A 51,599-nucleotide genomic window follows, 5' to 3' on the forward strand; every position below is an offset into this window, starting at 1 on the left:
GGCTCGCGCGGGCGCAGCGCGAGGGCCGCGGCCGCCGAGGCGACGGCGGGCAGCACGGCCAGCAGGGTCAGGGCGCCCGCCAGGGGGAGCGGGGTGCCGGCCGCCAGGAACTGTGCCGCCGCGCCGTCGAACGGCATGCCCGTGAGATCGCCGCGCAGATGGAGGAAGAAGAACAGCGCCACCGTCGAGCCGAGGGCGCAGGACAGGGCCGTCGTCGTCGCCGAGATCGCCATCAGCCGGGCCGGTCCGAGCCCGATCGCCGCGAGGCCGGGCCGGGGCCGGGTGGCCGGGTCGGTGCGGGCGACGGCCACCGCGAGCTGGACCGTGGCGGCCAGCGGCACCGCGCACCAGGCCAGGCGCAGCAGGAGCGTGCCGGCGGGGGTGTCCGGGTGGCCCATCGCGTAGCCGAGGCTGCCCAGCAGCAGGAAGCCGGTGCCGGCCGAGGCGGCCGCCACCAGCAGGCGGCGCAGTTGGACGGCCGGGTGGGCGAGGCGGCTCAGGCGGAGAGCGAGCACGCGGCCCGGCCTTCCGTCTCGGCCTCGGCGACCGGCGGCAGGTGCAGGGTGTGCACGCGCCGCCCGTCGAGCAGGGACACCTTGCGGTCGGCCAGGGCCGCGGTCTCCGCGTCGTGCGTGGCGAGGACGACCGTGATGCCGTGCGAGCGGGCCGCCGTGGTGAGGGTGCGCAGGACGTGGGCGCGGTCGGCGCGGTGCAGGGGGGCCGTCGGCTCGTCCGCGAACAGGACCGTCGGGGCGGGCGCGAGGGCCCGGGCGATCGAGACCCGCTGACGTTCGGCCTGACGCAGTTGGTGCGGGCGCCTGCGCGCGGTGTCGCCGATGTCGAGGCGCTCCAGCCACTCCAGCGCGGCCACCTTGGCCCGGCGGCGGCTGGTGCCGCGCAGCATCAGGGGCAGTGCCGCGTTCTCCCAGACGTTCAGCTCGGGTACGAGCACCGGTGCCGGGTCGATCCAGCCGAAGCGGTCCCGGCGCAGGCGTTCCCGGGAGACGGGGCCCATGGTGTGCACGGGGACGCTGTTGAACCACACCTCGCCGCGCCGGGCCCGCACCAGTCCGGACAGACAGCGCAGCAGGGTGGTCTTGCCACTGCCGCGCGGGCCGCTGACGGCGAGGATCTCGCCCTCCCGGACGCCGAGCGAGACCCCGGCGAGCGCGGGCGAGCCGTCGTCGTGCGTGAAGTGCAGGGAGCGTGCCCAGAGCACGTCGTTGTCCGGCGGGGCCTCCATGGGCGTACACCTCGGTTCAGATCCGTAATTCCCGTGCCGTTCCCCCGTCCGGGGGAACGAAGGCAGGGCCGATCGGTCACTGGCACGCTAGGCAGGCGACGGCGGGAGGCCGGACAGCACGCGGCCCCGGGTCGCCGTTTCTCACTCGAACGGTCGATACCGGGGCCGGTGCCGATCACCCCGGGGGGTGATCGACGCGAGGGGTGGGACGCGAGGTCAGAGCTTGGTCCACGCCTCCGTCAGCGTCGCGCGCAGGATCTGCTCGATCTCGTCGAAGGTCTCCTGGTTGGAGATCAGCGGCGGGGCGAGCTGGATGACCGGGTCGCCGCGGTCGTCGGCACGGCAGTACAGGCCGTTCTCGAACAGCGCCTTCGACAGGAAGCCGTACAGGACGCGCTCGGTCTCCTCGGCGTTGAAGGACTCCTTCGTCGCCTTGTCCTTGACCAGCTCGATGCCGTAGAAGAAGCCGTTGCCGCGGACGTCGCCGACGATCGGCAGGTCGTGCAGCTTCTGGAGGGTCTTGAGGAAGTTGCCCTCGTTGTCCAGCACGTGCTGGTTGAGGCCCTCGCGCTCGAACAGGTCGAGGTTGGCCAGACCCACGGCCGCGGACACCGGGTGGCCGCCGAAGGTGTAGCCGTGCAGGAAGGTGTTGTCGCCCTTGTAGAACGGCTCGGCGATCCGGTCGGAGACGATGCAGGCGCCGATCGGGGAGTAGCCCGAGGTCATGCCCTTGGCGCAGGTGATCATGTCCGGGACGTAGCCGAACTTGTCACAGGCGAACGTCGTGCCGAGCCGGCCGAAGGCGCAGATGACCTCGTCCGAGACGAGCAGCACGTCGTACTGGTCGCAGATCTCGCGGACGCGCTGGAAGTAGCCGGGCGGGGGCGGGAAGCAGCCGCCCGCGTTCTGCACCGGCTCCAGGAAGACCGCGGCGACGGTGTCGGGGCCCTCGAAGAGGATCTGCTGCTCGATCTGGTCGGCGGCCCAGCGGCCGAAGGCCTCGGGGTCGTCGCCGTGGATCGGGGCGCGGTAGATGTTGGTGTTCGGGACCTTGTGCGCACCCGGCACCAGCGGCTCGAAGGGGGCCTTCAGGGCCGGCAGGCCGGTGATGGACAGGGCGCCCTGCGGGGTGCCGTGGTAGGCGACCGCGCGGGAGATGACCTTGTACTTGGTGTGCTTGCCCTTGAGCTTGAAGTACTGCTTGGCGAGCTTCCAGGCGGTCTCGACCGCCTCACCGCCGCCGGTGGTGAAGAACACCTTGTTCAGGTCGCCCGGCGCGTGGTGGGCGAGGCGCTCCGCCAGCTCCACGGCCTTGGGGTGGGCGTACGACCACACGGGGAAGAAGGCCAGCTCGGAGGCCTGCTTGGCGGCCACCTCGGCCAGCTCCGTCCGGCCGTGGCCGGCCTGGACCACGAACAGACCCGCGAGACCGTCGAGGTAGCGCTTGCCCTTGTCGTCGTAGATGTAGGTGCCCTCACCACGGACGATCGTGGGGACGGGCGAGTTCTCGTACGAGGACATGCGGGTGAAGTGCATCCACAGGTGGTCGTACGCGGATCGGCTGAGGTCCTTGGTGCTCACGGTTATCGGGTTCCCCACATGTAGGTCTGCTTCTTGAGCTTGAGGTAGACGAAGCTCTCGGTGGAGCGCACGCCGGGCAGGGCCCGGATGCGTTTGTTGATGACGTCCAGCAGGTGGTCGTCGTCCTCGCAGACGATCTCGGCGAGGATGTCGAACGAGCCCGCGGTCATCACCACGTACTCGACTTCCGACATGCCGGTCAGCGCTTCGGCCACGGGGTCGAGGTCGCCCTCGACGTTGACACCGACCATCGCCTGCCTGCGGAAGCCCACGGTGAGCGGGTCCGTGACGGCGACGATCTGCATCACGCCCTGGTCCAGCAGCTTCTGGACGCGCTGGCGCACGGCCGCCTCGGACAGGCCGACGGCCTTGCCGATCGCGGCGTACGGCCGGCGGCCGTCCTCCTGGAGCTGCTGGATGATCGCGAGGGAGACGGCATCCAGGTGGGGGGTGCCGTTCCTGGGCTCGCGGGGCGAGTCCCTCTGGTCTGCGCTTCGACTGGCCACGGCCTCACTCTGCACGACGTCTCGTCCGTTCCGCAAGGCTTTACCGATGAAATTCGTTGTCTATGGCGTCCAGGTCTGCGGATTTCGCAGCGATGACCCGCTCGGGGGTGTTGAAAACGTGGGCTCCCGGATTAGGGTAGGTGTCTCAGCGATTGGACAGTTCGACCTGACAGGAGGCCGGCAGTGAGCACCGAGCTGCGTCGTCTGCGCAACTACATCGATGGTGAGTTCCGGGACGCCGCCGACGGACGGACCACCGAGGTGGTCAACCCCGCGACGGGCGAGGCGTACGCGACCGCGCCCCTGTCCGGGCAGGCGGACGTGGACGCCGCGATGGCGGCCGCCGCGGCGGCGTTCCCCGCCTGGCGCGACACCACCCCCGCCGAGCGCCAGAAGGCCCTTCTGAAGATCGCGGACGCGTTCGAGGAGCGCGCCGAGGAACTCATCGCCGCCGAGGTGGAGAACACGGGCAAGCCCGTCGGACTCACCCGGTCCGAGGAGATCCCGCCGATGGTCGACCAGATCCGCTTCTTCGCGGGCGCCGCGCGGATGCTCGAAGGCCGCTCGGCCGGCGAGTACATGGACGGCATGACCTCGATCATCCGGCGCGAGCCGGTCGGCGTCTGCGCCCAGGTCGCGCCCTGGAACTACCCGATGATGATGGCCGTGTGGAAGTTCGCCCCGGCGATCGCGGCCGGCAACACGGTCGTCCTGAAGCCCTCGGACACCACCCCCGCCTCCACCGTCCTGATCGCCGACATCCTCGGCTCGATCCTGCCCAAGGGCGTCTTCAACGTCGTCTGCGGCGACCGCGAGACCGGCCGCGCGATGGTCGAGCACCCGACCCCGGCGATGGCCTCCATCACCGGCTCGGTACGCGCCGGCATGTCCGTCGCCGAGTCCGCCGCCAAGGACGTCAAGCGCGTCCACCTGGAGCTGGGCGGCAAGGCCCCGGTCGTGGTCTTCGAGGACACCGACATCGCCAAGGCCGTCGAGGACATCTCCGTCGCGGGCTTCTTCAACGCCGGCCAGGACTGTACGGCCGCCACCCGCGTCCTCGTCCAGGCGGGCATCCACGACGAGTTCGTGGCCGCGCTGGCGAAGGCCGCCGCCGAGACCAAGACCGGCCAGCCGGACGACGAGGACGTGCTGTACGGCCCGCTCAACAACCCCAACCAGCTCAAGCAGGTCTCGGGCTTCATCGAGCGCCTGCCCGCGCACGCCAAGGTCGAGGCGGGCGGCCAGCAGGTCGGTGACAAGGGTTACTTCTACGCCCCGACCGTCGTCTCCGGCCTGAAGCAGGACGACGAGATCATCCAGAACGAGGTCTTCGGACCGGTCATCACCGTCCAGTCCTTCACGGACGAGGACCAGGCGGTGGAGTGGGCCAACGGCGTCGAGTACGCCCTCGCCTCCTCGGTGTGGACCAAGGACCACTCCCGCGCCATGCGGATGTCCAAGAAGCTCGACTTCGGCTGCGTGTGGATCAACACCCACATCCCGCTGGTCGCCGAGATGCCGCACGGCGGCTTCAAGAAGTCCGGCTACGGCAAGGACCTGTCGGGGTACGGCTTCGACGACTACACCCGCATCAAGCACGTGATGACGTCGCTGGACGCGTGACGCACGGCGGGCCGGCGGCCCGCCGAGCTCCTGTGTGCCGGACACGCGCGGCCCCGGACGGTGAACTTCCGTCCGGGGCCGCGTCGTTCCCCTTGGCGAGACGGTCAGACGTGCTCGTCGACACCGCTCGTGACGAGCGTGGGCCCACCGGACTCCTCGATCACGCTGCTCGTGACCTTGGTGGGCTTCCCGGGCTTCCCCGGCTTCCCCGGCTTCCCCGGCAGGTCGGGAAGCGGCGGCAGTTCGGCGCCGGCCGGGAAGGTGACGCCCGCCTTCGCCATGATCGGACCGCACGCCTTGAGCGCCTTCTGGAAGCGCTTGGACGTCGGGTCGAACGTCCCGCCCTTGTCGGTGATCCTCACCTGCAACAGGACGCGGCCCTTGGCGTCCTTGGACGCGTGGATGTCCGGGAAGGTCTTCTGGCCGGCCCGGCGCATGCACACGGCGAACTTCTTGTTCGCCGCGTTGACGTCGCCGGGGGCGTCGGCGGTGGGGTGGTAGGCGACTCCGAAGCCGCCGGTCGCCCCGCCCTGACCCGCCCCGGCGTGGCCCGCGCCGCCCGTCGTCCCGCCGCCCTGGCCGGTCTCGCCCTTCGTCCGCCCGCCCTGCTCGTGCCCGAAGGACGCGACGGACGCAGCGGTCGCGGTGGTCGTACGGAGCTTCGCGCTCGTCGGGGAGCCGGCCGCCGACGCGGCGGACGCGGTGGCCGTGCAGAGGGCGGCGGCCGACAGGACGGCGACGCCCAGAGTGAGCAACTGTGCCCGGGGTGCCGGAGCACGCATGGGTTCCTCCTGGAGTGGGATGGATGGGTGTGGCCGCGGTGCTGCCGGTGCGGCCACGGCCTACGGAACCCGGTGGGCGGTTACGGCACGGGAACGGCCGCTCTTATACGGGCGCAACCGCGCCGAGGGCCGCCCCCGCCGGGCGCAACCGCGCCGAGGGCCGCCCCCGCCGGGCGCAACCGCGCCGAGGGCCGCCCCCGCCGGGCTGTCCGCGCCGAGGGCCGCCCCCGCCGGGCTGTCCGCGCCGAGGGCCGCCCCCGCCGGGCTGTCCGCGCCGAGGGCTGTTCCCCGCTGTCCGCGTCGAGGGTCGCCCCGCCGGTGGCCCTCCATGCCGGTGGCCCTCCACGCCGGTGGCCCTCCATGCCGGTGGCCCTCCACACAGACGGTCGTCCGCGCCGGGGTCGGCCGCTCTTACGCGCGTGTAACCGGCGACCCGGCACACTGGGCGCCATGCGTGTGCTGCTGGCCGAGGACCACCGGGAACTCGCCGAGACCGTGGCCGCCGGGCTGCGCCGGGAGGGCATGGCGGTCGACCTCGCTCTCGACGGTTCGACCGCCCTGGAGCGTGCCGGGGTCAACGGCTACGACGTCGTCGTGCTCGACCGGGACCTGCCCGTGGTCCACGGCGACCAGGTGTGCCGGACGCTGGCGGCCGGCGGCGGACGGGCCCGGGTCCTGATGCTCACCGCGTCCGGCACCGTGGCCGACCGGGTCGCGGGGCTCGGGCTCGGCGCCGACGACTATCTGCCCAAGCCGTTCGCCTTCGCCGAACTGGTCGCCCGGATCCGGGCGTTGGCCCGCCGGGCGCAGCCCGCTCTGCCGCCGGTGCTGGTCCGCGGCGAACTGCGGGTCGACCCGGCCCGGCGCGAGGCGAGCCGGGCCGGGTTCCGGCTGCCGCTCAGCCCCAAGGAGTTCGCCGTGCTCGAACTCCTGCTCTGCGCCCAGGGCGCGGCCGTGTCCACCGAGGAACTCCTGGAGCGGGCCTGGGACGAGGCCGCCGACCCCTTCAGCCAGACCGTCAAGGTGACCGTCAGCAGACTGCGCCGCAAGCTGGGGGAGCCGCCGCTGATCGAGACGGTGGACCGGGCCGGGTACCGCATCCGATGACCGGCTCCGCCCAGTGGTTCGCGCGCAGTATCCGATGGCGTCTGACGCTTCTCTACAGTGCGCTGTTCGTGGCGGCCGGCGCGCTGCTGCTGGCCTTCGTCTACTTCCTCGCCGCCCACTCCGAGTCCGGCGCCAGGACGGTCACCTCCGTGCAGGGCCCCGGCGTCTCGGGCGAGGCCTTCGACCCGTCGGCCCCGGGAACCCCTGCGGCGACCATCGACGCCGTCGCCGAGATCCTGCACGAGGGTCAACTGCACGACCTCCTCGTCGAGGGCGCGGTCGCGCTCGCCGTGATGGCGCTGGTCTCGCTCGTGCTCGGCTGGCTGATGGCCGGCCGGGTACTGGCACCGCTGCGGACCATGACGGCCGCCGCCCGCCGGATCTCCGCCGACAACCTGCACGAGCGGCTCGCCGTACCCGGGCCCGACGACGAGCTGAAGGCCGTGGCGGACACCTTCGACGACGTACTGGCCCGGCTGGAGGGCGCGTTCGAGGCGCAGCGGCAGTTCGTCGCCAACGCCTCGCACGAACTGCGCACCCCGCTCACGCTCCAGCAGACCATCGTCGACGTGACCCTCGCCGACCCCGACGTCGGCGCCCCGGACCTGCGGGCGGCGCTGCTGCGGGTGCGGGCGGCCGGCCAGGAGCAGGAGCGGCTGATCGAGGCGCTGTTGACGCTGGCCCGCAGCCAACGGGGTCTGGAGCGACGGGAGTTCGTCGATCTGGCGGCGATCGTGCGGGAGCGTCTGCCCCGGTCGGGCCCGCGCGTCGAGGCCCGCCTGGGGGCCGCCCCCGTGCTCGGTGACCGCCAACTCGTCGAGCGGCTCGTGGTCAACCTCACCGAGAACGCCGTACGGCACAACCTCCCTGCGGGCGAAGAGGGTTGGGTCAGCGTGTGGACGGGGGTGGACGCGGCCGGCCGGGCCGGGCTGCGGATCGAGAACAGCGGTCCGGTGATCCCGGCCGACCGCGCCGAGGGCCTGTTCCAGCCCTTCCGCCGACTCGGCCCGGAGCGCGTCCGCAGCCGGGACGGGCTGGGCCTGGGTCTGTCCATCGTGGCGGCCGTGGTCGCCGCGCACGGCGGCCGGGTGCTGGCCCGGACCCGGGCCCGGGGAGGTCTCGTGGTCGAGGTCGGCCTGCCCCGCTGTCCCGACACCCCGCCTGTCGCGGCGACGGAGCCGGCGGCGGCGGCCCGCCGGGGCTGCTGACCGCCGGGTCCGGCCGCGGGGGTGACCGTCCGGCCTGGCCGCGGGGGTGACCGTCCGGCCCGGCTGCGGGGGTGACCGTCCGGCCCGGACGTGGGGGACGACCTGCGGCATCCTTGGTCGACAAGATGTCGGGGCTGCGTCGCCGAGCTCGACGCAGCGTCGATTGTCCGGCCGTGCGCGGGACAGGCATGCTGTCCCTCATGTCCCCCATGTCGCTGCCTCGCAGCACCACGCCCGTCGCCCGTCGGACGCTCCTGCGCGCGCTGGGCGGCGGTGCGCTGCTGGGCGGACTCGCCGGCTGTGGTGTGCCCGCCGCGTACGTGGCTCCCGGCGAGCGGGCCGCCGCCGATCTCTCCGGCTCCGACAAGCGGCTGACCTGGGCGAACTGGCCGCTGTACATCGACACGGACGACGACGACACGACCGTGCGGCCCACGCTGGCGGCCTTCGGCAAGCACACGGGGATCTCCGTCGACTACGTCGAGGAGATCAACGACAACGACGAGTTCTTCGGAAAGATCAGCCCCGCGCTGATGAACCACCAGTCGACCGGCCGCGACCTGATCGTCATCAGCGACTGGATGTGCGCGCGGTTCGTCCGGCTCGGCTGGGTGCAGGAGATGGACCGGGCCCGCCAGCCCGGTGTGGCGAAGTACCTCGACCCGCTGCTGCGCTCACCGGCCTTCGACCCCGGCCGCAGGTTCACGGTGCCGTGGCAGTCCGGCATCACCGGCATCGCGTACGACCGCCGCAGGCTGGGGCGGGAGATACGCCAGGTCTCCGACCTGTGGGCGGACGACCTGAAGGGCCGGGTCACCCTGCTGTCCGGACTCGACGAGTCGTTCGCGCTGCTGATGCAGGGCAACGGGGTCGACGTCACGCGGTGGACGGCCGACGACTTCCACACCGTCTGCGACCAGGTCGAGAAGTACGTCCACCAGGGCCGGATACGCCGCTTCACCGGCAACGACTACACCAAGGACCTGGTCAGCGGGGACGTCCTGGCCTGCCAGGCGTACTCGGGCGACGTCATCCAGCTCCAGGCCGACAACCCCGACATCCGCTTCGTCGTCCCCGAGTCGGGCGCCGAGCTGTGGTCGGACTCCCTGATGATCCCCGACCTGGCCCGGCACAAGGCGAACGCCGAACGGCTGATCGACTTCTATTACGATCCCGAGGTCGCCGCGGAGCTCGCGGCCTGGGTGAACTACGTCTGCCCGGTCCCGGCGGCCCAGGAGGTCCTGGCCGCCTCCGACGACGAGGACACCGCCGCCCTCGCCGAGAACCCGCTGATCTTCCCCGACGCGACCATGCGCGAGCGGCTCGCGATCGCCCGGGACATCACCTCCGCGGAACGCGTGGAGTTCGCCAAGCGGTGGAACACGATCGTGGGGCTGTGACAGCGCCGGCTCCGACGCCTCAGCGAGCCGTCAGGTCCAGGGGGTGGGCGGCCGGGCCCGGGCGGGTGCGGGCGTGGGGCGGGTCGAGCGTGCCGTGTCCCGCCGTGCAGACGACCACGGCTTCCACCGGCTCGCCGCACTCGCCGTGCACGACCTCCAGGGGGCTGCCCTCCGGATCCGCCGCGTGGCGGTCGCCCCACTGCTTCAGGGCGATCATCGCGGGCCACAGCTCCCAGCCCTTCCGGGTCAGCCGGTACTCGTGGCGGGTGCGGCTGCCGGGCTCGCTGTAGGGGACGGTGCGCATGATCCCCGCGGCGACCAGCTTCCGCAGCCGGTCGGCCAGCACGCTCTCGGACAGACCGACGTGCCGACGGAAGTCGTCGAAGCGCCGTACGCCGTTCATGGCGTCCCGGACGACCAGCAGCGACCACTTCTCGCCGACCAGGTCCAGGGTCCGCTGGAGCGTGCAGTTGTCGGTGCTCGTCTCAAGCCACGTCATACCGCCATCGTAGGCAGACTTCGAGATTGACATCCAGAAGGAGATCGCCGTCGAGGCACTTTTGAACATGTTCAATAAAGGCGTACGCTCTGGCCATGAGCGACAGAGCCGCCCTGCTGAAGGGCATTCGCGTGTGGCTGGTCATCTTCGTCGTCTGCCTGGTGCTCAGCGGCGCCACGGCTTTCCCCCTGGTGCACGAACTCCGTTGGACCGAAGACCTGTTGCGGGCCCTGTCCGTGCCGGAGCACCTGCCCGCCCTCATGAGCTGGATCGAGCGGGTGCGGACCGGACTGGACGCCGCCGACGCCCAGTACCCCTTCCTGCTGTACGGCACGGACTGGCTCGCGTTCGCGCACCTCGTCATCGCGGTCGCCTTCTACGGCCCGTACCGCGATCCCGTACGCAACATCTGGGTGGTGGAGTTCGGGACGATCGCCTGCGCCGGGATCGTCCCGCTCGCGCTGATCTGCGGTCCGGTGCGGGGGATCCCCTTCTGGTGGACGGTGGTCGACCTGTCCTTCGGGGTGTTCGGAGTGATCCCGCTGTACGTCGTGCGCAGGCGGATCAAGCTCCTGGAGGCGCTGACCCCCACCCCCGCCCCGGTGCCCGCTATTTGAGTGCGGCCAGGGCGATCCGCTGGGACACCGGGTTCATCTCCTCGCCCTTGGCGTCCGTCGAGCCGACCGAGTAGACCAGGGTCCGGCTCAGGTCGCGGGTGGCGGCGACGACCGTGCTGTAGCCGTACCGGGCGCCGGACTTGAGCCAGTACTCCCGCCCCTGGTACTCGAACCTCTGGAGCCCCGCGCTGTACGAGGCGCCCGGGATGCCGGACGGGACCGTGAACATCTCCGCCAGCTCGGGGCCGGGCACGATCCGGCCCCGGAACAGCGAGGTGATCAGCCGCTCCAGATCGGCGGTCGTGGAGATCATGTCCCCGGCCGCCCAGCGGTCCGCCTGGTTCCACTCCGTCACGTCGACGAACTCCGTCGTCCCGTCGGCCCGCCGCACCGCCTGGTAACCGTGGTTGTGCGGGCCCCGGATACGGGGGTCGGCGCCCGGGAAGTACGTGTCCCGCATCCCGGCGGGGCGCAGCACGAGCCGGGTGGCCTCCGAGGCGTACGAGCGGCCCGTCACCTTCTCGACCAGCAGGCCGAGCACCGTGTAGTTGATGTTGAGGTAGTCCTGCCCGCGCCCGGGACGGAATTCCGGTCCCTTGGCCACCGCCGACCGCACGACCTGCCGTGGGGTCAGGGTGTCGAAGCGGTGCGCGTACTGCTCCTCGAACGAGTCGCCCCAGCCGTCGCCCGCCCGGATGCCGCTGGTGTGGTTCAGCAACTGCCGTACGGTGATCGGCTCGAAGGCGGGTGTGAACAGGCCGGGCAGATAGTGCTGGACGGGCGCGTCCAGGTCGATCCGGCCCTGTGCGGCCAGCTTCAGCACGACCGCCGCCGTCACCACCTTCGTGGTCGAGCCGGCCCGGAAGCGGGCGTCCGGGTCCGCCGCCCGGCCGCTCGCCAGGTCGTGCACGCCCGCGCTGCCGCGCCAGCCGCCGTCGGTGCCGCCGATCCGGACCAGCGCGTCGGTGGCGTCCGCGTCCGGCAGACCCGCGATCGCGGCGCGCAGTGCCTCGGCGTCCGGGCCGGCCGTGGCGGTGGGCGCGGCGGACGCCCGGGTGGCCGGTGCCGGGGCGGCGAAGGCCGGGGCGGCCAGCGGGCCTGCCGTCAGCACGAGGACGACGGAGGCGGCGAGGGCGAGGGAGCGGCGGTGAGCGCGCATCGGATGCTCCTGAGGAGGTCGGGGCCGGATCTGCGAGCGGTTCGCGATCATCCTCGTGCCGTGCGCGCGCCGCCGGATCGTCGCCGAGGAGGGCGTGCGACCCTGCTTCTTCCCGGTCGATTCGCCTGCCCCGTAAGGGACTTGTCCGGGTGGGCTCCCCTAGGGGGTGGGGTGACGGAATTCCCCGCTGTCCCGCAGCGCGCGCAGCGCGTCGATGCGGTTGGTGGTGATGGAGCCGACGCCCAGGTCGATCAGACGGCGCATCGAGCGGCGGGTGTCGGGGGTCCAGACGGAGAGCAGCCGGCCGCCGTGGTGGACCCGGGCGGCGAGTTCGCGATCCACCAGGGTGAAGCGGTAGTTGAGCCACCGCGGGCGTACGACGTCCAGCAGCGCGGGCCGCGGCGGCGCGAGGGAGGTCCAGGTCAGGGCGATCTCGGCGGCCGGGTCGGCGGCCCGGACGGCGAGCATCGCCTCGGCGCCCGCGCAGTAGTAGGCGCGCTCCTGCGCCCCGCACCCGCGGACGACGTCCAGGACCGCCCGGGCCGAGCGGCGGTCGGCCAGGCCCGGCAGGTCGATCATCACCCGCAGTCCGTCCGTCGCGGCCAGTGCCTCCGCGAGCGTCGGCACCCCGCCCGCGGTCAGCGTCCGCACCTCGTCCGCGGTCAGGGAACGCAGCGGCCGGTCGTGTCCCCACAGCCGCTTCAGCGTCTCGTCGTGCAGCAGCACGGGGACGCCGTCGCGGGTGAGCCGTACGTCGAACTCCACCGCGTCCGCGCCCTGCCGGAGCGCGGAACGCAGCGAGTCGACCGTGTTCTCACGGAAGCGGTAGGGGTCGCCGCGGTGGGCCACGGCGGTCAGGGTCTGCATGGGCCCCATTGTGCGCGAGTCAGCGCGCGAGCCACGCCGAGGTGTGGGCGTCGATCTCGGTGGCGATCCGGGCCTTGCCCGCCGCGTCCAGGAAGGACGCCTCGACGGCGTTCTTCGCCAGGTCGGCGACGCCCCGCTCGTCGAGGTCCAGCAGCCGCGCGGCCACGGCGTACTCGTTGTTGAGGTCGGTGCCGAACATCGGCGGGTCGTCGGAGTTGATGGTGACCAGGACCCCGGCCCGGGTGAACTCCTTGATCGGGTGCTCGTCGAGCGTGCGGACCGCGCGGGTGGCGATGTTGGAGGTCGGGCACACCTCCAGCGCGATGCGGTGCTCGGCGAGGTGGGCCAGCAGCCGGGGGTCCTGGGCGGAGCTGGTGCCGTGGCCGATGCGCTCGGCGCCCAGGTGGTTCAGGGCGTCCCACACCGTCTCGGGCCCGGTGGTCTCGCCGGCGTGCGGTACGGAGCGCAGCCCGGCCGCGATCGCGCGGTCGAAGTAGGGCTTGAACTGCGGCCTCGGCACACCGATCTCCGGTCCGCCGAGCCCGAAGGACACCAGGCCCTCGGGCCGCAGCCGGTCGTCGGTGGCGAGCCGGACCGTCTCCTCGGCCGACTCCAGACCCGCCTCGCCGGGAATGTCGAAGCACCAGCGCAGCACGGTCCCGAACTCGGACTCGGCGGCCTTGCGGGCGTCCTCGATCGCGTCCATGAAGGCGGCCTCGTCGATACCGCGGCGGGTCGAGGAGAACGGGGTGATGGTCAGCTCGGCGTAGCGCACCTGCTGCCGGGCCAGGTCCCGGGCCACCTCGTAGGTCAGCAGCCGGACGTCCTCCGGGGTGCGGATCAGGTCGACGACGGACAGATACACGTCGATGAAGTGGGCGAAGTCCGTGAACGTGAAGTAGTCGGCCAGGGCCTCGGGGTCGGTGGGGACCTTGGAGTCGGGGTGCCGGGCGGCGAGTTCGGAGACGATCCGGGGCGAGGCGGAGCCGACGTGGTGCACGTGCAGCTCGGCCTTGGGCAGTCCGGCGATGAAGGCGTGCAGGTCGTGCGAGGCACGCGGGTCGCGTCCGGCGTCGGCGTGGGTGGTCATGGGGTCCTCCCCGGGGCGGGCGTCCCGGACGCTGTGGCGCCGGACGGGACGCGGGTGATCGGCTGATCGACGACTCGAGGATCATCGTAGGCCGGGCCCCCGCCGGAAGAGCGAGGGCCTTAGCATGACGGCACGTACAACAGAGGGGGCCCCGCGCATGTCCGACGACGCGTCGACGCCGGAGACAGCGGAGAACGCGACCGCACCCGGACCGGTTCCGGCCGGTGGCACGGTTCCCCCGGTGTCCCTCGGCAAGCGGCCGGCCGACGCGGTACCCACGGACGCCGTACCCGCGGGCGCCGCGCCGACGGACGGGGTGCCGCCCATGGACGCCGGGGCCGCCGGGGCCGCCGGGGCCGGTGCGCCGAACCCCTGGGCGCCGCCGGTCGATCCGGCCGCGGGCGACGGGCCCGGCCACACCCTCGTCTCGCCCGACTGGCCCGCTCCCGCCCCTCCGGCCGGCCACGACCGGCAGACGGCCGTGGCGATGCCGGACGCGGGCGGCGCCACGGCGCCCGGCGCGCCGTTCGGCGGCCCGGGCGGCACGCTCCACGGCGCGCCCGGCACCGGGGCGGACCAGCCGTGGGCCGGTCCGTTCGCCGCGCCCTCCCCGGCCGGCCCCGGCGGTCAGGCCGGCGCCTATCCGCCGCCGTACCCCACCGCGTCGGCGGGCGGTCCGGCCGGTGCTCCCGGCAATCCCTTCGCGCCTCCGGCCCAGGGCGGCGAGCCGGTCCCGCCGCCGCCCATCGCCCCCGACGGCCCCGGGCAGACGCCGTACGGCTACCCCGCCGGTTACGGCTATCCGGCCCAGCCGGGCTACGGCGGCGCCCACGGACCGCAGGCCCCGGGTGCCTCCGGCCTCCCCGGCTACTACGGCTGGCCCGGTATGCCGCTGCCGCCCATGGCGGACAACGGGATGGGCACCGCCGGTCTGGTGCTGGGCATCCTGTCGGCCGTCGTGTTCTGTCTGTGGCCGATCGCCATCATCATGGGCGTCCTCGGACTGATCTTCGGCGTGATCGGCCGCAGGAAGGCCAACCGGGGCGAGGCCACGAACGGGGGCCAGGCCCTGGCCGGTGCCATCTGCGGCGGTGCGGGCATCTTCCTCGGCATCGGAATGATCGTCCTGATGTTCGTCGCCCCCTGATCCCGGCCGGGGCGGGGCACGGCGGGGCGAGCCGAAGCGGGGCCCCTCGTGCCCGGTGTCCCTACGCCCCCGCGCCCGTCTCCGTGATCCCCCGCGCCCGTATCCGTTCCCGGGCCTCCATCAGCGCGAAGCCCAGCAGGTTCGGTCCCCGCCACCGCCGCGGGTCCGCCGCCGCCTCGTCGTCCGCGGCGAGGCCGATGCCCCAGATCCGGTCGACGGGGCTCGCCTCCACCAGGACGCGGTCGCCCGTGCCCAGCAGAAAGCCCCGCAGCCCGGCGTCGGAGCCGAACTTGTGGACGCTGCCCTCCACCACGATCCGGAACCGCTCGCGTTCCCACACCGCCTCGTCGAAGCCGCGCACCAGCCGCCCGGCCTTCTTCGCCTGCGCGGGGTGCCCGGCGGCCAGTACGAGCCGCTCCGCCTCCGGGTCGCCGAAGAGCCGTGCCTTGCCGGCCATCATCCAGTGCTCGGCGGTCGCGTAGGCGACCCCTTCGACCACGAACGGTGACGGCCACCACTGGCTCAGGCAGCTCGACCCGAGCCGGCCGTCGGGCCGGGGCCGATGGCCCCAGAACCGCAGGTACTTGATCCCCGCCCCCGCGTGGACCTCCCTGACCAGGGTCTCCCAAGAATCGATCTTCCCCATGCACGCGAGTCTGGCAGGTGCCACTGACACTCCGTCCTTCCTTTTCCGTGCCGACTCGACACCTGGTCGACAGATTCCGTCGCGTAACCAAAAGGCAACAACGGAATCACTTGTTGGAGTCCTTTTGCTCTGTCAGGATCGGCACTCAAATCGAGCTGGAGCTACGCCACCCGACCCCCGTACGACCGGTACGAGCGGGCCGACGGCGGAGGAGAGCGACATGCAGAACCCGGGCACAGCCAACGCCGCCCCGGACCGGTTTCCCGCCCAGGAACGTCTGGCGGACGGTGCGCAGTTCATCGCCGGCCGTCTGACGAAGGGCACCTCCGGTCGCACCCACGCGGTCGTCGACCCCGCCACCGGTGAGGAGGTCTACACCTACGAACTGGCCGGGCCCGACGACGTGGACGCGGCCGTCGCCGCCGCGCGCGAGGCGTTCCCCGGCTGGTCCGGCGCCACGCCCGGGGAACGCTCCGAGGCGCTGCACCGCTTCGCCGCCGTGCTCGCCGAGCGCGCCGAGGACTTCGCGCGCGCCGAGTCGCTCCAGTGCGGCAAGCCGCTCAAGCTCACCCGCGAGTTCGACGTCCCGGGGACCATCGACAACACGGCCTTCTTCGCCGGTGCCGCCCGGCACCTCCAGGGGCAGTCCGCGGGCGAGTACTCCGGCGACCACACGTCGTACGTCCGCCGCGAGGCGATCGGTGTGGTCGGCTCCATCGCGCCCTGGAACTATCCGCTCCAGATGGCCGCCTGGAAGATCCTCCCGGCGATCGCCGCGGGCAACACCATCGTGCTGAAACCGGCCGAGCTCACCCCGCTGACCGCGTTGCTCTTCGCCCAGGCGGCGACCGACGCCGGACTGCCGGACGGGGTCGTCAACATCGTCACCGGCACCGGTCCGGTAGCGGGCGAGCACCTCGTCGCCCACCCCGACGTGGCCATGACCTCCTTCACCGGTTCCACCGCCGTCGGCAAGCGGGTCGCCGAGATCGCGACGGCCACCGTCAAGCGGATCCACCTGGAGCTGGGCGGCAAGGCCCCCTTCGTCGTCTTCGACGACGCCGACCTGGAGGCCGCCGCCAACGGCGCCGTCGCGGGCGCCCTCATCAACACCGGCCAGGACTGCACCGCCGCCACGCGCGCGTACGTGCAGCGTCCGCTCTACGAGGCGTTCGTCGCGCGCACGGCCGAACTGATGGAGACCGTACGGCTCGGCGACCCGTTCGCCCCCGGCACCGACCTCGGTCCGCTGATCTCGCACGTCCAGCGCGACCGCGTCGCCGGGTTCGTCGACCGGGCGCGCGCCTACGCGCGCGTGGTCACCGGTGGTGAGGCTCCCGAGGGGGATCTCGCGGACGGCGCGTACTATCGTCCCACCCTTGTCGCGGACGCCGCGCAGGACAGCGAGATCGTCCAGTCGGAGATCTTCGGTCCGGTACTGGTCGTTCTGCCGTTCGACAGTGATGATGAGGGCCTCCGGTTGGCCAACGACACCCCGTACGGCCTTGCCGCCTCGGCGTGGAGCCGGGACGTCTACCGGGCGAACCGGGCCACCCGTGAGATCAAGGCGGGCTGCGTGTGGGTCAACGACCACATTCCGATCATCAGTGAGATGCCGCACGGCGGATACAAGCAGTCCGGCTTCGGCAAGGACATGTCCGCGTACTCGTTCGAGGAATATACCCAGGTCAAGCACGTCATGTTCGACAACACCGCGGTAGCCAGGAAGGACTGGCACCGCACCGTCTTCGGGGACCGGCCGTGACCGCCGCCCGGCGGTAGCCGGATACGCGACGGCCGGACACCCGAGAGGTCCGACCGCCGCCGAGTGAGAAACCAGGCCGCCTGACCCGCGGCCGCCCATCCTCCCGAAAGGGCACCACGCGCATGGAGCAGTACGAGCCCGACCGCCTGACCCCGGCCCAGACGGCCGCCATGCGGCGCAGCCTCCGCAACGGCAGGGCAGCCATGACCCGCCGCTCGCTGCTGCGCGCCTCCGCGGGCGGCGCGCTCGCGGTCGGCGGAATCGGGGCGCTGAGCGGCTGCGGGATCCCCGCGGCCGGCAAGACCCAGGGCGGCACCTCGGCAGAGGACCACTCGGCCAAGGAGAAGACCCTCAACTTCTCCAACTGGACCGAGTACATCGACCTCGACGACAGCGGCAAGCACCACCCGACGCTGGAGACGTTCCGCAAACGGACCGGCATCTCGGTCAAGTACACCGAGGACATCAACGACAACAACGAGTTCTTCGCCAAGATCAAGCCGCAGCTCGCCGCGGGCCAGGACACCGGCCGCGACCTCGTCGTCCTCACGGACTGGCTGGCCGCGCGCGTGATCCGCCTGGGCTGGGTGCAGAAGCTGGACCCCTCGAACCTGCCGCACGCCTTCACCAACCTGTCGCCGCAGTTCCGCGACCCCGACTGGGACCCGGGCCGCGCCTACTCGTACCCGTGGCAGGGCATCCCCACCATCGTCGCCTTCAACAAGAAGGCGCTCGACGGGATCGAGGTGAAGTCGGTCTCCGACCTCCTCGACAACCCCAAGCTCAAGGGCCGCGTCTCCTTCCTGTCCGAGATGCGCGACACCATGGGCATGACCCTGCTGGACATGGGCAAGGACCCGGCGAAGTTCACCGACGACGACTTCGACGCGGCGATAGCCCGGCTCCAGAAGGCCGTCGACAACGGCCAGATCCGCCGCTTCACCGGCAACGACTACACGTCCGACCTGACCAAGGGCGACATCGCGGCCTGTGTGGCCTGGGCCGGCGACATCGTCCAGCTCAAGAACGACAGCCCGGACGTCGACTTCGTCATCCCCGACAGCGGCTACATGACGTCGACCGACAACCTGCTGGTGCCCAACAAGGCGCGTCACAAGACGAACGCCGAGCGGCTGATCGACTTCTACTACGAGCCGGAGCAGGCCGCCGCGCTCGCCGCGTACATCAACTACGCGACTCCGGTCGAAGGCGTGAAGCCCTACCTTGCCAAGATCGACCAGGACGCGGCGAACAACCCGCTGATCGTCCCCGACAAGGCCATGCAGGCCAGGTCCCACTCCTTCCGCGCGCTGAGCCAGAAGGAAGAGACGGCCTACGAAGAGAAGTTCGCGAAGCTCACAGGGGCGTGACGATGATGACGACAGAAACCAGCGGCGACGTCCGCCTCACCGGGATCAGCAAGACCTACGGCTCCTTCACCGCCGTGCACCCGCTCGACCTGACCGTGCCGCAGGGCTCCTTCTTCGCCCTGCTCGGCGCCTCGGGCTGCGGCAAGACCACCACCCTGCGCATGATCGCCGGTCTGGAGGAACCTTCCTCCGGCACCGTGCACCTCGGCGACCAGGAGGTGACGCACCTGCCGCCGTACAAGCGGCCGGTGAACACCGTCTTCCAGTCGTACGCCCTCTTCCCGCACCTGGACATCTTCGAGAACGTCGCCTTCGGTCTGCGCCGGCGCGGGATCAAGAGCGTCAAGAAGCAGGTCGAGGAGATGCTCGACCTGGTCCAGCTCGGCGAGCAGGCGCGCAAGAAACCCCACCAGCTCTCCGGCGGCCAGCAGCAGCGCGTCGCGGTCGCCCGCGCGCTCATCAACCACCCCAAGGTGCTGCTGCTCGACGAGCCGCTCGGCGCCCTCGACCTCAAGCTGCGCCGCCAGATGCAGCTGGAGCTCAAGCGGATCCAGACCGAGGTGGGCATCACCTTCGTCCACGTCACCCACGACCAGGAGGAGGCCATGACCATGGCCGACACGGTCGCGGTGATGAACGCGGGCCGGGTCGAGCAGCTCGGCTCGCCCGCCGACCTCTACGAGAACCCGCAGACGACGTTCGTCGCGAACTTCCTCGGCACCTCCAACCTCATCGAGGCCGAGGTCGACGCCAAGTCCGGTGCCGAGATCGTCCTGAAGGCCGGCGGCGGCAGGCTCGTCCTGCCCGAGGCGCGCTGTTCCGCGCCCACGACGACCGGCGGCAAGGTCCTCGTCGGGGTCCGCCCGGAGAAGATCTCCCTCGTGCACGCCGACGAGGCGGACGCGATACCCGACGGCCGCAACCGCGTCACCGGCAGGATCGCGCAGTCCAGCTTCATCGGGGTCTCCACGCAGTACGTGATCGACAGCCCCGTCTGCCCCGAGTTCGAGGTCTACGTCCAGAACATCGACCGCGACTCCCGGCTCGCGCCCGGCGCCGAGGTCGTCCTGCACTGGAACCCGGCGCACACCTTCGGCCTCGACGCCGCCCAGTCCCTGCTTGCTGGGACGACGGGCTCCGCGGGCGTCGAGACGGCCGAGGAGGAGGCCGCCTGATGACCACCACCGTCACCGAGGCCGAAGAAGCGCCACCCCTCGCGCCGCCGGCCGACCGGAAGCCGCCGAAGAAGCGGGGCCGCCTCGTCCCGTACTGGCTGCTGCTGCCCGGACTCCTGTGGCTCGTCGTCTTCTTCGCGCTGCCGATGATCTACCAGGGCTCCACGTCCGTGCAGACGGGCTCCCTGGAAGAGGGCTACAAGGTCACCTGGCACTTCGCGACCTACTGGGACGCGCTGAGCGAGTACTGGCCGCAGTTCCTGCGGTCGGTCTTCTACGCGGGCGCCGCCACCGTGCTGTGCCTGGTGCTGGGCTATCCGCTGGCGTACCTGATCGCCTTCCGTGCGGGCCGCTGGCGCAACCTGATCATGATCCTGGTGATCGCGCCGTTCTTCACCAGCTTCCTGATCCGCACCCTCGCCTGGAAGACGATCCTCGCGGACGGCGGCCCGGTCGTCGGCGCCCTGAACACGCTGCACGTCCTGGACGTCACGAGCTGGCTCGGCTGGACGGCCGGCGACCGCGTCCTGGCCACCCCGCTGGCGGTGGTGTGCGGTCTGACGTACAACTTCCTGCCGTTCATGATCCTGCCGCTCTACACCTCGCTGGAGCGCATCGACGGACGGCTGCACGAGGCGGCGGGCGACCTGTACGCCAAGCCGGTCACGACCTTCCGCAAGGTCACCTTCCCGCTGTCGATGCCCGGTGTGGTCTCCGGCACGCTGCTGACCTTCATCCCGGCGGCCGGCGACTACGTCAACGCCGAACTGCTCGGCTCCACCGACACCCGCATGATCGGAAACGTCATCCAGACGCAGTTCCTGCGCATTCTCGACTATCCGACGGCCGCGGCGCTGTCCTTCATCCTCATGGCCGCGATTCTCGCCATGGTCACCTTCTACATCCGCAGGTCCGGGACGGAGGATCTGGTCTAAATGCCCTTCGTCAACTGGCTCAAGCGCCATCTCGTGGTCATCGCGGGACTGCTGACGCTCTCCTATCTGCTGCTGCCGAACATCGTCGTCACGGTGTTCTCCTTCAACAAACCGAAGGGCCGCTTCAACTACCAGTGGCAGCAGTTCTCCACGGACGCCTGGAAGGATCCGTGCGGCGTCGCCGACATGTGCGGCTCGCTCTCGCTCAGCCTCCAGATCGCCTTCTGGGCGACGGTCGGCGCCACCGTCCTGGGCACCATGATCGCCTTCGCGCTGGTCCGCTACCGCTTCCGCGCCCGCGGCGCGGTGAACTCGCTGATCTTCCTGCCGATGGCGATGCCCGAGGTCGTCATGGCCGCCTCGCTGCTCACCCTGTTCCTCAACATGGGCGCCCAGCTCGGCTTCTGGACGATCCTGATCGCCCACATCATGTTCTGCCTCAGCTTCGTCGTCACCGCGGTCAAGGCGCGCGTGATGTCGATGGACCCGCGCCTGGAGCAGGCGGCCCAGGACCTCTACGCCGGACCGGCGCAGACGTTCCTGCGGGTCACCCTGCCCATCGCGGCCCCCGGAATCGCCGCCGGCGCGCTGCTGTCCTTCGCGCTCTCCTTCGACGATTTCATCATCACCAATTTCAACGCGGGTTCGACCGTCACGTTCCCCATGTTCGTCTGGGGTTCGGCACAGCGCGGCACGCCCGTCCAGATCAATGTCATCGGTACGGCCATGTTCCTGCTCGCCGTACTGTTCGTCCTGGTTTCCATGCTCATCGGAAACCGCCGCAACAGGCAGAAGGCATAAGCCTTCCCAGGAAATCCAATTCGCCAGACCCTTCGTAGGGAGTTGAAATCATGGCCCCAAGCGCCATGACCCGGTGGACAAAGTCTCTTTCCGAAGCACAGCCGGTCCCGTACTGGCTCGAAGACCCCGGCAAGCCCCACCCCGAGCCCGCGCTCACCGGCCCCGAGACGTGCGACCTGCTGGTCGTCGGCGGCGGCTACAGCGGACTGTGGACCGCGCTGATCGCCAAGGAACGCGATCCGCACCGTGACGTGGTGCTGCTGGAAGGCCGTGAGGTGGGCTGGGCCGCCTCGGGCCGCAACGGCGGCTTCTGTGCCGCCTCCCTCACCCACGGCCTGCCCAACGGCCTCACCCGCTGGCCGGACGAGATCCACAAGCTGGAGGAGCTGGGCGCCCGCAACCTCGACGAGATCGAGAAGGCGGTCGCCCGCTACTCCCTCGACTGCGACTTCGAGCGCACCGGCGAGATCGACGTCGCCACCGAGACGTACCAGGCGTGGGAGCTGCGCGACTGGTACACGGAGCTGGAGCGCAAGGGCCTCGCCGACGGCATCGAGTTCCTGGACGCCGACGCCGTGCGCGAGCAGGTCGCCTCGCCGACCTTCCAGGCCGGCCTGTGGGACCGCCGGGGCGTGGCCATGGTCGACCCGGCCAAGCTGGCCTGGGGCCTGAAGAAGGCCTGCGTCGAGTCGGGCGTACGGATCTACGAGCACACCCCCGCCCTGACTCTGAAGCCGTACGGCGCCGGCATGGCCGTGAGCACCCCGTACGGTGAGGTCCGCGCCCGCCGGGTCGCGCTGGGCACGAACATCTTCCCGAGCCTGGTCAAGCGGGTACGGTCGTACACCGTGCCGGTCTACGACTACGCGCTGATGACCGAGCCGCTGACCGACGCGCAGCTCGCGTCGGTCGGCTGGAAGAACCGGCAGGGCCTCGGGGACTCGGCCAACCAGTTCCACTACTTCCGCCTGTCGGCGGACAACCGGATCCTGTGGGGCGGCTACGACGCCATCCATCACTACGGCGGCCGGGTCCGCGCCGAGTACGAGGACCGGCCGGAGACGTACGCCAAGCTCGCCGGGCACTTCTTCACCTGCTTCCCGCAGCTGGAGGGCGTCCGCTTCACCCACGCGTGGGGCGGCGCGATCGACACCTGCTCGCGCTTCTCGGCCTTCTTCGGCACGGCCCACCAGGGGAAGGTCGCCTACGCGGCCGGCTTCACGGGCCTGGGCGTCGGCGCGACCCGGTTCGGCGCGGACGTGATGCTGGACCTGCTGGCGGGCGAGCGGACCGAGCGCACGGAGCTGGCGATGGTCCGCAGGAAGCCGCTGCCGTTCCCGCCCGAGCCGTTCGCCTGGACCGGGATCGCGCTCACCAAGTGGTCGCTGGCCCGCGCCGACGCGCACGCCGGCCGGCGCAACCTGTGGCTGAAGACGATGGACCGGCTGGGACTCGGCTTCGACAGCTGACCGGTGGTGGGCCCGCCGCCCGGCGAAAGTCGTCCGGCGAAAGCCCGACGACGGGCCACCGCGTGGCGGACACCGGCCGTGCGGCGGGCCGCCGCACGGCCGGTGTCCGGCCGGCGGGTATGACCGGGTTCACTCCTTCGGGGCACCGCAACCCGCGTAATGCCGACGGGGGACCTCCCTCTCCCTCGTGACGCGACAGCGTCCACGAGACACGGGGAGGTCCTTTCATGACCGGTGCGAAGACGGCCGTCGACTGGCTGGCATCCGTCGCACCCGACCCCGAGGCCTGCCGCTTCGAGTGGGAGCGCAATCCTCGCGGGGTCGCGTTGCTGCCGGCCGGCAGGGCCTGGGACGTACTGATCCTGCCGGGCGGGCTCGGCTGTCCGACGCTCGACGTGCTCACCCGCATCCTCGACCAGCCGGGTCCGGTGCTGGCCGACTTCGGCGACGCCCGCGTCGGCTTCCTGGTGCCGCCCGGCACGGCGGCCCGCTGGCTCGGCACCGGCATCCGTACGGTCGGCGCCGGGAGCTGGATCGTCGTGCCGCATCCGGGCAGGTCCACCGGCAAGGTCCGCTGGCTGGTCCCACCGGACGGCACCGGCACCCTCACCGACCCGGCCCTGCTGGAACTGGCGATGCACGAGGCGGCGGCGCGGCTGGCGATGGAGGAGGGCGGCTAGCGTCCTCGGGGAGCGCTCCCCGAGGACAGCCGGAGGAGGAAGCGCCACAGCGCGAAGAGCAGCACCGTGCCCAGGCACCAGCTCGCCACGACGTCCAGCGGCCAGTGGTAGCCGCGCCGGACCAGGCCGTAGCCGACCCCGAGCACCAGGACGAGGCAGCCGCAGACCAGCGCGCGGCGGGCCGGGCCGGGGCGCAGCAGCGGCAGGAGCAGCAGGGTCGCGGCGCCGTAGGCGACGGCGGCGGTGGCGGTGTGGCCGGAGGGGTAGTAGCCGACCGCGGGCGGCACGGCCGGGGTGCCCGGGCGGGCGGTCCACTCCTTGAACGGGACCACGATCGCCGGGACCAGGACCAGCAGCACGGCCGCGGCCAGCGGCGGCAGCCACCAGCGCGGTGTTCCCGCGGCCCGGCCCGCGCGGGCGACGTACGCCGCGACCAGGGCCAGGACGGGCACCGCGGCCGGGACGCCGCCGAGGTCGGAGAGCAGCTCGCCGAGGCGGTCGGGATGGACCAGGGCGCCGCTGACCTGCTCGTCCACCCGCAGCAGCGGACCGTCGACGAGGACCTGCCAGGTGATGAGCGCGAACAGGAGCGTCGGTACCCCCGGAACGAGCAGCAGGAGCGGGCGCGGCCGCCGTCCGCTCGGCGGTGCGGCGGCGGTCGGCGGGGTCGCGGCGGCGGGCGGTCCTGTGGCGGGCGGCGGCGCGGGAACGCACTCGGGCCGCGGGTCCGGGCGGGTCGGCATGGGCTCCACCCTGCCAGGTGCGAGGCGCAGCACGGGAACACCGCGGCTCCGGGACGACGCGGACCGCCCCGCCCACGGGGGGCGAGCGACGACGCGCACCGCCCCGCTCATGGAGGCGAGCGGGGCGGTGCGGGTGGCGTGTGTCGGCCCGGTGGCCGAACGCAGGTCGGCCGCCCCGGAACAAGGGGGGGTGGTTCCGGGCCGGCCGACCGGATCGGCAGGCCGCGCGCCCCGGGGGGTCTGGGGCGAGCGGCTGTCCGATCGGTGAGGAAATCCGGGGCCGGGGCCCCGGGTGTGTGCGCGAGGGCACGACCAGGTCGAAGCTGGGGAGGCCCCGGCCCGATGTCACCCGCAGTCCCCTGCGGGTGAGGGTGTATCTCTCATCTCGGGAGAACCTACGGCAGGGGATCCCCCCGGGACAGCCGGAACCGGGTCCTGTCATCCACCTCGCACACGTTCTTCACACGCTCTGCCGTTTCGTCCCGTCGGACGCGCGGGAGGTGGGCTCAGATGCGCGTGAAGGCCTGCTCGATGATGTCGAGGCCCTCGTTGAGCAGGTCCTCGCCGATGACCAGCGGGGGCAGGAAGCGGAGCACGTTGCCGTAGGTGCCGCAGGTCAGGACCAGCAGGCCCTCCTGGTGGCAGGCCTTGGCCAGCGCGGCGGCCGCCTCGGGGTTGGGCTCCTTGGTGGCGCGGTCCTTGACCAGCTCGATGGCGATCATCGCGCCACGGCCGCGGACGTCGCCGACGATGTCGAACTTCTCGGCCATGGCGGTCAGGCGCGCCTTCATGACCGCCTCGATGTTCTTCGCCTTGGCGTTGAGGTCGAGCTCCTTCATCGTCTCGATCGCGCCGAGCGCACCCGCGCAGGCCACCGGGTTGCCACCGTAGGTGCCGCCCAGGCCGCCGGCGTGCGCGGCGTCCATGATCTCGGCGCGGCCGGTGACGGCGGCGAGCGGCAGCCCGCCCGCGATGCCCTTGGCGGTGGTGATCAGGTCCGGGACGATGCCCTCGTCCTCGCACGCGAACCACTGACCGGTGCGGCAGAAGCCGGACTGGATCTCGTCCGCGACGAAGACGATGCCGTTGTCCTTGGCGAACTTGCTGATGGCGGGCAGGAAGCCCTTGGCGGGCTCGATGAAGCCGCCCTCGCCGAGCACCGGCTCGATGATGATCGCGGCGACGTTGTCGGCGCCGATCTGCTTGTTGATCATGTCGATGGCCTGGGCGGAGGCCTCGGCGCCGGCGTTCTCCGGGCCGGTCAGCCAGCGGTAGCCGTAGGCCACCGGCACCCGGTAGACCTCGGGCGCGAACGGGCCGAAGCCGTTCTTGTACGGCATGTTCTTCGCCGTCAGGGCCATCGTGAGGTTCGTACGGCCGTGGTAGCCGTGGTCGAACACGACGACCGCCTGGCGCTTGGTGTAGGCGCGGGCGATCTTCACGGCGTTCTCGACGGCCTCGGCGCCGCTGTTGAACAGCGCGGACTTCTTGGCGTGGTCACCCGGGGTGAGCTCGGCGAGGGCCTCGGCGACCGCCACGTAACCCTCGTAGGGCGTGACCATGAAGCAGGTGTGGGTGAAGTCGGCGAGCTGCGCGGAGGCGCGGCGCACCACGGCCTCGGCGGAGGCGCCGACCGAGGTCACCGCGATGCCGGAGCCGAAGTCGATGAGACGGTTGCCGTCGACGTCCTCGATGATGCCGCCGCCCGCGCGGGCGGTGAAGACAGGGAGCGTGGAACCCACGCCGGCCGCGACCGCGGCCAGTCGGCGAGCCTGAAGCTCCTGCGACTTCGGGCCGGGGATGGCGGTGACGACGCGGCGCTCCTGCGGAAGTGCGGTCATGTGGGGGCTCCCTGAAGATCTTGCGAAACCGGAGGATCCGGGCGGGCGTTTTCGGACGCTTACCTCTTTTCTCGCAGGCTAGGACGGGGAGGGCGGAGTGGGCATGCTCCATGTGGGCGTTTTCCGTGGCGCCGGTTGTCCGCCGTGGACATAGCAGGCCCCCGGGGCATTGCCGCGGTCCGGCCGGGTAAGCGGTGAACTCCCCTTGCGGGGGCGTTAGATTGACTCGCTGATGGTGGACGGAGCGGCTGGTCAGGGGGCAACGGCGATGGACAGCGACGGGACGCGGGACGCGCGGGGCACGCATGCGAATCCTGTGCCGCGCCCGGCCGGACCGCCGGAGGTGCCGGCAAAGCCGGCTCATGCTCCGCAGCAGGCCCGGCCGGCGGTCGGCGACTGGTTCAACGAGCCGCGCCCGGATGCCCGACCGGGTATCTGGCGGTACGGCTACAGACTGCCCAAGGCGGCGGTCGCGGAGAGGCTCTCGCCGATCACCGTCGTCGGCATGCTGATCCCGGCGGTGCTCGGAATGATCTTGTGGTCCTTCTGGAACCGGGGCCTGATTCCGTACCAGTGGTCCCTCCTGCGGCTCCTCACCCCGGACGACTGGTGGTGGGGCGGCTCGATGGTGGCTCCCAACACCGACAAGGGGCGAGGTCCGGATGCCCTGCTGGCCTACAAGGGGGCGTTCTTCGTTCTGCTCGTGTACGCCATGAGCCGGCTGGGCGGCTGGCCCCAGGCCTTCCGCTACGTCCTGGAGCGCAAGCGGCAGCCGGTACGTGCTCTGCTCGCGCTTCTGGGTGCTCTCGTGACGCTCAGTTTCGTCTTCCCGGATGCGTTTCCCGGAGTCGGCTGGGACCCCGCTCCGATCGTCGACCCGATCTTCTCTCTCGCCTTCGCCATCACGGGCGATGGCAGCCTCTTCAGCTCGGTGATGTTCGTCTACGGCGTGTACGCCGCCTTGATCTTCCTCTTCACCTGGCCTTTCGCCCGAGTCGGCGGCTGGTGGCCGCTGCTGCGGACCTGGCTCGCCGCACGCCGCCGCACGCCGGACGGTCCGCTCCCGCCCCCGGCCCCCGACGGGCCCCGGGCCTCCTGGCCCGAACTGCGGGCCGCCGGGCAGCACGAGGCGGCGGACGTCCTCACCGCCGAGGTGCAGGCCGGCCGGATGAACGACGTGGACTGCGCCCGGATCACGCACGCCTGGACCCGGGCCAGGAGCCTGGCGCGGCTCGCGGCCTTCACCGACGCCGTGCTGCGCCAGGGCGCCGCCGCCCTCACCCACCCCTCCGGCGCCCGCGACCTGCCCGGCCGCGGTGCCCGGCACGACCTGCTGGCGGGACAGGTGCGCATCGGACGGTGGGCGAGCGGCGACCGCACCCCGCCGGCCTACGGCGGCGCGGGCGCGGCCCTCGGCCCGGAGACGCTCGGCACCTCGCTCCTCGTCGTCGGACCGTCGGGGTCGGGCAAGACCCGGCACGTGATCGCTCCCGTGGTCGAGTCCCTCGCCCTCCAGGCGCTGACCGGCCGGTGTGCCGTGGTCGCCGTGTGCGCGGCCGGGACGCCGCTCGGCCCGGACTCGGCGTTCGACGTCGTGGTGCGGATCGGCGACCCCGCGTCCGTCCACGACCTGGACCCCTATGCCGAGTCCGACGATCCCGACGACGCCGCCGGCCTCCTCGCCGAGGCCCTGGCGGGCGACCTCGACACCGTGGGTGCCCAGCGGGCCGCCACGGCGCTGGCCCAGCTGCTCGGGCCGTACCGGGCGGCCCACGGCGCGTTCCCGTCCCTGCCCGTGCTGCGGGAACTGCTGGAGGGGGAGCCCACGGCGCTGGCGGCCCTGCGCCAGGCGCTGGCGGACGAGCGGCACCTCGCGATGCGCCGGGAGCTCGACGCCCGGCTGCGACAGGCCGGCACCCCCGCCGACCCGGCCCCGGCCCTCGCCGACCGGCTCGCCCTGCTGGACCGGCCCGCCTTCGCCGACTTCTTCGGCGCGGGCGACGACACGATCCGCCCGTTCTCGCTGCGCGCGGTGGCCCACCATCCGCTGCGGGTCCGTATCGACCTGCCCGAGCACGGGCACGAGGAGGCGTCCCGGCTGATCACCCGGCTCGTGCTGGCCCAGTTCGCCGCGGTCGTCCGCGACACCGGCCGGGCGCACTTCGCCGGACTCGTCCTCGACGATGCGACCGGCGCGGTCACCGCCGGGTCCGTACGCCGGACGCAGGGGCTGCGCTCGCAGAACGCGGGCGTGGTGTTCGCGCTGCGCACCGTCGCCGACGTCCCCGAGGCCCTGCACGGTCCGCTGTACGGCGCGGTCGGCTGCCGGCTCGCCCTGTCCGGGGTGACCACCTGGGACGGCGGCAGGTTCGCGGCCGCCTGGGGCACCGAGTGGGTGGAGACGCGGGAGGTGGCCCAGCACACCGTCTTCGCGGACCAGCCGATGACCCGCGCCATGCACGCGCTGCGCAAGCTGGCGACGGGCAAGGCGGTGACCACGGAGGCGGTGACCGTGCGCAAGGTCGAGCGGGAACGCTGGTCGGCGTCCGAACTCGCGCACGGGGTGCCCCCGGGGCACGCGGTGCTGTCGCTCACGACCGTCGAGGGCGATCACGCGCCGCCACTGCTGGTGGATCTCGTGGATCCGGGGGACGCACGGGCGGCGCGGGGCCGCTGAGCCACATCTGTGAACGTACGGTCACGCGATGACCGTACGGTGAGGCAGAATCGGCATAGGTTGTTCATACGCGGCGGCCAAAAGGTCGCGGTGACCACCGGAGCTGCCCGGACCCGTACGGACAGCGCCGGACCGGACCCCCAGACCTGAAGGCCTCATGCCCCCTACGCTCGCCTCGCTCGTCCACCACTCCGCACTCAAGCTGACCGTGCGGGCGGGGGAGGAGCGCCTGGACGTGCCCGTCCGGTGGGCACACGTCAGCGAGCTCGCCGACCCCGTCCCGTACATGGAGGGCGGCGAGCTGCTGCTGATCACCGCGCTGACCCTGGACGCGGAGGATCCGGAGGCGATGCTGCGGTACGTCAAGCGGCTCGTGGGCGCCGGGGTGGTGGGGCTCGGCTTCGCCGTCGGGGTCAACTACGACGAGATCCCCAAGGCGCTGGTCGACGCGGCCGAGCAGGAGGGCCTGCCGCTGCTGGAGGTGCCGCGCCGCACGCCGTTCCTGGCCATCAGCAAGGCCGTCTCCGCCGCGATCGCCGCCGACCAGTACCGGGCCGTGACCGCGGGCTTCGCCGCCCAGCGCGAGCTGACCCGGCAGACCCTGAGCTCCGGCCCCGAGGGCCTGCTCGCCGCACTCGCCGCGCAGGTCGACGGCTGGGCGGCGCTGTACGACGCCTCGGGCGCCGTCGTCGCCACCGCGCCGGAGTGGGCGCTGCGCCGGGCCGCGCGGCTCACCGCGGACGTGGAGCGGCTGCGCGAGCGGCCCGCCCCGGCCTCCTCCGTGGTCGGCGGCCCCGGCAACGAGGACCGCGTCGAACTCCACTCGCTCGGCACCGGCCGCCGCCCGCGGGCGGCGCTCGCCGTGGGCACGGCCGCCGCGCTCGGCACCGCCGAGCGGTACGCCGTCCACTCGGCCATCGCGCTGCTCACCCTCACCACCGAGCGCTCCCGCTCGCTGCACGCCGCGGAGCAGCGGGTCGGCGCGGCCGTGCTGCGCATGCTGCTGGCCGGGGAGCCGGACCACGCCCGCGCGGTCGCCGGAGACCTCTACGGCGGGCTGCTCGACGCGCCCTTCCGGGTCATCGTCGCCGAGTCCGCGTCCGCCTCCGCCGCGCTCGCGCGCACGCAGTCCGAGCCGGCCGCGAGCGTGGCCGCCGCCAAGCCCTCGGCGGCCGCGCTGGTGGCCGCCGAGGCGGGCGGCGATCCGCTGGGCGGGCTGGCCGAGACCGCCGAGTCCGCCGCCGCGCGCGCCGGGGAGGCCGTCCTCGTCGTCCCGGAGGGGGAGCGGCTGGTGGTGCTGGCGGTGGACGGGGGCGCGGCCGTGGCGGCGTGCGGGGAGTACGCGACGGCGCTGGAGGCGGCGCGGGCCGCGGGGGCGCGCGAGCAGACGGCCGGCGGCGAGGAGGACGAGCTCGTCGTGGGGCTGTCCGCGCCGGCCGGGCCGATCGCGGCCGGGGCGGCCTACAAGCAGGCCGAGCAGGCGCTGTCCGTGGCCCGGCGGCGCGGGCGGGTCTTCGTCGAGCACGAGCAGCTCGCCGCGGGGTCCGTGGTCCCGCTGCTCGCCGACGACGCGGTGAAGGCGTTCGCGGACGGGCTGCTGCGGCCGCTGCACGAGCACGACGCGACCGGCCGCGGCGACCTCGTCGCCTCGCTCCGGGCCTGGCTGTCCCGGCACGGGCAGTGGGACGCGGCGGCGGCGGACCTGGGCGTGCACCGGCACACCCTGCGGTACCGGATGCGGCGGGTGGAGGAGATTATCGGCCGCTCGCTGGACGACCCGGACGTACGGATGGAACTCTGGCTGGCCCTGAAGGCAACGGCAGCCCCGGAACCCACCCCGCCCCGACCCTGATCCCGACCCGGACCCGAGCCCGCGCCGGGTCGCGCACATCCCCGGGAAACCCGGTTCGTCCGGGCCCGAGGCCGAGTCCGAGACCGGGGAGTCCACGGGAGCCCGGCGGCTCGTCCGAGGTCCGAGGTTCCGGACGGCCTCTGGCTTGCTCGGGCCTGGGCGGCCCCCGGACCTCGACTGCTCCGGGCTTAGGCGGGTTCGGGCCCGAGGCCGGGGAGTCCGGGGGAGCCCGGCAGTTCGTCCGGGGCCCGAGGATCCGGTCGGACCTCGGCTCGTCCGGGCCCGAGGCCGCGTCCGGGCCCGAGGCCGCGTCCGGGCCCGAGGCCGCGTCCGGGCCCGAGGCCGCGTCCGGGCCCGAGGCCGCGTCCGGGCCCGAGGGCCTGGCAGGGCCGGAGGACCGGTCCGGCCTTGAGGATCCGCCCGCCGGCCGGCCCCGCCTGCCGGCGGGCCCCGGCCCCGGAGCCCGGCGGCAACCCTGCCCCGGGGCCGTGCGTGACCCGGCCCGTCCGGTCCGCGGGCGCAGCGCCGGGTGCCCGATACCCGGGGATGAAGGTGCCGCCAGGGGTGCCCTGTTCCGGGGCGCGGCGGAGGGGCCGGAGGCGACCGTGCCAAACCGTAGCGTCCCGGGGTGCCATCACTCCTGCGCGGACAAACGTCCGCTCGTCCTCGCGGGCCTACCGTGGTGGAGGAAAGCCAAGAAAACCTCCAAGCGGAAGGGCCGGGAACTCGCAGATGCCCCAGAAAAATGTTGTGGGGGCCACCCACGCCTTCTGGCTCGCCGGCCGCCAGGTCACCGGCGAGGACAGCTTCGACGTCACCTCCCCGTGGGACGGCCGGCTCGTCGCCAAGGTCGGCGTGCCGACGGACGCCCAGGTCGAGGAGGCGGTCGCCGCCGCCTACTCCGTACGGGACGAGTTCGCCGCCACCCCGGCCCATGTGCGCGCCGCCGCCCTCGACCACGTCAGCAAGCGGCTGGCCGAGCGGACCGAGGAGATCGCGCAGCTCATCTCCGCCGAGAACGGCAAGCCGATCAAGTGGGCCCGCGGCGAGGTCGGCCGCGCCGTCTCGGTGTTCCGGTTCGCCGCGGAGGAGGCCCGGCGCTTCAACGGCGGCGAGGCCCAGCGCCTCGACACCGACGCCGGCGGTCAGGGCCGTCTCGCCCTCACCCGGCGCTTCCCCAAGGGTGTCGTCCTCGGCATCGCGCCCTTCAACTTCCCGCTGAACCTGTGCGCCCACAAGGTCGCCCCGGCGATCGCGGCCGGCGCGCCCATCATCCTCAAGCCGGCGCCCGCCACCCCGCTCTCCGGCCTGATCCTCGGCGACCTGCTCGCCGAGACCGAGCTGCCCGTCGGCTCCTGGTCGATCCTCCCGGTCGCCAACGACAAGATGCCCGCCCTGGTCCAGGACGAGCGCCTTCCCGTCATCTCCTTCACCGGTTCCGAGACGGTCGGCTACGCGATCATGGACTCGGTGCCGCGCAAGCACTGCACCCTGGAGCTGGGCGGCAACGGCGCGGCCGTCGTCCTCGGCGACTTCGCGAGCGACGCGGACCTCGACTGGGCCGCGACCCGCATCGCCACCTTCTCCAACTACCAGGGCGGCCAGTCCTGCATCTCCGTGCAGCGGGTCATCGTGGACTCCGCCGTCCACGACCGGCTGCTGCCGCGGATCGTCGCCGCCGTCGAGGCGCAGGTCACCGGTGACCCCTCCGACGCCACCACGGACGTCGGCCCGCTGGTCAGCGAGGCCGCCGCGCAGCGCGTGGAGTCCTGGGTCGACGAGGCCGTCGCCAAGGGCGCCGCTCTCCTCACCGGCGGCAAGCGCGAAGGCGCCTCCTACGCGCCGACCGTCCTGACCGGTGTGCCGTCGGACGCCACCCTCGCCTGCGAGGAGGTCTTCGGACCGGTCCTCACCGTGCAGAAGGTGGACGGCGAGGCCGAGGCGTTCGCCGCCGTCAACTCCTCCAAGTACGGCCTCCAGGCGGGCGTGTTCACCCACGACCTCCAGGCCGCCTTCCGCGCCCATCGCGCCCTGGAGGTCGGCGGCGTCGTCATCGGTGACGTGCCCTCCTACCGCGCCGACCAGATGCCGTACGGCGGTGCCAAGCAGTCCGGCGTGGGCCGCGAGGGTGTGAAGTTCGCGATGGACGACTACACCTACGAGCGGGTCCTGGTGCTCACGGGCCTCGCCCTCTGACGCGGCACGCACGCCCCGAAGGGGCCCGGTACCGAGAGTCTCGGTACCGGGCCCCTTCTCTGCGTCGGCCTCCTCCGGACCCTCAGCCGGAGAAGCCGACGTGCGCGAGCCGCAGCGGGCCGCGCAGCCTGAGACGCAGGTCGCGCACGCCTTCGGCGGCGAGACCGGCGCCGAGCGTGCGGTAGTCGTACGGGCCTGAGCCGGGCGAGGGAAGCGTGAGGACGGCGAGCGGCGCGCTGCCGCCGAGCGACACCTCGACCGTGCCCGTGCCCGCCACGGTCACCGTCACCCGGCCGACGCCCGCGCCGAAGTCGCAGTCGCGGTAGAGCAGTTCGCCGGTACCGGCCGGTCCGGGGGTCACCGCGTCGCCGGACACCTTCGTACGGTCGACGATCACGATCCCGCTCTGCTCGTCGAAGTCGGCCGCGCCCAGGCCCCGTTCGCGCACCGGACGCGGCGTCGCGGGCTCACCGTCGAGCGTCACGGTCGTACGCAGCCGGACGTCCTCGCTGGAGGCGCCGACGAGCAGCTCGTACGGGCCCGGTTCCACCCGCCACCGGCCGTGCGCCACGTCCCAGAACCCGAAGTCCGCCAGGGGGACTTCGAAGACGGGCCGCGCGCTCGCGCCGGGCGCCAGGGTGATCCTGGTGTGCGCCGCCAGTTCCCGGCGCGGGCGGACCACCGACGGGGCCGCGGCACGCAGGTAGAGCTGGGGGACCTCGTCGGCGGTGACGTCACCGGTGTTGGTGACCGTGCAGGAGACGCGAACCGTGCCGCCTGTGCCGCCCGTGACGTCCGCGGTCAGGTCCGTGTAGGCGAAGGACGCGTACGACAGGCCGTGGCCGAAGGGGAACAGCGGGGTGCCCTCGAAGTACCGGTACGTCTGGCGGGAGCCGATCACGTCGTAGTCGAGGAGGTCGGGCAGGTCGGCGTCGTCCGCGTACCAGGTCTGCGGCAGCCGGCCCGCGGGGGAGACGTCGCCGGCCAGCACCCGGGCCAGGGCGGTGCCCGCGGCCTGCCCGCCGTGCGCGGTCCACAGCACGGCGGGCAGGGTGCCCGTCCGGAACGCGTAGGGGTACGCCGAGACCAGCGCGAGGACCGTGCGCGGGTTGGCGGCGCGGGCGGCGCGCAGCAGCCGCTCCTGCTGGGCGGGCAGCCGCAGCGTCGTACGGTCCTCCGTCTCGCGGCCGTTGATGTGCGGGTCGTTGCCCGCCACCACCAGGACGGCGTCCGCCCGCGCGGCGACCCGTGCCACCGCGTCCTCGCCGCGCTCGGCCAGGACGAGTTCGAAGATCTCCGGGCCGGTGTCGGGTTCGTCGGCGACCCGCACGCCGTCGGCGGCGACACACACGGGGCGGCCGGTGCCGAGGTGCCTGAGGAGGCGGCCGTTGCCCTGGGGTTCGAGACGGAAGGTCTCCTGGACCACCCAGCCGCCGGGCTGGTCGGCGGAGGCGCGGACGTACCCGTCGTCGGCGACCGACAGATAGCGGCCGTCGGGGGCGCGCAGGGTCAGGACGCCCTCGCCCCAGTCGACCAGCGCGAGTTCCGTACCGAGGACGTCGGTGGTGAGCGGCGGCAGATCGGTGCGCCCCGCGAGCAGGGCCGGGTCCAGCGCGCCCTCGGCGCCGCGCACCCCGTCGGCGTCCTCGGAGGCGTCCTCGGTGGCGGGGACGTGCAGGAACGTCCCCGCGGAGGTCCGCAGCCGCACCCGGTCCACGCCCTCCGCGAACTCCACGCGCTCGGCGCCGAACCGCTCGTACAGGGCCTCCAGGGGAGTGGAGCGGTGCAGCAACGAGCCGCTGTACCAGTCGAGTTTGCACTCGTCGGCGAGCAGGCCGACCACCGCGAGGCGGGTGTCGGGGGCGAGGGGCAGCAGACCGTCGTTGTCGAGCAGCACGATCGCCTGCTCGGCGCTCTCCAGGGCCAGCGCGCGGTGGGCCGGGGTGTCGAAGTCGCCGGTGTCCGTGTGCGGGTCGTGGTCCGGGTCGAACTCGCCCAGGCGGAAGCGGACGGAGAGCTGGCGGCGCACCGCGATGTCGACGTCCGCCTCGGTCAACAGGCCCTGTTCCAGAGCGCCCTGGACGCGCGCGACGATCGTTCGGCCGTCGGTGCCGTGGTCGGTGAAGCTGTCGACGCCGGCCAGCAGCGCGGCGGCCGTCGCCTCCTCGTGGGTGTCGAAGTAGTGCTCGGAGTCGACCAGGTTGGAGGGGGCGCCCGCGTCCGAGCAGACCAGCAGGTCGTCGTCGGTCCAGCGACGCAACTGCTCGCGCAGCAGCGGCGAGACATGGTTCGGGCGGCCGTTGACCAGGTTGTAGGCGGGCATCACCCCGGCCGCCGTGCCCGCCTCGACCGTCTCACGGAAGGCCCGCAGGTCGTACTCGTGCAGCACCCGGGGGCGCACGGAGCTCGACGCGGTGTCCCGGGCGGTCTCGTTGTTGTGGGCGAGCCAGTGCTTCAGCACGGGCGCGGTGCGCCAGTACACCGGATGGTCGCCGCGCAGCCCCCGGGTGTACGCGACCGCGATGGCCGAGGTCAGTCGCGGGTCCTCCGAGTAGCCCTCCTCGTTGCGGCCCCACAGCGGGTGGCGCAGCAGGTTCACGGTCGGCGACCAGACGTTCAGGCCCACCCGGTCGTCGCGCGAGCGCATCGCGCGGACCTCCTTGGACACCGCCTCGCCGACCCGCCGTACGAGCTCCGGGTTCCAGGTCGCGCCGAGGCCCACCGCCTGCGGGAACACCGTCGCCGGACCCATCCACGCCACGCCGTGCAGGGCTTCCTGCCCGGTGCGGAAGGCGGCGATGCCCAGGCGCGGCACGGCCGGTGCGAACTGGTGCAGGAAGGAGACCTTCTCGTCGAGGGTGAGCCGCCCCAGCAGGTCGTCGATGCGCTTCGCGAACGGCAGCCGCCGGTCGCGAAACGGTGGTGCGGACGGGGAGGGTGCGGTCACGTGGGGATCTCCTTGCGATGGAGCGGCACAACGCCTTCGAAGCGCTTCGATGCTGGTTCGACTCAGGGGCGGGTGTCAAGGCACTTGTCGTCAACAAGTCTGGTGCATGGCCGACTTGCCAAGCCGTGTGGGAGCGGTCGAGCCGCTCGCACACCTCGGAGGAATCTTGGGAGCGACCCTTGTGCGCCCCCTGCCCTTCACCTAACCTCGCAGCAACATCGAAGCGCTTCGACTGCGAGGCTGCCCCCGGGCGGGGCACTTTCCTCGGCATTGGTCGGAGGATCCGCTTCGGCTCAGCCAGTTCCACTCGAGACACCGCAGCCGACGGCCACCGCCGGGTGTCCTGGTGCGCCACGAAGGGTTGACGCAATGACGCCGAACGCCGCCTCCGCCTCCTCCGCCCCGAGCCGGAGAAGCTTCCTCGCCTCGACGGCGGTCGCCACCGCCGCGGTGGCGGGAGGGATGCCCCTGCTGGCCGCCTGCGGCGGCTCGGACAGCGGCTCGCGCGACGGCACCACGTCGGGCAAGGACGCCAAGAAGCTGTTGCCGGCCTACGTGGCCGGCAACGTCGTGACCCCCGACATCGCCGCCAAGAACGGTTCCGCGGTCGGCTTCACCGGCAAGCTCGACCTCGCCACGCTGAAGACCTCGGTGCCGAAGAAGCTCGGCAAGGGCGGCAAGGTCTCCGTCATGTCCCCGTTCTGGGGCTCCCCGCCGAAGGCCGACAACGCCTACTACACGGCGATGAACGACCTCATCGGCGTCGACGTCGTCTGGCAGAACCAGGACGGCAACACCTACGACCAGAAGCTCGGCGCGGTCCTCGCCTCCAGCGACGTACCGGACGTGGTGGTCGTCCCCGGCTGGAACATGACCGGCAAGATCCCCAGCGCCGTCATCGCCAAGTTCGTCGACCTCGGGCCCTACCTCTCCGGCGACGCCGTCAAGCAGTACCCGAACCTCGCCGCGATCCCGACGGACGCCTGGCAGCGCTCCCTGTTCGGCGGCAAGCTGCGCGGCCTGCCGATGCCCTCCTCGTACGTCACGAGCATCGTGCCCTTCTACCGCAAGGACGTCTTCGACAAGGAGGGGTACCAGGTCCCCACCTCCGCCGACGAGTTCCACGCCCTGGCCAAGGAGATCACCAACGCCAAGGCCAAGCGCTGGGCCTGCCTGGACATGAAGTGGACCGCCTTCAACATGTTCGGCGTGCTGTCCGGCGACGAGAAGTCGCTCGGCTGGAACCTCGTCGACGGCAAGCTGGTCAACCGCATCGAGACCCAGGAGTACCTCGAGGCGCTGGAGTGGACCCGCAAGCTGTTCGCCGACGAACTCGTCCACCCCGACGCCAAGCTGGGCAAGAGCCAGGCCACCGACCCGGCCCCCAAGTTCGTGGCCGGCGAGTTCCTCATCTACAACCAGGACATCTCCCAGTGGTACGGCCAGGCCGCCGCCCAGGCCACCCAGAACCCGGACTTCCGGATCTGGGGCATGGACATCCCCGGTCACGCGGGCGGCAACCCCACCCTGTGGGCCAAGAACCCGGCCGGCATCTTCGCCTTCGTCAACAAGAAGGCCTCCGAGTCGGTGATCCGGGACGTGCTGGCCGTCGCGAACGTCACCGCGGCGCCGTACGGCACCAAGGAGTACATGCTCACCAACTACGGCGTCGAAGGCACCCACTACACCGTCAAGGACGGACTGCCGGTCAAGACCGACCAGGGCAACATCGACGTACTGAACGCCTTCGTCATGGTCGCCAGCCCCGCCGCGACCATCGCCCACCCCGACCTCCCCGAGGTCGCCAGGGGCCAGGTCGAGTGGCAGCAGCGGATGGGCGCCTTCACCAAGAAGTCCCCCTTCTACGGCATGCAGATCACCGAGCCCGCCCGCTGGACCAACCTCGCCAACGACTTCGAGCAGCTGGAGGACGACATCGTCCGCGGCCGCAAGAAGATCGGCGACATGCAGCAGGCCGTGTCCGACTGGAAGAGCAAGGGCGGCGACCAGCTCCGCGACTGGTACCGCAAGCTGCTCGACGACAACGGCTCGGCGGCGAACTGACCGGCGGCGAGACGAGGAGAACGGCGTGTCCCACAGCACGGTGCCTCGGAGCGGGACCGAGGCCGACACGACGGGTACGACCCCGGTGGCGTCCGACGGCGCCACCGGGGCGCGGCAGGCGCGGCCTCGGGGAGAGCCGGGCCTGCGGCACCGGCTGCGACGCGACCGCGTGCTGCTCCTGATGACCCTGCCGGCCGTCGTGCTGGTCCTGCTCTTCAACTACATACCGATCCTCGGCAATGTCGTCGCCTTCCAGGAGTACGACCCCTACGTCAGCGACAACGGGATCGTCTCCATGCTGCACAGCCCCTGGGTGGGCCTGGAGAACTTCCAGCGGATCTTCGAGGACTCGGCCTTCTGGGGCGCGGTCCGCAACACGCTGGTGCTGTTCGTCCTCCAGCTCGTGCTGTACTTCCCGGTCCCGATCGGGCTCGCGCTGCTCATCAACAGCGTGGTCAGACCCCGGGTCCGGGCGATCTCACAGGCGGTCCTCTACCTGCCGCACTTCTTCTCCTGGGTCCTGGTCATCGCCGTCTTCCAGCAGCTCTTCGGCGGCGCCGGGCTCCTCTCCCAGCTGCTGCGGCAGCACGGGTACGACGGCCTCGACATCATGACCGACCCGGCGACCTTCAAGTTCCTCGTCACCGCGCAGAGCGTGTGGAAGGACGCGGGCTGGGGGATCATCGTCTTCCTCGCCGCCCTGGCCTCGGTCAGTCCCGACCTGTACGAGGCCGCCGCGATGGACGGCGCCGGCCGGTGGCGGCGCATGTGGCACGTCACCCTGCCGGCCCTGCGCCCGGTGATCGCGCTGCTCCTCGTGCTGCGCGTCGGTGACGCCCTGACCGTCGGCTTCGAGCAGATCCTGCTGCAACGCGACGCGGTCGGACCGGGCGCGGCGGAGGTCCTCGACACCTTCGTGTGGTGGAACGGCGTGCGCAACCAGGACTTCGGCTACGCGGCCGCCGCCGGACTCGTCAAGGGCGTCGTCAGCCTCGGGCTGGTCCTCGCCGCGAACAAGGTGGCCCATCTCATGGGCGAGCAGGGGGTGTACCGCAAATGACCGCCACGACCGACGAGCCGGCGCGCGCGGCCGTACCCGTGTCCGGGCGCGAGCAGGGACGCGGCTCCGGGCGCGGTCCCGGGCACCGACCGGGCCGGTGGGCCGCCCCGCCGCGACCGGTCTGGGAGGAGGCGCCCAGCCGGGCGGGCCTCGCGGGCAAGGGCCTCGTCCTGGCGCTGGCCTGCCTGGGCATCCTCTTCCCGCTCTGGATCGTCCTGGTCACCAGCCTCTCCTCGCGCAGGACCATCGACCAGGCCGGCGGTCTGGTGATGGTGCCCAAGGGCATCACCTTCGTCGCCTACCGGGAGCTGCTCGGCGGCGGCCAGGTCACCCGCGCCGCCGTCATCAGCGTCCTGATCACCCTGGTCGGCACGCTCTTCTCGATGGCGGTGTCCGTGCTGTGCGCCTACGGCCTGTCCCGCACCGGCTCGCTCGGCCACCGCTGGATCCTGCTGACGCTGCTGGCGACCATGTTCTTCAGCGCCGGTCTCATCCCGACCTATCTGCTCGTGCAGTCCCTGGGCCTGACCGACACCTATCTCGCGCTGATCCTGCCGAGCGCGATCAGCGTCTTCAACATCCTGGTGCTGCGCGGCTTCTTCATGGGCATCTCGCCGGAGCTCATCGACAGCGCGCGCATCGACGGCGCGGGCGACCTGCGCATCCTCTGGCAGATCGTGATGCCGCTCTCGCGCGCGGTCCTCGCGGTGATCACGCTCTTCTACGCCGTGGGCTACTGGAGCGCCTGGTTCAACGCCTCCCTCTACCTCAACGACCAGGACATGATGCCGTTGCAGAACGTCATGATCCAGCTCGTGCAGAAGCAGGAGGCCCCGGTCGGTCTCGGGCAGGCCATCAAGACCGGTGAACTGTCGGGGCTGGCCGTGCAGATGGCCGTCATGGTGCTGGCGCTGCTGCCGGTCGCCGTGCTGTCGCCCTTCGTCCAGAAGCACTTCAGGAAGGGCATGCTGACGGGGGCGGTGAAGGGCTGATGCCGCGGCTCGACGACGCCACCCGCGGCCGCATCCTCTTCGGCGGCGACTACAACCCCGAACAGTGGCCCGAGAAGACCTGGGCCGAGGACGTCCGGCTGATGCGGGACGCCCACGTCAACTCCGTCACCGTCGGCGTCTTCTCCTGGGCGAGACTCGAACCCGAGCCGGGGGCGCGGGAGTTCGGCTGGCTGGACCGGCTGATGGACCTGCTGCACGAGGGCGGCATCGGGGTCGTCCTCGCCACCCCCACCTCCTCGCCCCCGCCCTGGCTGGGCCGACTGCACCCGGAGACCCTGCCCCGGGACGCCGACGGCCGGACCGAGTGGTGGGGCGGCCGCCAGCACTTCTCCCACTCCAGCGCCACCTACCGCCACTACGCCGCCGCCATCACCGAGGACCTGGCCGCCCGCTACGCCGGCCACCCCGCCCTCACCCTGTGGCACATCAACAACGAGTACTGCACCACCGACCACGGAGACGAGGCCGCCGCCGCCTTCCGCCGCTGGCTGCGCACCCGGTACGGCAGCCTCGACGCCCTCAACACCGCCTGGGGCACCGCCTTCTGGAGCCAGGGCTACGACACCTGGGACGGCATCCTGCCCCCGCGCCGCGCCCACTACCTGAACAACCCCGCCCAGGTGCTCGACTTCCGGCGCTTCACCTCCGACATGCTCCTGGAGTGCTACGCCGCCGAACGCGACATCGTCGCCCGGCACACCCCGCACATCCCCGTCACCACCAACTTCATGCCGCTGTGGATCGGCCAGGACGGCTGGCGCTGGGCCGGGCAGGAGGACGTCGTCTCCGTCGACCTCTACCCCGACCCCGCCGACCCCCTCGGCGCCCAGCACGGCGCCCTGGTCCAGGACCTGACCCGGTCCCAGGCGGACGGCCCCTGGATGCTGATGGAACAGGCGGCGGGAGCGGTGAGCTGGCGCGGGGTGAACCGTCCCAAGCCGCGCGGACTCAACCGGCTCTGGTCCCTCCAGGCCGTCGCCCGCGGCGCGGACGCCGTCTGCTACTTCCAGTGGCGCCAGTCCCGGCAGGGCGCGGAGAAGTTCCACTCCGCCATGCTCGGTCACGCCGGCGAGGCGGGCCGCGCCCACCAGGAGATCAAGCGGCTCGGCGCCGAACTCGCCCTGATCGGCGGCGAGGTGGCGGGCCTGCGCAGTCGCGCCGAGGTGGCGGTCCTGCACGACTGGAACGCCTGGTGGGCGGGCGTCCAGGACGGCCGCCCCTCCGCCGAGGTCGACCCCGTCGCCGTCCTCGGCGCCTGGCACCGGGCCCTGTGGGAGGCGAACGTCGCCACCGACTTCGCCCACCCCGAGCACGACCTGACCGGCTACGCCCTGGTCGTCGTCCCCCAGCTCTACCTCCTCACCGACGCGGCGGTCGACAACCTCCTCGCCTACGTCGAAGGCGGCGGCACCCTCGTCGCCGGATTCCTGACCGGTATCGCCGACGAGGACGACCGGGTGCGCCCCGGCGGCATGGACGCCAGGCTGCGCACCCTGTTCGGCATTCGCGTACTGCACGAGTGGTGGCCGCTGGCGGCGGGGGAGACCGTGGCGTGCGACGGCTTCCTGGGCACGCTGTGGTCGGAGGAGATCGAGGCGGCCGACGACGTCGGCGAGACGGTCCCCTACCAGGGCGGCGAACTCGACGGACTGCCCGCCGTCCTGCGCCGGGGCCGCGCCTGGTACGTCTCGACGCTGCCCGAGCCGGACGCGCTGCGCGGGCTGCTCACCGTCGTCGCCGACGACGCCGGGGTCCGGCCCGTGCTGGCCGGACTGCCCGCCGGGGTCGAGGCCGTACGCCGCGGCGAGCTGCTGTTCCTGCTGCACCACGGGCGCGAACCGGTCACCGTCGACGTCCCGGGCACCCACCGGGACCTGCTGACCGGGGAGACGGTCACCGGCCGGCTCACCCTCGGCCGCTACGGAGCGGCGGTGCTCAAGCCATGACGTCCGGCCCCGTCCACGGCACCTGGGAGCCCGCCCCGGCCGCCCGCTGGGAGGACGCCTTCCTGAGCGGCAACGGCCACCACGGCGCACTCGTGTTCGGTGACCCGAACGTCGACCGCGTCGTCGTCACCCATCACAGTCTGGTCCGCCCCAACGGCGGCGAACACGCAAGGCCCCCCGAACTGGCCGCCGAACTGCCCGCGCTCCAGGACCGGTTGCTGGCCGGCGACCTCACGGCCGCCGAGGACTTCACGGACGGACGGCCCCTGCAATGGGTGCAGCCGTTCCACCCCGCCTTCCGCACCGAACTGCGCGCCTCCGGCACCCCACGCCCCCGACCTCACCCCCGACCCCGGGCCCGCGGCCGCGCCACGCCGACGCCGTACCGCCGCGCCCTCGACTTCGCCACCGGCGAGGTGACCGCCCACGACGACGGCCGCACCAGCCGCGTCTTCGTCTCCCGCGCGGACGACGTGATCGTCCAGCACGTCACCGCCCCGGACCTCACCCAGGACATCTCCCTCGACCACCGGCTGCCCGGCGCGCCCGCGGGCCTGGCCGTCGGCCACGGCGCCGTCCGCACCCCCGAGGGCGCCCTGCTCACCCTCCGCGTCCGCTATCCCGGCAGCGACCGCGCCTACACCGGGGTGACCCTGGTGGCCGTCGAGGGCGGCCGCACCACGCTCACCCCGCCGGGCGTCCGGATCGAGGGCGCCGCCTCGGTGCTGCTGCTGACCCGGGTACGGCGGCACACCGGCGAGCCGGACACTGCCGAGGAGGCCCGCGCCCTGCGCGCCCTGCTCACCGGAGAGCCCTACCCGGACCTGCTGGCCCGCCACCTCGCCCACCACCGCACCGCCTACCGGCGCGTCACCCTCGACCTGCGCGCCGACCCGGTCGACCGCGCCCTGCCCGGCTCCGCACTGCTGCGGCGGCCCGGCAGCCCGGCACTCCTGGAACGGCTCTTCGCGGCCGGCCGCTACCACCTGCTGTCCGCGTCCGGTCTGCTCCCGCCCCGCCTCACCGGCCTGTGGACCGGCGACTGGGACACCGCCTGGTCCGGAGCCCTCACCACCGACGCCAACCTCAACCTCCAGACCGCCTCCGCCGTCCCCGCCGACCTGCCCGAGGTCACCGAGGCGCAGGCCGCCCTGGTCCAGCGGCAGCTGCCGGACTGGCGCGAGAACGCCCGCGCGGTCTTCGGCGCCCGGGGCGTGGTGGCGCCCGCGCACACCGACGGCGAGTCCGGACTCTCGTACCACTTCAGCCGCGAATACCCGCTGCACCTGTGGACCGCCGGAGCGGACTGGCTGCTCAAGCCGCTCGTCGACCACGACGAGAGCCGCGGCACCCGCGACCCGCGCACCGCCGCCGCACTCGCCGAGACGGCCCTCTTCTACGAGGACTTCCTCACCCGTACCGACGACGACGGCCGACTCGTCGTCGTCCCCTCCTACTCGCCGGAGAACCGGCCCGCGGGCGGGAGCTGGGGTGCCCTCGACGCGGCCATGGACCTCTCCGCGGCCCGGCACGCCCTGCTGACCGCGGCCGACTACCACCCCGAGCGCGCCGACCGGCTGCGCGCCCTCGCCGGCCGGCTGCCCGCGCACCGGGTCAACGCCGACGGCGCGCTCGCCGAATGGGCCCGCCCCGGGCTCGAGGACACGTACGACCACCGCCACCTCAGCCATCTGTACGGCGTCTGGCCGCTCGACGAGATCAACCCCTACGACACCCCGGACCTGGCCGCCGCCGCCCATCGCGCCCTCGCCCTGCGCGGCGCGGAGAACGACTCGGCGCACGGCCGTCTGCACCAGGCGCTGATCGCCGCCCGGCTGCGGGACGCCGACCGGGTCGCGCACGCGCTCGCCGACGTGCTCGGCGGCGACTACTTCCACGACTCCCTGATGAGCGCCCACTACCCCGCCCGCGACGTCTACAACGCCGACGCCGCGCACACCCTGCCCGCGGTGCTGATCGAGATGCTGGTGCAGTCCACCCCCGACCGGCTGGTGCTGCTGCCCGCGCTCCCGGCCGACCGTCCGGCGGGCGAGCTGCGCGGTGTGCGCACCCGGTTCGGCGCCGGGCTCGATCTGACCTGGGGCCCCGAGGGCGCCACGGCCGTGCTGCGGCCGACCCGCACCCGGCGCGTCGAACTCAGGACTTCCGGCGGCGCGCGGCCGCTCGACCTCGTCGCCGGAGAAGAGCACGTCCTCACCCTGAGGACGTGGTGACCCCACGCACCTCCCCCCACCCATGGAAGGGACACCATGGCAACACGCACGCCCGTCCGGGCCGTCATGGCCCTGCTCGCCCCCGCCCTCGCGCTCGGCGCCACCGTCGGTCTCGCCGCGGCGCCCGCCTCCGCCGCCGTCTGGTCCTCCTGCGACCAGTGGGGCAGCACCACCCTGAACGGCTACACGCTCTACAACGACATCTGGGGCTCCGGCGCCGGCAGCCAGTGCATCTGGGCCAACTCCGGCACCAACTGGGGGGTCTGGGCCAACCACCCCAACACCGGCGGCATCAAGGCCTACCCCAACTCCAAGAAGGTGATCAACAAGTCGATCACCTCGCTCACCTCGCTGACCAGCAGCTACAACGTCACCGTCCCGTCGTCCGGCGCGTACAACACGTCGTACGACATCTGGGACACCGACTACGACTACGAGATCATGCTCTGGGTCAACAAGACCGGCGCCGTCGGGCCGCTCGGCACCTCGCAGGGCAACCTGACGCTCGGCGGCCACACCTGGACCGTCTACAAGGGCAACAACGGCGCCAACGACGTCTTCTCGTTCGTCCGCACCTCGAACTCGTCCTCGGGAACCGTCAACATCCTGCCGATCCTCAAGTGGATCAAGGACACCAAGGGCTGGTTCGGCAACGAGACGATCGGTGACGTGCAGTTCGGCTTCGAGATCACCTCGTCCTCCGGCGGCCTGGACTTCGCCGCCAACAGCCTGACCGTCAGCGGGAGCTGACCGCGGTGCCGGGCCGGCCTCCCGGGCCGGTCCGGCACCCCGGGCGGTCTCAGGACGCGGCGGGCGCCGGTCCCGAGCTCGCCCTGACCGTCAGCTCCGGCGCGAGCAGCACCACTTCACCGGCCGCCCGCCCTTCGAGCGTCGCGATCAGGCGCTCCACGGCGTGCCGGCCCATGTCCGGGGCGGGGATGCCCACGGACGTCAGCCGCACCGAGGCCTGGACGGCGACCTGGTCCGGGCAGATCGCGACCACCGAGACGTCCTCGGGCACGGCGCGGCCCTGCTGGCGCAGCAGGGCGAGCAGCGGTTCGACGGCCGACTCGTTCTGCACGACGAACCCCGTGGTGCCGGGACGTTCGTCGAGGATCCGGGCCAGGGTCACGGCCATCGCGTCGTACCCGCCCTCGCACGGCCGGTGCAGCACCCGCAGGCCCAGCTCCCGGGCCCGGGAGCGCAGCCCGTCGAGCGTGCGCTCGGCGAAACCGGTGTGCCGCTCGTACACCGCGGGGGCCTCGCCGATGACAGCGATGTCGTGGTGCCCCAGCTTCGCCAGATGCTCCACGCACAGGGCGCCGGTCGCGCTCCAGTCCAGGTCGACGCAGGTCAGTCCGGAGGTGTCGGCGGGCAGCCCGATCAGGACGGACGGCTGGCCCGAGCCGCGCAGCAGCGGCAGCCGCTCGTCGTCGAGCTGGACGTCCATGAGGATCATCGCGTCGGCGAGCCCGCTGCCGGTGACGCGGCGGACTGCGTCGGGTCCCTCCTCGCCGGTCAGGAGCAGGACGTCGTACCCGTGCGTGCGGGCCGTGGTGGCCACCGCGATGGCGATCTCCATCATCACCGGCACGTACATGTCCGTGCGCAGCGGGACCATCAGCGCGATGATGTTCGACCGGTTGCTGGCCAGGGCGCGGGCACCGGCGTTGGGGTGGTAGCCGAGTTCCCGGATGCTCTGCTCGACCCGCAGCCGGGTGGTCGCGGAGATGGACCGCTTGCCGCTGAGGACATAGCTCACCGTGCTCGCCGAGACTCCGGCGTGCTGGGCGACCTCGGCGAGGGTGACCATCCAGCTCTCCAAGCTTTTGAAGCGCTTCGACAGTGCGCGTGACGAGTAAGGGCGGGTGGGGGTGGTCCGACAGTAGCTTCAGCGGGGATGGGTGTCCATAGGTTGTCGAAGCGCTTCGACTGCTTTTCCCGTCACACCGATCGCCTCGATGACCTGCCCGGAGGCGGGTGTCCCCGCGGACCGCGCCGACCCCGGACCACGAAGGTTCTCACGGTCGCGGGGATCACCCGCACGGGGGAGTGGCGGAGGGCGGGCCCGACATCCACTGAACGGCGCACGAGGGCTGGTGGGCAGGTCCGGATTCGGGTACCAACGATCCAGTAGCACCGGTCGGTAACGAACGTCCCCCAAGATCCCTATTCGCGGCGAGGTGAGCCTCATGACCGCACCAACCAGCAAACCCACCGTCACTGAGCGTGAGGCACGTCAGGTGGCGGAGGCCGCCCGGGAACAGGACTGGCGCAAGCCCAGCTTCGCCAAGGAACTGTTCCTGGGCCGCTTCCGGCTCGACCTCATCCATCCCCACCCCCTGCCCGCCGCCGAGGACGCGCAACGCGGCGAGGAGTTCCTGGCCAAACTGCGCGACTTCTGCGAGACCCGGATCGACTCCGCACGCATCGAGCGCGACGCGCGGATCCCGGACGAGGTGATCGACGGGCTCAAGGAGCTCGGCGCCCTCGGCATGAAGATCGACACCAAGTACGGCGGCCTCGGCCTCACCCAGGTCTACTACAACAAGGCCCTCGCCCTGGTCGGCTCGGCGAACCCGGCGATCGGCGCGCTGCTCTCCGCCCACCAGTCGATCGGCGTGCCGCAGCCGCTGAAGCTCTTCGGCACCCAGGAGCAGAAGGACACCTTCCTGCCCCGGTGCGCCCGCACCGACATCTCCGCCTTCCTGCTGACCGAACCCGACGTCGGCTCCGACCCGGCCCGGCTGGCGACGACCGCGGTCCCGGACGGCGACGACTACGTCCTCGACGGCGTGAAGCTCTGGACGACCAACGGGGTGGTCGCCGATCTCCTCGTGGTGATGGCCCGGGTGCCGAAGTCCGACGGGCACAAGGGCGGCATCACCGCCTTCGTCGTGGAGGCCGCCTCCGAGGGCGTCACCGTCGAGAACCGCAACGCCTTCATGGGCCTGCGCGGCCTGGAGAACGGGGTCACCCGCCTGCACCGGGTGCGCGTCCCGGCCGCCAACCGCATCGGCCCCGAGGGCGCCGGCCTCAAGATCGCGCTGACCACGCTGAACACCGGACGGCTCTCCCTGCCCGCCATGTGCGTGGGCGCGGGCAAGTGGTGTCTGAAGATCGCCCGCGAGTGGTCGGGCGTACGCGAGCAGTGGGGCAAGCCGGTCGCGCAGCACGAGGCCGTGGGCTCCAAGATCAGCTTCATCGCCGCCACGACCTTCGCCCTGGAGGCCGTCGTCGACCTCTCCTCCCAGATGGCGGACGAGGACCGCAACGACATCCGCATCGAGGCCGCCCTCGCCAAGCTGTACGGCTCCGAGATGTCCTGGCTCATGGCCGACGAACTGGTCCAGATCCGCGGCGGCCGGGGCTTCGAGACCGCCGCCTCGCTGGCCGCCCGCGGCGAACGCCCCGTACCCGCCGAGCAGATGCTACGCGACCTGCGCATCAACCGGATCTTCGAGGGTTCCACGGAGATCATGCACCTGCTGATCGCACGTGAGGCGGTCGACGCGCACCTGTCGGTCGCGGGCGACCTGATCGACCCGGAGAAGTCCCTGTCCGACAAGGCGAGGGCCGGGGCGAACGCGGGCGTCTTCTACGCCAAGTGGCTCCCGAAGCTGGTCGCCGGACCCGGCCAGCTCCCCGCCTCCTACAACCAGTTCAAGCGCGAGGTCGACCTCTCCGGCCATCTGCGCTACGTCGAACGGCACGCCCGCAAGCTCGCCCGCTCCACGTTCTACGCCATGTCCCGCTGGCAGGGCCGGATGGAGACCAAGCAGGGCTTCCTGGGCCGGGTCGTCGACATCGGCGCGGAGCTGTTCGCGATGAGCGCCGCCTGCGTCCGCGCCGAACTGCTGCGCAGCCAGGGCGACCACGGCCGCGAGGCCTACCAGCTCGCCGACGCCTTCTGCCGTCAGTCCCGCATCCGGGTCGAGGAACTCTTCGACCGCCTGTGGACCAACACCGACGACATCGACCGCAAGGTCGTCGAGGGTGTCCTCGGGGGCACGTACGAATGGCTGGAGCAGGGCATCGTCGACCCCTCGGGAGACGGCCCCTGGATCGCCGACGCCACACCGGGGCCGAGCGAACGGGAGAACGTCCACCGTCCGATCCGCTGACCGGGACCCGCCGCACCCGGCCGGGCGCCGGGTGCGGTCCGTGAGCGTGTCCTCCACGTGCGGCCCACGGGCGCGGGCGATGGCCGCGCGCCCCTTCGCACCTCCACGGCCCCGACGGGCCCGGGAACCCGGCACCCCCGGGTTCCCGGGCCCGTCGGCGGTCCCGCGACGAGGACGCGCTGTCAGCCGCCGCCGCGGACCGGGCCACAATGGAGCAATGACCGAAAGCCCCGCCGGCCGCGTGAGCCCGGCCCCGCTCGCCGACCCGCACCTCGTCTTCGACCCCGTCGCGGGGGACGGCCCCAAGGACGTGGTGATCCTCGGCTCCACCGGCTCGATCGGCACCCAGGCCATCGACCTCGTCCTGCGCAACCCGGACCGCTTCCGCGTCACCGCCCTGTCCGCCGCGGGCGGCCGGGTCGAGCTGCTCGCCGAGCAGGCCCACCGGCTGCGGGTGCACACGGTGGCCGTGGCCCGCGAGGACGCCGTACCCGCGCTGCGCGAGGCGCTCGCCGCCCGGTACGGGACGGGCGAGCCGCTCCCCGAGGTCCTCGCCGGTCCGGACGCGGCCACGCAGGTCGCCGCCTCCGACTGCCACACCGTCCTCAACGGCATCACCGGGTCCATCGGCCTCGCCCCGACCCTCGCCGCCCTGGAGGCCGGCCGCACCCTCGCGCTGGCCAACAAGGAGTCGCTCATCGTCGGCGGCCCGCTGGTCAAGGCGCTCGCCAAGCCCGGTCAGATCATTCCGGTGGACTCCGAGCACGCGGCCCTCTTCCAGGCTCTGGCGGCCGGCACCCGGGCCGACGTGCGCAAGCTCGTCGTCACCGCCTCCGGCGGCCCCTTCCGCGGCCGGACCAAGGCGGAACTGGCGAACGTCACCGTCCAGGACGCCCTCGCCCACCCCACCTGGGCGATGGGCCCGGTGATCACGGTCAACTCCGCGACCCTCGTCAACAAGGGTCTCGAAGTCATCGAGGCGCACCTGCTGTACGACATTCCCTTCGACCGCATTGAGGTCGTCGTGCATCCCCAGTCGTATGTCCACTCGATGGTTGAGTTCACGGACGGATCCACCCTGGCCCAGGCGACGCCCCCCGACATGGGAGGGCCGATCGCCATCGGTCTGGGCTGGCCCGAACGGGTACCGGACGCGGCCCCCGCCTTCGACTGGAGCAAGGCTTCGACCTGGGAGTTCTTCCCGCTCGACGGCGAGGCCTTCCCCTCCGTGGGGCTCGCCCGGCACGTGGGGCAGCTCGCGGGCACGGCCCCGGCGGTGTTCAATGCGGCGAACGAGGAGTGCGTCGAAGCGTTCCTGAACGGCGCCCTGCCGTTCAACGGGATCATGGAGACGGTGACACGGGTGGTCGAGGAGCACGGCACACCGCGCAAGGGAACTTCGCTGACCGTGTCGGACGTCCTCGAAGCGGAGGCCTGGGCGCGAGCCAGGGCCGGGGAACTGACAGCACACACGACGACGGCGACCGCGGAGGCGCGTGCATGACGACCCTGATGATGATCCTCGGCATAGTCGTGTTCGCGGTCGGCCTGCTGATCTCGATCGCCTGGCACGAGCTGGGGCATCTGTCCACGGCCAAGCTCTTCGGGATCCGCGTGCCGCAGTACATGGTCGGCTTCGGCCCGACCATCTGGTCGCGGAAGAAGGGCGAGACCGAGTACGGCGTCAAGGCCGTCCCCTTCGGCGGCTACATCCGCATGATCGGCATGTTCCCGCCGGGCGAGGACGGCCGGATCTCGGCCCGCTCCACCTCGCCCTGGCGCGGCATGATCGAGGACGCCCGCTCCGCCGCCTTCGAGGAGCTCGAACCGGGGGACGAGACCCGCCTCTTCTACACGCGCAAGCCGTGGAAGAGGGTCATCGTGATGTTCGCGGGCCCCTTCATGAACCTGGTCCTGGCGGTGGCGTTGTTCCTCACCGTCCTGATGGGCTTCGGCATCTCCCAGCAGACCAACATCGTCAGCTCGGTCTCCCCGTGCGTCATCGCACAGAGCCAGAACCGTGACACCTGCAAGGACTCCGACGCGCCCTCCCCGGCCGCGGCGGCGGGCCTCAAGGCCGGCGACAAGATCGTCTCCTTCGACGGGGTGCGGACGGACGACTGGAACCAGCTCTCCGACCTCATCCGTGCCACCCCCGGCAAGGACGTGCCGATCGTCGTCGAGCGCAAGGGCCAGGAAGTCTCCCTGCACGCGAAGATCGCCACGAACCAGGTCGCCAAGAAGGACTCCAGCGGCCAGATCGTCGAGGGCCAGTACGTCACCGCCGGCTTCCTCGGCTTCAGCGCCGCCACCGGCGTCGTACGCCTGGACCTCGGCGAGTCGGTGACCTGGATGGGCGACCGGCTCGGCGAGGCCGTCGACTCCATCGCGAGCCTGCCCGGCAAGATCCCCGCCCTGTGGAACGCGGCCTTCGACGGCGCCCCGCGCGCCGCCGACTCGCCGATGGGCGTGGTCGGCGCGGCCCGTGTCGGCGGTGAGATCTTCACCCTCGACATCCCGCCGACCCAGCAGCTCGCGATGGCGCTGATGCTGGTCGCGGGCTTCAACCTCTCGCTGTTCCTGTTCAACATGCTCCCGCTGCTCCCGCTCGACGGCGGGCACATCGCGGGCGCGCTGTGGGAGTCGCTGCGCCGCCAGGCGGCGAAGGTGCTGCGCCGGCCGGACCCGGGCCCGTTCGACGTGGCGAAGCTGATGCCGGTGGCCTACGTGGTGGCCGGGATCTTCGTCTGCTTCACGATTCTCGTCCTGATCGCCGATGTGGTTAACCCCGTCAAAATTTCCTAGCCATGTGGCGTTCGGTGACGGCCGGGAACCTCTGGTTCCCGGCCGTCGTCCGTTGCGCGGGTTTGACCGGCGCGATGTGCCCGGGCTCGGGCGGGTGCCGTAATCTCGAAGGCCGGAGCCCGCTGAGCACGGGACCAGACCTTGATCCACGACTTGGGGTTGCACAGCAGATGACTGCGATTTCTCTCGGCATGCCGTCCGTTCCGACCAGACTCGCCGAGCGCCGCAAGAGCCGGCAGATCCAGGTCGGGTCCGTCGCGGTGGGCGGGGACGCGCCGGTGTCGGTGCAGTCGATGACGACGACGCGGACGTCGGACATCGGTGCCACGCTCCAGCAGATCGCGGAGCTGACGGCGTCGGGGTGTCAGATCGTGCGGGTGGCGTGTCCGACGCAGGACGACGCGGACGCGTTGGCGACGATCGCGCG

General features: G+C 72.1%; 39 protein-coding genes and 1 pseudogene (1 of these 40 only partly in view). 26 read left to right on the forward strand and 14 right to left on the reverse strand.

What is annotated here, in order from left to right; translation table 11 throughout:
• The 4 genes from ACWC24_RS07875 to ACWC24_RS07890 all read right to left on the reverse strand — a co-directional run.
• Window positions 1-515, reverse strand: partial view of a hypothetical protein gene (locus tag ACWC24_RS07875; RefSeq protein WP_450661941.1) — the 5' portion only. The gene continues 1,102 nt to the left of window position 1, outside the view; the window shows 515 of its 1,617 coding nt (coding positions 1-515); it begins with the start codon at window positions 513-515; its stop codon lies beyond the left edge, outside the window.
• Window positions 497-1,243, reverse strand: coding sequence for an ABC transporter ATP-binding protein (locus ACWC24_RS07880; protein WP_450661942.1), 747 nt, complete (start codon window positions 1,241-1,243; stop codon window positions 497-499). Before ACWC24_RS07880 ends, ACWC24_RS07875 begins: the two co-directional genes overlap by 19 nt.
• Before the next feature lie 216 nt (window positions 1,244-1,459).
• The gene (locus ACWC24_RS07885) at window positions 1,460-2,824 is read right to left on the reverse strand and encodes an aspartate aminotransferase family protein (protein WP_450661943.1); all 1,365 of its coding nucleotides are present in this window, start codon (window positions 2,822-2,824) and stop codon (window positions 1,460-1,462) included.
• 2 nt (window positions 2,825-2,826) lie between these two features.
• On the reverse strand, window positions 2,827-3,345 hold the full coding sequence (locus ACWC24_RS07890) for an Lrp/AsnC ligand binding domain-containing protein (RefSeq protein ID WP_162469671.1): 519 nt from the start codon (window positions 3,343-3,345) through the stop codon (window positions 2,827-2,829).
• 168 nt (window positions 3,346-3,513) lie between these two features.
• On the opposite strand from ACWC24_RS07890, the gene ACWC24_RS07895 reads away from it, so the two are divergent.
• Window positions 3,514-4,953 carry a gamma-aminobutyraldehyde dehydrogenase gene (locus ACWC24_RS07895; RefSeq protein WP_450661944.1) on the forward strand — a complete coding sequence of 480 codons (1,440 nt, stop codon included), beginning with the start codon at window positions 3,514-3,516 and terminating at the stop codon, window positions 4,951-4,953.
• Between the two features lie 104 nt (window positions 4,954-5,057).
• Here ACWC24_RS07895 and ACWC24_RS07900 read toward each other — a convergent pair whose 3' ends face one another.
• The gene (locus ACWC24_RS07900) at window positions 5,058-5,735 is read right to left on the reverse strand and encodes a hypothetical protein (protein ID WP_450661945.1); all 678 of its coding nucleotides are present in this window, start codon (window positions 5,733-5,735) and stop codon (window positions 5,058-5,060) included.
• A 450-nt stretch (window positions 5,736-6,185) separates the two neighbouring features.
• On the opposite strand from ACWC24_RS07900, the gene ACWC24_RS07905 reads away from it, so the two are divergent.
• The 3 genes from ACWC24_RS07905 to ACWC24_RS07915 all read left to right on the forward strand — a co-directional run bounded on the left by ACWC24_RS07905 (window position 6,186) and on the right by ACWC24_RS07915 (window position 9,450).
• Window positions 6,186-6,842, forward strand: coding sequence for a response regulator transcription factor (locus ACWC24_RS07905; protein WP_450661946.1), 657 nt, complete (start codon window positions 6,186-6,188; stop codon window positions 6,840-6,842).
• Window positions 6,839-8,050, forward strand: a complete 1,212-nt coding sequence (locus tag ACWC24_RS07910; RefSeq protein ID WP_450661947.1) for a sensor histidine kinase — start codon at window positions 6,839-6,841, stop codon at window positions 8,048-8,050. The genes ACWC24_RS07905 and ACWC24_RS07910 overlap by 4 nt, the downstream gene beginning before the upstream one ends.
• 209 nt (window positions 8,051-8,259) lie before the next feature.
• The gene (locus ACWC24_RS07915) at window positions 8,260-9,450 is read left to right on the forward strand and encodes a polyamine ABC transporter substrate-binding protein (protein WP_450661983.1); all 1,191 of its coding nucleotides are present in this window, start codon (window positions 8,260-8,262) and stop codon (window positions 9,448-9,450) included.
• 19 nt (window positions 9,451-9,469) lie between these two features.
• On the opposite strand, the gene ACWC24_RS07920 is transcribed toward ACWC24_RS07915, so the two are convergent.
• Window positions 9,470-9,949 (reverse strand): winged helix-turn-helix transcriptional regulator, encoded by a 480-nt coding sequence (locus tag ACWC24_RS07920; protein WP_450661948.1) that lies wholly within the window; start codon window positions 9,947-9,949, stop codon window positions 9,470-9,472.
• A 95-nt stretch (window positions 9,950-10,044) separates the two neighbouring features.
• On the opposite strand from ACWC24_RS07920, the gene ACWC24_RS07925 reads away from it, so the two are divergent.
• Entirely contained in the window at window positions 10,045-10,566 is a 522-nt protein-coding gene (locus ACWC24_RS07925; protein ID WP_450661949.1) for a hypothetical protein, read from the forward strand.
• On the opposite strand, the gene ACWC24_RS07930 is transcribed toward ACWC24_RS07925, so the two are convergent.
• From ACWC24_RS07930 to ACWC24_RS07940, 3 genes and pseudogenes are all read right to left on the reverse strand, one after another.
• The gene (locus ACWC24_RS07930; protein WP_450661950.1) at window positions 10,559-11,725 is read right to left on the reverse strand and encodes a serine hydrolase domain-containing protein; all 1,167 of its coding nucleotides are present in this window, start codon (window positions 11,723-11,725) and stop codon (window positions 10,559-10,561) included. The two genes, ACWC24_RS07925 and ACWC24_RS07930, sit on opposite strands and share 8 nt — an antisense overlap.
• 159 nt (window positions 11,726-11,884) lie before the next feature.
• A complete protein-coding gene (locus tag ACWC24_RS07935; protein WP_450661951.1) occupies window positions 11,885-12,592 on the reverse strand; it encodes a glycerophosphodiester phosphodiesterase in 708 nt (235 codons plus the stop codon).
• Window positions 12,593-12,611: 19 nt separating this feature from the next.
• Window positions 12,612-13,741, reverse strand: a pseudogene (locus ACWC24_RS07940) (adenosine deaminase).
• Between the two features lie 98 nt (window positions 13,742-13,839).
• Here ACWC24_RS07940 and ACWC24_RS07945 point away from each other — a divergent pair.
• A complete protein-coding gene (locus ACWC24_RS07945) occupies window positions 13,840-14,829 on the forward strand; it encodes a hypothetical protein (protein ID WP_450661952.1) in 990 nt (329 codons plus the stop codon).
• 61 nt (window positions 14,830-14,890) lie between these two features.
• Here the strand turns inward: ACWC24_RS07945 and ACWC24_RS07950 are convergent, their stop codons facing one another.
• Entirely contained in the window at window positions 14,891-15,475 is a 585-nt protein-coding gene (locus ACWC24_RS07950; RefSeq protein WP_450661953.1) for an NADAR family protein, read from the reverse strand.
• Window positions 15,476-15,695: 220 nt separating this feature from the next.
• On the opposite strand from ACWC24_RS07950, the gene ACWC24_RS07955 reads away from it, so the two are divergent.
• From ACWC24_RS07955 to ACWC24_RS07985, 7 genes are all read left to right on the forward strand, one after another.
• Window positions 15,696-17,240, forward strand: a complete 1,545-nt coding sequence (locus tag ACWC24_RS07955; protein ID WP_450661954.1) for a gamma-aminobutyraldehyde dehydrogenase — start codon at window positions 15,696-15,698, stop codon at window positions 17,238-17,240.
• Window positions 17,241-17,362: 122 nt separating this feature from the next.
• Entirely contained in the window at window positions 17,363-18,610 is a 1,248-nt protein-coding gene (locus ACWC24_RS07960) for an ABC transporter substrate-binding protein (protein ID WP_450661955.1), read from the forward strand.
• 5 nt (window positions 18,611-18,615) lie between these two features.
• Window positions 18,616-19,785 (forward strand): ABC transporter ATP-binding protein, encoded by a 1,170-nt coding sequence (locus tag ACWC24_RS07965; RefSeq protein WP_450661984.1) that lies wholly within the window; start codon window positions 18,616-18,618, stop codon window positions 19,783-19,785.
• Window positions 19,785-20,720 (forward strand): ABC transporter permease, encoded by a 936-nt coding sequence (locus ACWC24_RS07970; protein ID WP_450661956.1) that lies wholly within the window; start codon window positions 19,785-19,787, stop codon window positions 20,718-20,720. Before ACWC24_RS07965 ends, ACWC24_RS07970 begins: the two co-directional genes overlap by 1 nt.
• The gene (locus ACWC24_RS07975; protein WP_450661957.1) at window positions 20,721-21,521 is read left to right on the forward strand and encodes an ABC transporter permease; all 801 of its coding nucleotides are present in this window, start codon (window positions 20,721-20,723) and stop codon (window positions 21,519-21,521) included.
• Between the two features lie 50 nt (window positions 21,522-21,571).
• Window positions 21,572-22,990 (forward strand): NAD(P)/FAD-dependent oxidoreductase, encoded by a 1,419-nt coding sequence (locus ACWC24_RS07980; protein ID WP_450661958.1) that lies wholly within the window; start codon window positions 21,572-21,574, stop codon window positions 22,988-22,990.
• Window positions 22,991-23,217: 227 nt separating this feature from the next.
• A complete protein-coding gene (locus ACWC24_RS07985) occupies window positions 23,218-23,670 on the forward strand; it encodes a hypothetical protein (RefSeq protein WP_450661959.1) in 453 nt (150 codons plus the stop codon).
• Here the strand turns inward: ACWC24_RS07985 and ACWC24_RS07990 are convergent.
• Window positions 23,667-24,413 (reverse strand): phosphatase PAP2 family protein, encoded by a 747-nt coding sequence (locus tag ACWC24_RS07990; RefSeq protein ID WP_450661960.1) that lies wholly within the window; start codon window positions 24,411-24,413, stop codon window positions 23,667-23,669. The genes ACWC24_RS07985 and ACWC24_RS07990 overlap by 4 nt on opposite strands.
• A 506-nt stretch (window positions 24,414-24,919) precedes the next feature.
• On the reverse strand, window positions 24,920-26,254 hold the full coding sequence (gabT, locus tag ACWC24_RS07995) for a 4-aminobutyrate--2-oxoglutarate transaminase (RefSeq protein ID WP_450661961.1): 1,335 nt from the start codon (window positions 26,252-26,254) through the stop codon (window positions 24,920-24,922).
• 268 nt (window positions 26,255-26,522) lie between these two features.
• Between gabT and ACWC24_RS08000 the strand changes: the two genes are divergently transcribed.
• The 3 genes from ACWC24_RS08000 to ACWC24_RS08010 all read left to right on the forward strand — a co-directional run bounded on the left by ACWC24_RS08000 (window position 26,523) and on the right by ACWC24_RS08010 (window position 32,979).
• A complete protein-coding gene (locus tag ACWC24_RS08000) occupies window positions 26,523-28,931 on the forward strand; it encodes an ATP/GTP-binding protein (RefSeq protein ID WP_450661962.1) in 2,409 nt (802 codons plus the stop codon).
• 157 nt (window positions 28,932-29,088) lie between these two features.
• Entirely contained in the window at window positions 29,089-30,783 is a 1,695-nt protein-coding gene (locus ACWC24_RS08005; protein WP_450661963.1) for a PucR family transcriptional regulator, read from the forward strand.
• 750 nt (window positions 30,784-31,533) lie between these two features.
• A complete protein-coding gene (locus tag ACWC24_RS08010) occupies window positions 31,534-32,979 on the forward strand; it encodes an aldehyde dehydrogenase family protein (protein ID WP_450661964.1) in 1,446 nt (481 codons plus the stop codon).
• 82 nt (window positions 32,980-33,061) lie between these two features.
• Here ACWC24_RS08010 and ACWC24_RS08015 read toward each other — a convergent pair whose 3' ends face one another.
• Entirely contained in the window at window positions 33,062-35,926 is a 2,865-nt protein-coding gene (locus ACWC24_RS08015) for a glycoside hydrolase family 3 C-terminal domain-containing protein (protein WP_450661965.1), read from the reverse strand.
• A gap of 369 nt (window positions 35,927-36,295) precedes the next feature.
• Here ACWC24_RS08015 and ACWC24_RS08020 point away from each other — a divergent pair, with 369 nt between their 5' ends.
• Genes ACWC24_RS08020 through ACWC24_RS08045 form a run of 6 tightly spaced genes read left to right on the forward strand, consistent with a single transcriptional unit; the run spans window position 36,296 to window position 44,993 of the window.
• Window positions 36,296-37,990: an extracellular solute-binding protein gene (locus ACWC24_RS08020; RefSeq protein ID WP_450661966.1), complete on the forward strand. Its 1,695-nt coding sequence runs from the start codon at window positions 36,296-36,298 to the stop codon at window positions 37,988-37,990.
• A 25-nt stretch (window positions 37,991-38,015) separates the two neighbouring features.
• Entirely contained in the window at window positions 38,016-39,050 is a 1,035-nt protein-coding gene (locus ACWC24_RS08025) for an ABC transporter permease (protein WP_450661967.1), read from the forward strand.
• Window positions 39,047-40,042 carry a carbohydrate ABC transporter permease gene (locus ACWC24_RS08030; protein ID WP_450661968.1) on the forward strand — a complete coding sequence of 332 codons (996 nt, stop codon included), beginning with the start codon at window positions 39,047-39,049 and terminating at the stop codon, window positions 40,040-40,042. Before ACWC24_RS08025 ends, ACWC24_RS08030 begins: the two co-directional genes overlap by 4 nt.
• Window positions 40,042-42,009 (forward strand): beta-galactosidase, encoded by a 1,968-nt coding sequence (locus tag ACWC24_RS08035; RefSeq protein WP_450661969.1) that lies wholly within the window; start codon window positions 40,042-40,044, stop codon window positions 42,007-42,009. The genes ACWC24_RS08030 and ACWC24_RS08035 overlap by 1 nt, the downstream gene beginning before the upstream one ends.
• The gene (locus ACWC24_RS08040) at window positions 42,006-44,243 is read left to right on the forward strand and encodes a glycosyl hydrolase family 95 catalytic domain-containing protein (RefSeq protein WP_450661970.1); all 2,238 of its coding nucleotides are present in this window, start codon (window positions 42,006-42,008) and stop codon (window positions 44,241-44,243) included. Before ACWC24_RS08035 ends, ACWC24_RS08040 begins: the two co-directional genes overlap by 4 nt.
• 36 nt (window positions 44,244-44,279) lie before the next feature.
• Complete coding sequence (locus ACWC24_RS08045) at window positions 44,280-44,993, forward strand: glycoside hydrolase family 12 protein (RefSeq protein WP_450661971.1); 714 nt, start codon at window positions 44,280-44,282, stop codon at window positions 44,991-44,993.
• Between the two features lie 49 nt (window positions 44,994-45,042).
• Here the strand turns inward: ACWC24_RS08045 and ACWC24_RS08050 are convergent, their stop codons facing one another.
• Window positions 45,043-46,056: a LacI family DNA-binding transcriptional regulator gene (locus ACWC24_RS08050; protein ID WP_450661972.1), complete on the reverse strand. Its 1,014-nt coding sequence runs from the start codon at window positions 46,054-46,056 to the stop codon at window positions 45,043-45,045.
• A 379-nt stretch (window positions 46,057-46,435) separates the two neighbouring features.
• On the opposite strand from ACWC24_RS08050, the gene ACWC24_RS08055 reads away from it, so the two are divergent.
• The 4 genes from ACWC24_RS08055 to ACWC24_RS08070 form a co-directional block, all read left to right on the forward strand.
• Window positions 46,436-48,367 carry an acyl-CoA dehydrogenase family protein gene (locus ACWC24_RS08055; protein WP_450661973.1) on the forward strand — a complete coding sequence of 644 codons (1,932 nt, stop codon included), beginning with the start codon at window positions 46,436-46,438 and terminating at the stop codon, window positions 48,365-48,367.
• A 217-nt stretch (window positions 48,368-48,584) separates the two neighbouring features.
• Window positions 48,585-49,871 carry a 1-deoxy-D-xylulose-5-phosphate reductoisomerase gene (gene dxr, locus ACWC24_RS08060; protein ID WP_450661974.1) on the forward strand — a complete coding sequence of 429 codons (1,287 nt, stop codon included), beginning with the start codon at window positions 48,585-48,587 and terminating at the stop codon, window positions 49,869-49,871.
• A gap of 8 nt (window positions 49,872-49,879) precedes the next feature.
• A complete protein-coding gene (locus ACWC24_RS08065) occupies window positions 49,880-51,172 on the forward strand; it encodes a M50 family metallopeptidase (protein ID WP_450661985.1) in 1,293 nt (430 codons plus the stop codon).
• Between the two features lie 170 nt (window positions 51,173-51,342).
• The coding region (locus ACWC24_RS08070; protein WP_450661975.1) for a flavodoxin-dependent (E)-4-hydroxy-3-methylbut-2-enyl-diphosphate synthase at window positions 51,343-51,599 on the forward strand (257 nt) is incomplete at its 3' end.

The sequence above is a fragment of the Streptomyces sp. NPDC001443 genome (genome assembly GCF_053597355.1).

Excerpts from the sequence above, each read along its gene's own strand:
- ACWC24_RS07900 (WP_450661945.1), bottom strand. The coding sequence starts at position 5,735 with ATGCGTGCTCCGGCACCCCGGGCACAGTTGCTCACTCTGGGCGTCGCC.
- ACWC24_RS08020 (WP_450661966.1), top strand. The coding sequence starts at position 36,296 with ATGACGCCGAACGCCGCCTCCGCCTCCTCCGCCCCGAGCCGGAGAAGC.
- ACWC24_RS08065 (WP_450661985.1), top strand. The coding sequence starts at position 49,880 with ATGATGATCCTCGGCATAGTCGTGTTCGCGGTCGGCCTGCTGATCTCG.
- ACWC24_RS07975 (WP_450661957.1), top strand. The coding sequence starts at position 20,721 with ATGCCCTTCGTCAACTGGCTCAAGCGCCATCTCGTGGTCATCGCGGGA.
- ACWC24_RS07980 (WP_450661958.1), top strand. The coding sequence starts at position 21,572 with ATGGCCCCAAGCGCCATGACCCGGTGGACAAAGTCTCTTTCCGAAGCA.
- ACWC24_RS07925 (WP_450661949.1), top strand. The coding sequence starts at position 10,045 with ATGAGCGACAGAGCCGCCCTGCTGAAGGGCATTCGCGTGTGGCTGGTC.
- ACWC24_RS07935 (WP_450661951.1), bottom strand. The coding sequence starts at position 12,592 with ATGCAGACCCTGACCGCCGTGGCCCACCGCGGCGACCCCTACCGCTTC.
- gabT (WP_450661961.1), bottom strand. The coding sequence starts at position 26,254 with ATGACCGCACTTCCGCAGGAGCGCCGCGTCGTCACCGCCATCCCCGGC.
- ACWC24_RS08005 (WP_450661963.1), top strand. The coding sequence starts at position 29,089 with ATGCCCCCTACGCTCGCCTCGCTCGTCCACCACTCCGCACTCAAGCTG.
- ACWC24_RS07915 (WP_450661983.1), top strand. The coding sequence starts at position 8,260 with ATGTCGCTGCCTCGCAGCACCACGCCCGTCGCCCGTCGGACGCTCCTG.
- ACWC24_RS08035 (WP_450661969.1), top strand. The coding sequence starts at position 40,042 with ATGCCGCGGCTCGACGACGCCACCCGCGGCCGCATCCTCTTCGGCGGC.
- ACWC24_RS07990 (WP_450661960.1), bottom strand. The coding sequence starts at position 24,413 with ATGCCGACCCGCCCGGACCCGCGGCCCGAGTGCGTTCCCGCGCCGCCG.
- ACWC24_RS07970 (WP_450661956.1), top strand. The coding sequence starts at position 19,785 with ATGACCACCACCGTCACCGAGGCCGAAGAAGCGCCACCCCTCGCGCCG.
- ACWC24_RS07920 (WP_450661948.1), bottom strand. The coding sequence starts at position 9,949 with ATGACGTGGCTTGAGACGAGCACCGACAACTGCACGCTCCAGCGGACC.
- ACWC24_RS07910 (WP_450661947.1), top strand. The coding sequence starts at position 6,839 with ATGACCGGCTCCGCCCAGTGGTTCGCGCGCAGTATCCGATGGCGTCTG.
- ACWC24_RS07950 (WP_450661953.1), bottom strand. The coding sequence starts at position 15,475 with ATGGGGAAGATCGATTCTTGGGAGACCCTGGTCAGGGAGGTCCACGCG.
- ACWC24_RS07960 (WP_450661955.1), top strand. The coding sequence starts at position 17,363 with ATGGAGCAGTACGAGCCCGACCGCCTGACCCCGGCCCAGACGGCCGCC.
- ACWC24_RS07945 (WP_450661952.1), top strand. The coding sequence starts at position 13,840 with ATGTCCGACGACGCGTCGACGCCGGAGACAGCGGAGAACGCGACCGCA.
- ACWC24_RS08050 (WP_450661972.1), bottom strand. The coding sequence starts at position 46,056 with ATGGTCACCCTCGCCGAGGTCGCCCAGCACGCCGGAGTCTCGGCGAGC.
- dxr (WP_450661974.1), top strand. The coding sequence starts at position 48,585 with ATGACCGAAAGCCCCGCCGGCCGCGTGAGCCCGGCCCCGCTCGCCGAC.
- ACWC24_RS07985 (WP_450661959.1), top strand. The coding sequence starts at position 23,218 with ATGACCGGTGCGAAGACGGCCGTCGACTGGCTGGCATCCGTCGCACCC.
- ACWC24_RS08000 (WP_450661962.1), top strand. The coding sequence starts at position 26,523 with ATGGACAGCGACGGGACGCGGGACGCGCGGGGCACGCATGCGAATCCT.
- ACWC24_RS08045 (WP_450661971.1), top strand. The coding sequence starts at position 44,280 with ATGGCAACACGCACGCCCGTCCGGGCCGTCATGGCCCTGCTCGCCCCC.
- ACWC24_RS07880 (WP_450661942.1), bottom strand. The coding sequence starts at position 1,243 with ATGGAGGCCCCGCCGGACAACGACGTGCTCTGGGCACGCTCCCTGCAC.
- ACWC24_RS07965 (WP_450661984.1), top strand. The coding sequence starts at position 18,616 with ATGACGACAGAAACCAGCGGCGACGTCCGCCTCACCGGGATCAGCAAG.
- ACWC24_RS07905 (WP_450661946.1), top strand. The coding sequence starts at position 6,186 with ATGCGTGTGCTGCTGGCCGAGGACCACCGGGAACTCGCCGAGACCGTG.
- ACWC24_RS08055 (WP_450661973.1), top strand. The coding sequence starts at position 46,436 with ATGACCGCACCAACCAGCAAACCCACCGTCACTGAGCGTGAGGCACGT.
- ACWC24_RS08030 (WP_450661968.1), top strand. The coding sequence starts at position 39,047 with ATGACCGCCACGACCGACGAGCCGGCGCGCGCGGCCGTACCCGTGTCC.
- ACWC24_RS07930 (WP_450661950.1), bottom strand. The coding sequence starts at position 11,725 with ATGCGCGCTCACCGCCGCTCCCTCGCCCTCGCCGCCTCCGTCGTCCTC.
- ACWC24_RS07955 (WP_450661954.1), top strand. The coding sequence starts at position 15,696 with ATGCAGAACCCGGGCACAGCCAACGCCGCCCCGGACCGGTTTCCCGCC.
- ACWC24_RS08040 (WP_450661970.1), top strand. The coding sequence starts at position 42,006 with ATGACGTCCGGCCCCGTCCACGGCACCTGGGAGCCCGCCCCGGCCGCC.